The 56599-nt window shown below is 72.4% G+C and carries 50 protein-coding genes and 1 tRNA gene (2 of these 51 only partly in view); 26 read left to right on the top strand and 25 right to left on the bottom strand.

Features of this window, described 5'->3' with window-relative positions; translation table 11 throughout:
* Positions 1 to 151 carry the 3' portion of a TerD family protein gene (locus ACIPRD_RS21280; RefSeq protein WP_401565175.1) on the top strand. It extends 413 nt beyond the left edge of the window, so the window shows 151 of its 564 coding nt (coding positions 414–564); the start codon falls outside the window, past its left edge; the stop codon is at positions 149 to 151.
* A 50-nt stretch (positions 152 to 201) separates the two neighbouring features.
* Here ACIPRD_RS21280 and uvrB read toward each other — a convergent pair whose 3' ends face one another.
* Together uvrB and ACIPRD_RS21270 are read right to left on the bottom strand one after the other, a co-directional pair.
* Positions 202 to 2358 (bottom strand): excinuclease ABC subunit UvrB, encoded by a 2157-nt coding sequence (uvrB, locus tag ACIPRD_RS21275; protein WP_401565021.1) that lies wholly within the window; start codon positions 2356 to 2358, stop codon positions 202 to 204.
* Positions 2359 to 2398: 40 nt separating this feature from the next.
* The gene (locus tag ACIPRD_RS21270; protein ID WP_356398751.1) at positions 2399 to 3277 is read right to left on the bottom strand and encodes an MHYT domain-containing protein; all 879 of its coding nucleotides are present in this window, start codon (positions 3275 to 3277) and stop codon (positions 2399 to 2401) included.
* A gap of 280 nt (positions 3278 to 3557) precedes the next feature.
* Here ACIPRD_RS21270 and ACIPRD_RS21265 point away from each other — a divergent pair, with 280 nt between their 5' ends.
* The 4 genes from ACIPRD_RS21265 (at position 3558) to ACIPRD_RS21250 (ending at position 7060) form a co-directional block, all read left to right on the top strand.
* Entirely contained in the window at positions 3558 to 4427 is an 870-nt protein-coding gene (locus ACIPRD_RS21265) for a glycerophosphodiester phosphodiesterase (RefSeq protein WP_401565018.1), read from the top strand.
* A 65-nt stretch (positions 4428 to 4492) separates the two neighbouring features.
* On the top strand, positions 4493 to 5056 hold the full coding sequence (locus ACIPRD_RS21260) for a methylated-DNA--[protein]-cysteine S-methyltransferase (RefSeq protein ID WP_401565015.1): 564 nt from the start codon (positions 4493 to 4495) through the stop codon (positions 5054 to 5056).
* 145 nt (positions 5057 to 5201) lie between these two features.
* On the top strand, positions 5202 to 6110 hold the full coding sequence (locus ACIPRD_RS21255) for a pseudouridine-5'-phosphate glycosidase (RefSeq protein WP_401565012.1): 909 nt from the start codon (positions 5202 to 5204) through the stop codon (positions 6108 to 6110).
* The gene (locus ACIPRD_RS21250; RefSeq protein ID WP_401565173.1) at positions 6107 to 7060 is read left to right on the top strand and encodes a carbohydrate kinase family protein; all 954 of its coding nucleotides are present in this window, start codon (positions 6107 to 6109) and stop codon (positions 7058 to 7060) included. The genes ACIPRD_RS21255 and ACIPRD_RS21250 overlap by 4 nt, the downstream gene beginning before the upstream one ends.
* Before the next feature lie 37 nt (positions 7061 to 7097).
* On the opposite strand, the gene ACIPRD_RS21245 is transcribed toward ACIPRD_RS21250, so the two are convergent.
* Positions 7098 to 7892, bottom strand: coding sequence for a methyltransferase (locus ACIPRD_RS21245; protein ID WP_401565011.1), 795 nt, complete (start codon positions 7890 to 7892; stop codon positions 7098 to 7100).
* 177 nt (positions 7893 to 8069) lie between these two features.
* Between ACIPRD_RS21245 and corA the strand changes: the two genes are divergently transcribed.
* Positions 8070 to 9197 (top strand): magnesium/cobalt transporter CorA, encoded by a 1128-nt coding sequence (gene corA, locus ACIPRD_RS21240; protein WP_356398742.1) that lies wholly within the window; start codon positions 8070 to 8072, stop codon positions 9195 to 9197.
* Positions 9198 to 9249: 52 nt separating this feature from the next.
* Here corA and ACIPRD_RS21235 read toward each other — a convergent pair whose 3' ends face one another.
* Positions 9250 to 9882, bottom strand: a complete 633-nt coding sequence (locus tag ACIPRD_RS21235; RefSeq protein ID WP_401565008.1) for a uridine kinase — start codon at positions 9880 to 9882, stop codon at positions 9250 to 9252.
* Between the two features lie 168 nt (positions 9883 to 10050).
* Here ACIPRD_RS21235 and ACIPRD_RS21230 point away from each other — a divergent pair, with 168 nt between their 5' ends.
* Complete coding sequence (locus ACIPRD_RS21230) at positions 10051 to 10749, top strand: DUF2293 domain-containing protein (RefSeq protein ID WP_356398738.1); 699 nt, start codon at positions 10051 to 10053, stop codon at positions 10747 to 10749.
* A gap of 462 nt (positions 10750 to 11211) precedes the next feature.
* Entirely contained in the window at positions 11212 to 12699 is a 1488-nt protein-coding gene (locus ACIPRD_RS21225; RefSeq protein WP_356398736.1) for a glutamate synthase subunit beta, read from the top strand.
* Positions 12700 to 13007: 308 nt separating this feature from the next.
* On the opposite strand, the gene ACIPRD_RS21220 is transcribed toward ACIPRD_RS21225, so the two are convergent.
* The 3 genes from ACIPRD_RS21220 to ACIPRD_RS21210 form a co-directional block, all read right to left on the bottom strand.
* On the bottom strand, positions 13008 to 13817 hold the full coding sequence (locus ACIPRD_RS21220) for an SAM-dependent methyltransferase (protein ID WP_401565005.1): 810 nt from the start codon (positions 13815 to 13817) through the stop codon (positions 13008 to 13010).
* Between the two features lie 104 nt (positions 13818 to 13921).
* On the bottom strand, positions 13922 to 14176 hold the full coding sequence (locus tag ACIPRD_RS21215) for a DUF397 domain-containing protein (protein ID WP_356398732.1): 255 nt from the start codon (positions 14174 to 14176) through the stop codon (positions 13922 to 13924).
* Positions 14177 to 15037 (bottom strand): helix-turn-helix transcriptional regulator, encoded by an 861-nt coding sequence (locus ACIPRD_RS21210; RefSeq protein ID WP_356398730.1) that lies wholly within the window; start codon positions 15035 to 15037, stop codon positions 14177 to 14179. It lies immediately after the preceding gene.
* A 546-nt stretch (positions 15038 to 15583) separates the two neighbouring features.
* Between ACIPRD_RS21210 and ACIPRD_RS21205 the strand changes: the two genes are divergently transcribed.
* The 3 genes from ACIPRD_RS21205 (at position 15584) to ACIPRD_RS21195 (ending at position 18798) form a co-directional block, all read left to right on the top strand.
* Positions 15584 to 16204 carry an ATP-binding protein gene (locus tag ACIPRD_RS21205; RefSeq protein ID WP_401565002.1) on the top strand — a complete coding sequence of 207 codons (621 nt, stop codon included), beginning with the start codon at positions 15584 to 15586 and terminating at the stop codon, positions 16202 to 16204.
* Positions 16201 to 16659 carry a hypothetical protein gene (locus ACIPRD_RS21200; protein WP_356398726.1) on the top strand — a complete coding sequence of 153 codons (459 nt, stop codon included), beginning with the start codon at positions 16201 to 16203 and terminating at the stop codon, positions 16657 to 16659. Before ACIPRD_RS21205 ends, ACIPRD_RS21200 begins: the two co-directional genes overlap by 4 nt.
* A 273-nt stretch (positions 16660 to 16932) precedes the next feature.
* On the top strand, positions 16933 to 18798 hold the full coding sequence (locus tag ACIPRD_RS21195) for an ABC transporter ATP-binding protein (protein WP_401565170.1): 1866 nt from the start codon (positions 16933 to 16935) through the stop codon (positions 18796 to 18798).
* 39 nt (positions 18799 to 18837) lie between these two features.
* Here ACIPRD_RS21195 and ACIPRD_RS21190 read toward each other — a convergent pair whose 3' ends face one another.
* From ACIPRD_RS21190 to ACIPRD_RS21180, 3 genes are all read right to left on the bottom strand, one after another.
* Positions 18838 to 19014, bottom strand: coding sequence for a hypothetical protein (locus tag ACIPRD_RS21190; RefSeq protein WP_356398722.1), 177 nt, complete (start codon positions 19012 to 19014; stop codon positions 18838 to 18840).
* 122 nt (positions 19015 to 19136) lie between these two features.
* Complete coding sequence (locus ACIPRD_RS21185) at positions 19137 to 19781, bottom strand: DUF899 domain-containing protein (RefSeq protein ID WP_356398720.1); 645 nt, start codon at positions 19779 to 19781, stop codon at positions 19137 to 19139.
* Positions 19782 to 19889: 108 nt separating this feature from the next.
* Positions 19890 to 20657 (bottom strand): nucleotidyltransferase domain-containing protein, encoded by a 768-nt coding sequence (locus ACIPRD_RS21180; protein WP_401564997.1) that lies wholly within the window; start codon positions 20655 to 20657, stop codon positions 19890 to 19892.
* A 279-nt stretch (positions 20658 to 20936) separates the two neighbouring features.
* On the opposite strand from ACIPRD_RS21180, the gene ACIPRD_RS21175 reads away from it, so the two are divergent.
* Together ACIPRD_RS21175 and ACIPRD_RS21170 are read left to right on the top strand one after the other, a co-directional pair.
* Entirely contained in the window at positions 20937 to 21404 is a 468-nt protein-coding gene (locus ACIPRD_RS21175; RefSeq protein WP_401564994.1) for a RidA family protein, read from the top strand.
* On the top strand, positions 21404 to 21937 hold the full coding sequence (locus tag ACIPRD_RS21170; RefSeq protein ID WP_401564991.1) for a GNAT family N-acetyltransferase: 534 nt from the start codon (positions 21404 to 21406) through the stop codon (positions 21935 to 21937). The genes ACIPRD_RS21175 and ACIPRD_RS21170 overlap by 1 nt, the downstream gene beginning before the upstream one ends.
* Before the next feature lie 43 nt (positions 21938 to 21980).
* Here ACIPRD_RS21170 and ACIPRD_RS21165 read toward each other — a convergent pair whose 3' ends face one another.
* Positions 21981 to 22676, bottom strand: a complete 696-nt coding sequence (locus tag ACIPRD_RS21165; RefSeq protein ID WP_356398712.1) for a uracil-DNA glycosylase — start codon at positions 22674 to 22676, stop codon at positions 21981 to 21983.
* Between the two features lie 91 nt (positions 22677 to 22767).
* Positions 22768 to 23028 (bottom strand): hypothetical protein, encoded by a 261-nt coding sequence (locus tag ACIPRD_RS21160; RefSeq protein WP_401564988.1) that lies wholly within the window; start codon positions 23026 to 23028, stop codon positions 22768 to 22770.
* A gap of 136 nt (positions 23029 to 23164) precedes the next feature.
* Here ACIPRD_RS21160 and ACIPRD_RS21155 point away from each other — a divergent pair, with 136 nt between their 5' ends.
* Complete coding sequence (locus ACIPRD_RS21155) at positions 23165 to 23869, top strand: RNA-binding S4 domain-containing protein (RefSeq protein WP_401564985.1); 705 nt, start codon at positions 23165 to 23167, stop codon at positions 23867 to 23869.
* Positions 23870 to 23960: 91 nt separating this feature from the next.
* On the opposite strand, the gene ACIPRD_RS21150 is transcribed toward ACIPRD_RS21155, so the two are convergent.
* Positions 23961 to 24641, bottom strand: a complete 681-nt coding sequence (locus tag ACIPRD_RS21150; RefSeq protein ID WP_401564982.1) for a class I SAM-dependent methyltransferase — start codon at positions 24639 to 24641, stop codon at positions 23961 to 23963.
* 61 nt (positions 24642 to 24702) lie between these two features.
* Positions 24703 to 25644, bottom strand: coding sequence for an acyltransferase domain-containing protein (locus tag ACIPRD_RS21145; RefSeq protein ID WP_401564979.1), 942 nt, complete (start codon positions 25642 to 25644; stop codon positions 24703 to 24705).
* 77 nt (positions 25645 to 25721) lie between these two features.
* Between ACIPRD_RS21145 and ACIPRD_RS21140 the strand changes: the two genes are divergently transcribed.
* Complete coding sequence (locus ACIPRD_RS21140; RefSeq protein ID WP_401564976.1) at positions 25722 to 26018, top strand: DUF6343 family protein; 297 nt, start codon at positions 25722 to 25724, stop codon at positions 26016 to 26018.
* A gap of 52 nt (positions 26019 to 26070) precedes the next feature.
* On the opposite strand, the gene ACIPRD_RS21135 is transcribed toward ACIPRD_RS21140, so the two are convergent.
* The 4 genes from ACIPRD_RS21135 to rpsA form a co-directional block, all read right to left on the bottom strand.
* Entirely contained in the window at positions 26071 to 26451 is a 381-nt protein-coding gene (locus tag ACIPRD_RS21135; protein ID WP_356398700.1) for a tetratricopeptide repeat protein, read from the bottom strand.
* A 49-nt stretch (positions 26452 to 26500) separates the two neighbouring features.
* Complete coding sequence (gene coaE, locus ACIPRD_RS21130; protein WP_356398698.1) at positions 26501 to 27139, bottom strand: dephospho-CoA kinase; 639 nt, start codon at positions 27137 to 27139, stop codon at positions 26501 to 26503.
* A gap of 266 nt (positions 27140 to 27405) precedes the next feature.
* Entirely contained in the window at positions 27406 to 28344 is a 939-nt protein-coding gene (locus ACIPRD_RS21125; RefSeq protein ID WP_356398696.1) for a PAC2 family protein, read from the bottom strand.
* Positions 28345 to 28596: 252 nt separating this feature from the next.
* Positions 28597 to 30087 (bottom strand): 30S ribosomal protein S1, encoded by a 1491-nt coding sequence (gene rpsA / locus ACIPRD_RS21120; RefSeq protein WP_356398694.1) that lies wholly within the window; start codon positions 30085 to 30087, stop codon positions 28597 to 28599.
* Positions 30088 to 30428: 341 nt separating this feature from the next.
* On the opposite strand from rpsA, the gene ACIPRD_RS21115 reads away from it, so the two are divergent.
* Together ACIPRD_RS21115 and ACIPRD_RS21110 are read left to right on the top strand one after the other, a co-directional pair.
* Positions 30429 to 31307: a class I SAM-dependent methyltransferase gene (locus ACIPRD_RS21115; protein WP_356398692.1), complete on the top strand. Its 879-nt coding sequence runs from the start codon at positions 30429 to 30431 to the stop codon at positions 31305 to 31307.
* Between the two features lie 115 nt (positions 31308 to 31422).
* On the top strand, positions 31423 to 34302 hold the full coding sequence (locus tag ACIPRD_RS21110) for an ATP-dependent RNA helicase (protein WP_401564971.1): 2880 nt from the start codon (positions 31423 to 31425) through the stop codon (positions 34300 to 34302).
* 66 nt (positions 34303 to 34368) lie between these two features.
* Here ACIPRD_RS21110 and ACIPRD_RS21105 read toward each other — a convergent pair whose 3' ends face one another.
* Positions 34369 to 36165, bottom strand: coding sequence for a lytic transglycosylase domain-containing protein (locus ACIPRD_RS21105; protein ID WP_401564968.1), 1797 nt, complete (start codon positions 36163 to 36165; stop codon positions 34369 to 34371).
* Between the two features lie 307 nt (positions 36166 to 36472).
* Here ACIPRD_RS21105 and ACIPRD_RS21100 point away from each other — a divergent pair, with 307 nt between their 5' ends.
* On the top strand, positions 36473 to 37504 hold the full coding sequence (locus ACIPRD_RS21100; RefSeq protein ID WP_401564966.1) for a DUF4184 family protein: 1032 nt from the start codon (positions 36473 to 36475) through the stop codon (positions 37502 to 37504).
* A 629-nt stretch (positions 37505 to 38133) separates the two neighbouring features.
* On the opposite strand, the gene polA is transcribed toward ACIPRD_RS21100, so the two are convergent.
* The gene (gene polA, locus ACIPRD_RS21095; protein WP_356398686.1) at positions 38134 to 40854 is read right to left on the bottom strand and encodes a DNA polymerase I; all 2721 of its coding nucleotides are present in this window, start codon (positions 40852 to 40854) and stop codon (positions 38134 to 38136) included.
* 452 nt (positions 40855 to 41306) lie between these two features.
* Here polA and ACIPRD_RS21090 point away from each other — a divergent pair, with 452 nt between their 5' ends.
* The 7 genes from ACIPRD_RS21090 to ACIPRD_RS21060 all read left to right on the top strand — a co-directional run bounded on the left by ACIPRD_RS21090 (position 41307) and on the right by ACIPRD_RS21060 (position 50643).
* Entirely contained in the window at positions 41307 to 43586 is a 2280-nt protein-coding gene (locus ACIPRD_RS21090; RefSeq protein ID WP_401564963.1) for an FdhF/YdeP family oxidoreductase, read from the top strand.
* A 65-nt stretch (positions 43587 to 43651) separates the two neighbouring features.
* The gene (locus ACIPRD_RS21085) at positions 43652 to 44116 is read left to right on the top strand and encodes a hotdog fold thioesterase (protein ID WP_356398682.1); all 465 of its coding nucleotides are present in this window, start codon (positions 43652 to 43654) and stop codon (positions 44114 to 44116) included.
* Positions 44117 to 44891: 775 nt separating this feature from the next.
* On the top strand, positions 44892 to 46121 hold the full coding sequence (locus tag ACIPRD_RS21080) for a branched-chain amino acid ABC transporter substrate-binding protein (RefSeq protein WP_356398680.1): 1230 nt from the start codon (positions 44892 to 44894) through the stop codon (positions 46119 to 46121).
* Between the two features lie 112 nt (positions 46122 to 46233).
* Entirely contained in the window at positions 46234 to 47163 is a 930-nt protein-coding gene (locus ACIPRD_RS21075; protein WP_356398678.1) for a branched-chain amino acid ABC transporter permease, read from the top strand.
* A gap of 5 nt (positions 47164 to 47168) precedes the next feature.
* Positions 47169 to 49004, top strand: a complete 1836-nt coding sequence (locus ACIPRD_RS21070; RefSeq protein WP_356398676.1) for a branched-chain amino acid ABC transporter permease — start codon at positions 47169 to 47171, stop codon at positions 49002 to 49004.
* A complete protein-coding gene (locus ACIPRD_RS21065) occupies positions 49001 to 49930 on the top strand; it encodes an ABC transporter ATP-binding protein (protein WP_356398674.1) in 930 nt (309 codons plus the stop codon). The genes ACIPRD_RS21070 and ACIPRD_RS21065 overlap by 4 nt, the downstream gene beginning before the upstream one ends.
* Positions 49927 to 50643: an ABC transporter ATP-binding protein gene (locus ACIPRD_RS21060; RefSeq protein WP_356398671.1), complete on the top strand. Its 717-nt coding sequence runs from the start codon at positions 49927 to 49929 to the stop codon at positions 50641 to 50643. The genes ACIPRD_RS21065 and ACIPRD_RS21060 overlap by 4 nt, the downstream gene beginning before the upstream one ends.
* A gap of 87 nt (positions 50644 to 50730) precedes the next feature.
* Here ACIPRD_RS21060 and ACIPRD_RS21055 read toward each other — a convergent pair whose 3' ends face one another.
* Positions 50731 to 51387, bottom strand: coding sequence for a response regulator (locus ACIPRD_RS21055; RefSeq protein ID WP_356398668.1), 657 nt, complete (start codon positions 51385 to 51387; stop codon positions 50731 to 50733).
* Between the two features lie 97 nt (positions 51388 to 51484).
* Between ACIPRD_RS21055 and ACIPRD_RS21050 the strand changes: the two genes are divergently transcribed.
* Positions 51485 to 51559, top strand: a tRNA-Leu gene (locus ACIPRD_RS21050).
* Positions 51560 to 51649: 90 nt separating this feature from the next.
* Here the strand turns inward: ACIPRD_RS21050 and pyk are convergent.
* From pyk to ACIPRD_RS21030, 4 genes are all read right to left on the bottom strand, one after another.
* A complete protein-coding gene (gene pyk / locus ACIPRD_RS21045; RefSeq protein ID WP_356398666.1) occupies positions 51650 to 53086 on the bottom strand; it encodes a pyruvate kinase in 1437 nt (478 codons plus the stop codon).
* 146 nt (positions 53087 to 53232) lie between these two features.
* On the bottom strand, positions 53233 to 53937 hold the full coding sequence (locus ACIPRD_RS21040; RefSeq protein WP_356398664.1) for an SIMPL domain-containing protein: 705 nt from the start codon (positions 53935 to 53937) through the stop codon (positions 53233 to 53235).
* A gap of 198 nt (positions 53938 to 54135) precedes the next feature.
* Complete coding sequence (locus tag ACIPRD_RS21035; RefSeq protein ID WP_356398662.1) at positions 54136 to 55563, bottom strand: SidA/IucD/PvdA family monooxygenase; 1428 nt, start codon at positions 55561 to 55563, stop codon at positions 54136 to 54138.
* On the bottom strand, positions 55560 to 56599 hold the 3' portion of the coding sequence (locus ACIPRD_RS21030) for a pyridoxal phosphate-dependent decarboxylase family protein (RefSeq protein WP_401564954.1). The gene runs 319 nt beyond the window's last position; only the last 1040 of its 1359 coding nucleotides appear in the window; the start codon falls outside the window, past its right edge; its stop codon occupies positions 55560 to 55562. The genes ACIPRD_RS21035 and ACIPRD_RS21030 overlap by 4 nt, the downstream gene beginning before the upstream one ends.

Below are 56599 nucleotides of genomic sequence, written 5' to 3'. Positions count from 1 at the left end.
CTGTGCCCTTCCGGCGAACGGCACGAGCACCGCGTACGTCCTGGCCAAGCTCAGCCGCCTGGGCACGGACTGGCAGGTGACCGCGCTCCAGGTCCCGGCCAACGGCCGCACGTTCCAGGACCTGATGCCGGCGATCATTCCCTTGCTGTGACCGGGAACCGGGGCCCGGCGCGGCCGGACCCGGCTCCGCTCGCCCCGCGCCTACGCGAGCCCCGCCTCCCGCATCTGCCGCAGCTCCTTCTTCATCTCGGAGACCTCGTCGCGCAGCCGGGCCGCGATCTCGAACTGCAGCTCGGCGGCCGCCGCGCGCATCCGCTCGGTCATCTCCTCGATCTGCTCCGCCAGCTCGGCCGCCGGACGGTCCGTGGGCACCGCGGCACCCGCCTTGCCCTTGGCGGCCTTGCCCGCCTTCGCGCCCTTGGCCGCCCTGCCCGCCTGGTCACCGAGCGACGGAACGGGCGACTTGGCCCCCTTGCCGTCCTTCTGCTTGCGGTACCCGGAGCCGAGCAGCTGCTCGGTGTCGACCTCCTCGCGGGCGATCTGCGCGACGATGTCGTTGATCTTCTTGCGCAGCGGCTGCGGGTCGATGCCCTTGGCCTTGTTGTAGGCGACCTGCTTCTCCCGGCGCCGGTTGGTCTCGTCGATGGCCTTCTCCATCGCCGGGGTGATCTTGTCGGCGTACATGTGGACCTGGCCGGAGACATTGCGCGCCGCGCGGCCGATGGTCTGGATCAGCGAGGTGCCGGAGCGCAGGAAGCCCTCCTTGTCGGCGTCGAGGATGGCCACCAGGGACACCTCGGGCAGGTCGAGGCCCTCGCGCAGCAGGTTGATGCCGACCAGGACGTCGAACTCGCCGGCGCGCAGCTCGCGCAGCAGCTCCACGCGGCGCAGGGTGTCGACGTCGCTGTGCAGGTAGCGCACCTGGATGCCGAGTTCCAGGAAGTAGTCGGTGAGGTCCTCGGCCATCTTCTTGGTCAGCGTGGTGACCAGGACACGCTCGTCCTTCTCGGTGCGCTTGCGGATCTCGTGCACCAGGTCGTCGATCTGGCCCTCGGTGGGCTTGACCACGACCTCCGGGTCGACCAGGCCCGTCGGGCGGATGATCTGCTCCACGACGCCGTCCCCGCGGGACAGCTCGTAGGCGCCCGGGGTCGCCGACAGGTAGACGGTCTGACCGGTGCGCTCCTGGAACTCCTCCCACTTCAGGGGACGGTTGTCCAGGGCGGAGGGCAGCCGGAAGCCGTGCTCGACGAGGGTGCGCTTGCGGGAGGCGTCGCCCTCGTACATGGCGCCGATCTGCGGGACGGTGACGTGCGACTCGTCGATGACGAGCAGGAAGTCGTCCGGGAAGTAGTCGAGCAGGGTGTTGGGCGGGGAGCCGGGCGAGCGGCCGTCGAAGTGCATCGAGTAGTTCTCGACGCCGGAACAGCTGCCGATCTGGCGGAGCATCTCGATGTCGTACGTGGTGCGCATCCGCAGGCGCTGGGCCTCCAGGAGCTTGCCCTGCTTCTCCAGCTCGGTCAGGCGCTCGACGAGTTCCTTCTCGATGTCGTTGACGGCCCGCTCCAGGCGCTCGGGGCCCGCGACGTAGTGGGAGGCCGGGAAGACGTAGAGCTGCTGGTCGTCGCTGATGATCTCGCCGGTGAGCGGGTGGAGCGTGGACAGCGCCTCGATCTCGTCCCCGAACATCTCGATGCGGACGGCGAGCTCCTCGTAGACCGGGAAGATCTCGATGGTGTCGCCGCGCACCCGGAAGGTGCCCCGGGTGAAGGCCGTGTCGTTGCGCGTGTACTGGATGTCGACGAAGCGGCGCAGCAGGTCGTCGCGGTCGATCTCGTCGCCGACCCGGAGGGGGACCATCCGGTCCACGTACTCCTGCGGCGTGCCCAGGCCGTAGATGCAGGACACCGAGGCGACCACGACGACGTCACGGCGGGTGAGCAGGGAGTTCGTGGCCGAGTGGCGCAGGCGCTCGACCTCCTCGTTGATCGAGGAGTCCTTCTCGATGTAGGTGTCCGACTGCGGGACGTACGCCTCGGGCTGGTAGTAGTCGTAGTACGAGACGAAGTATTCGACCGCGTTGTTCGGCAGGAGCTCGCGGAACTCGTTGGCCAGCTGGGCGGCCAGCGTCTTGTTCGGCGCCATCACCAGGGTGGGGCGCTGGAGCTTCTCGATCATCCAGGCGGTGGTGGCGGACTTGCCGGTGCCGGTCGCGCCCAGCAGCACGACGTCCTGCTCGCCGGCTTCGATGCGCCTGGCCAGGTCGGCGATGGCCGCCGGCTGGTCGCCGCTGGGCTGGTAGGAGCTGACGACCTCGAAGGGCGCCACCGTGCGTTCGATGTGAGAAACGGGCCGCATGGGATCCACCGTACGGCCCCGTACTGACAACCGGCCCGGATCAGCGGTTCTGCGGGGCCCGGGAGGCGAGGGAGCCGGACCGGCGGACCGGTCCACGAGCGCCGTTCAGGGCCGGGTGACGGTCCTGGTGGGAGGCGACGGCGGCGGCCGGGACGCCCGGCTTGCCCTCGGCGGGGGTCCGGGGCCGCCTGCCCGTGATCACCAGCGGGTCGAACACCACGACGGCGCCGGCGAGGATCAGGAAGACCAGCGGTCCGATCAGCATGGGGGCGAGCACGCCGGCCGGTGAGCCGGTCGTGGCGGCGCCCGGGGCGGCGTGCAGATGGACGGTGACGGCGGCCATGCCGGTGTAGTGCATGCCGCTGACGGCCAGGCCCATGACCAGGCTCGCCCCGACGCTCCGCAGGAAGCCCTGGACGCGTCCGGCGGCCCACAGGGCGCTGGTGGCCGCCACGACCGCTATGACGACGGAGGCGCCCACGGTGAGCGTGTTGTAGGCGAACCGCCCGTCGAAGTGCATGCCCGCCATGCCGAGGTAGTGCATCGAGGCGATGCCCAGACCGGTGATCGTGCCGCCGGTGAACAGGGGGGTGCCGGTGGCGCCCCGGTAGCCGACGATGAAGATCCCCACGCCGACCATGAGGATGGCCAGGCCGAGGCTCGCGTAGGTCATCGGCTGGTCGTAGTGGATCGGCGCGTTCTGGATGCTGAAGCCCATCATCGCCACGAAGTGCATGGTCCAGATGCCGGAGCCGATGGCGGCCGAGCCGAGCGCCAGCCAGGCGGGCCGCCAGCGGTCCGTGACCAGCAGTGACCGGGTGGTGCAGCGCAGGCCGAGGGCGCCCCCGAGGCAGGCCATGAGAAAGCCGACCACAGGGGTCACCACCCCGTAGCTGAATCCGTCGACCGTGCCTTGCATGCGCGGCTGCCCTCCCGCCCTCTGTGCGTCGCGGAACATCCGAGATGTTCACCCGTCCCAGGACCGCGACGGCGATCAGGGTTGACGCTGAGAGTATGACTCCCACCGGAATGGCCGAACGATGTTCCGGCAAAGAAACACGGCCTTGCCCCAGTTGTGCGGCACTCGTGAGCGGAGTTGGGCGCGGACGTTCATTCTGTGGTCGTCCTGCGCGTGCGTGTTCTTGATCCGCTGCGGACAATCTGATGCTGTCGGTATTCGTTCGACGCGAGGAGTACGCATGCACGCGCGTGCCGCTGCTGTCACGGCCACCGCGATCCTGGGCACCGCGGCACTGCTGTGGCCCGGGTCCGCCGCCCGGGCCGGCGAGTCCGCGGCGCCCACGGTGGTCGCGCACCGCGGTGCCTCGGCCTACGCTCCCGAGAACACCCTGCCCGCCGTCGACAAGGCCGCCGAGCTGGGCTTCACCTGGGTCGAGAACGACGTCCAGCGCACCAGGGACGGCAGGCTGGTGGTCATCCACGACGACACCCTGGCGCGCACCACGAACGTCGAGGACGTCTTTCCCGGCCGCGCGCCCTGGAAGGTGAAGGACTTCACCGCGGCCGAGATCGCCCGGCTGGACGCGGGCGGCTGGTACTCCCCCGCCTACAGGGGCACGCGCGTGCCGACCCTGGAGCAGTACATGCACCGGGTCGAACGCAATCACGAAAAGCTGCTCCTGGAGGTGAAGAACCCCGAGCTCTACCCGGGCATCGAGCAGCAGATCCTGAAGCTCCTCGGCAACGAGAGCTGGCTGGACCGGCAGCATCGCGGGCGGCTGATCGTGCAGAGCTTCAGCGCGGACAGCGTGCGGACCGTGCACGATCTCGAACCGGCCGTCGTGACCGGCTTCCTGGGCAAGCCGCCGGTGTCGGAACTGCACGAGTACGCGCGCTTCACCGATCTGATCAATCCCTCGTACGGGTCGCTCTCCGCCGGCTACGTCTCCTCCGTGCACTCCTTCACAGGACCGCACACCAAACGGCTCGGGGTGTTCGCCTGGACCGTGAACGACGCGGCCGCCGCCCGGAAGGTGCGGGGCTACGGCGTCGACGGGATCATCTCCAACAAGCCGGACGTGGTGCGCGCGGCGCTCAGGGCGCACTGAAGGACGGTGCGCCGAAGGATCGGGAAGCGGGCCGCGTTGTCGGTGGCGGGCCGTACGGTGGGCCCATGAACAGCACCGGTACCCAGGGACAGGACGAGCGTCGGGTCGTGTGGGCCGTGGTGGACACCACGATCGGTCCGCTGCTGCTGGCCACCACGCCCGACGGACTGGTCAACGTGGTCTTCCACGTCACCGACGCCGTGCGCGCGCGGGCTCTGGAGGGACTGACGGCCCGGCTGGGCACCGCCCCCGTGGAGGATCCGGGTTCGCCGCTGCTCGCCGAGGCGATACGGCAGGTCGACGAGTACTTCGCCGGGGGGCGCCGGTCCTTCGAGCTGCCCCTGGACTGGTCGCTGATCTCCGGCTTCAACCGGCAGGTGCTGCGCGAGCTGGCCTCCGGCGTCCCCTACGGCACGGTGGTGGGCTACGGCGATCTGGCCCGGCGGGTCGGCCGCCCGGACGGGGCGCAGGCGGTGGGCAACGCCATGGGGTCCAACCCGCTGCCGGTCGTCGTGCCGTGCCACCGGGTGGTGGAGAGCGACGGCGGCATCGGCGGTTTCGGAGGCGGCCTGGAGACCAAGCGGAAGCTGCTCGCTCTGGAGGGCGTGCTGCCCGAGCCGCTGTTCTGACGGCCGGCGGGCGCCTCCGGGTACCGCCTCACCGCGCCCGCGACGGTCACCGGCCGGCCAAGGAGCGCCCCTGGGCGTTTGGCCGGGCCCGCGGCCCGCCAGAGATCCAGGGGTGAGCACGTACCGGCGGACTGGAGGCGGGCGCATGGTGCTGGTGATGGCGGAAGAGGTCCGGGAGGCGCTCGGCGCGGGACGGCCCGTGGTGGCCCTGGAGTCCACGATCATCGCGCACGGGCTGCCGCGTCCGGACAATCTGCGGGTGGCGCGGGAGCTGGAGGACGTGGTCCGCCAGGAGGGTGCCGTGCCCGCGACCGTCGCCGTGCTGGACGGGCGCCCGTGCGTCGGGCTGGACGGCGAACAGCTGGAGCGGGTCGCGACCGAGGACGGGATCCGCAAGCTGAGCCATCGCGATCTGCCGCCGGCCGTGGCCGCGGGGGCGAGCGGGGCGACCACGGTGTCGGCGACCGCGCAGCTGGCGGCGCTCGCGGGCATCCGGGTGTTCGCCACGGGCGGCCTGGGCGGGGTGCACCGTCAGTGGACGGTGACGCAGGACGAGTCGGCCGATCTGGGTCTGCTGGCGAAGACGCGCATCACCGTGGTGTGCGCGGGCGTGAAGTCGGTCCTGGACGTGCCGGCGACCCTGCAACGGCTGGAGACGCTGGGCGTGGCCGTCGCGGGGTACGGCACCGGGCGCTTCCCCGGCTTCTACCTGTCCGACTCCGGGCATCCGGTCGACTGGACGCTGGACAGCCCGGAGCAGGTGGCGGAGGTCATGCGGGCGCAGGACGCGCTCGGCGCGCGGGAGTCCGCGCTGATCGTCGCCAACCCGGTGCCGCCGCGGGAGCAGCTCGATCCCGTTCTCCACGCGCGCGTGCTCGCCGACGCGCTCGACGCCTGCGACGCGGAGGGGATCACCGGCCAGGCCGTGACGCCCTTCCTGCTCGGCTACCTCGTCCGGCACACCGACGGTGCCTCGCTGGAGGCCAACCTGGCGGCGGTGCGCGGCAACGTACGGCTGGCGGCGCGTATCGCCGTGGCGTGGACACGGCGATGACCAGGGGCCGGGCGGGGGCGCTGCTGGTCGTCGGGGACGTCGTCGACGATGTCGTCGTCCGGCACCGCGGTCCGCTCGCGACGGGCACCGACACCGCGGCCGTGATCCGGACCCTGCCGGGCGGTGCGGGCGCCAACGTGGCGTGCTGGGCCGCCGACGCGGGCTGCCCGGACGTACGGCTGCTGGGGCGCGTCGGCGCGGACGCGGCGGACCGGCACGCGCGGGAGCTGGCCTCGGCCGGGGTGCGGCCGCTGCTGGTGGCCGATACGGAGGCGGCGACCGGCACCGTGATCTGCCTGGTCGACAAGGGGTCGTCCGCCGAGCGCACCTTCCTCACGGACAGCGGGGCCTCGCTGCGGCTCGAACCGGCCGACTGGTCGGACGCGTTGCTCGACGGGGTGGCAGGACTGCACCTGTCCGGCTATCTGCTGTTCTCGGAGCCGAGCCGGGCCCTCGCGGGGCTGGCGGTCACGGCGGCCCGCGCACGCGGGATTCCGGTCAGCCTCGACCCGGCGTCGGCGGGCTTCCTCCCGCGCCTCGGGGTGGACCGTTTCCTGGAGTTCGCGAAGAGGCTGGACGTGCTGCTGCCCAGCCGGGACGAGGCCTGCCTCCTGGCCGGGGTGTCCGACTGGGCGGACGCGGCGGCCCGGTTGAGCGGGATCGTCCCCTGGGTGGTGGCCAAGTCCGGTGCGCACGGGGCGCTGGTGGCCCGGTCGGGGTCCGTGCTCGGCCGCGTCCCGGCGGTGCCGGCGACCCCGCGGGACACCACCGGCGCGGGTGACGCCTTCACCGGGGCGTTCCTCGCCGCGCTGCTCGCGGGCGCGGATCCCGTGGCGGCGGCGGAGGCCGGGTGCGGGGCGGGAGCGCGGGCGGTGGAACAGGTGGGCGCCCGGCCCGCCCGGCCGTCGCGCCCGGCCGCACGGGAAGGGCTTTCCCGGGCGGAGTCCTGACGCCGGCTCACGGGAGGCGGACCGTGGCGGGCGGCTCTCAGCCCTTGCGGCCCCAGGCCGAGATCATCGGCGCGGTGGCCAGGTCCATGCCGCCCGCTTCCACGTTGGCCAGGTGGCGGTCGATCTCCTCGTCGTCGGCGAGGCCGGCGCTCACGAGCCGGTCGCGGATCTGACGGACCGTGGCGGACTCCAGGGCCGCGCAGGCGGCCGAGGTCATGGGGAAGTAGGCGTCGGCCTCCACCTGGCGCAGCCCGGCCTCACGGAGCAGACGCGGGAGCCTGCGGCCGTAGGACAGATCGGCGCCGCGGTCGGCGAGGAGCTTGCGGAAGCCCTGCCGCAGCCGGTTGGCGAGCTGCTGCTCGGGACCGTGCTCGTCGGGGCAGAGCAGCGGCTGGAGCGCGGGGTCGGCGTCCTCGATCAGGAGCCGTCCGCCGGGGCGCAGCGCCTTGACCATGGACCGCAACGCACGGTCCCGGTCCGGCACATGGACGAGGACCAGCCGTGCGTGCACCAGGTCGAATCCCTCCCCCGGCGGCTCCTCCGCGCCCACGTCGTGGGTCCGCACCTCCACCGGTGGCCGGGCCGCCGCGGCGAGCCGTGAGGTGTCGATGTCGGTGGCGACGACCTTGCCGGTGGGCCCGGTCCTCTTGGCGAGCCAGGTCACCACGGACGTGCCGCCCGCACCGACCTCCCAGCAGCGCCAGCCGGCTCCGACACCGAGGCGCTCGAGGTGCCGGAAGGTCGTGGGGTCGAAGAGGGAGGCGAAGGCGTCGAAGCGCTCCCCCGCCTCGCTCTGCCGGTTGTCCAGGAGGTAGCCGTCGGGTCGCGTCATGCCGACGATCATCCCAGCCGCCCTCCTCACCGGAGACTCCCGACGCTCCGTCCACAGGCGGGAACAAAGCGGAACTGGCTGCTCCCACAGGCTTACCCGCACTTCGCGCCGGACTGGCACACTGACCGGGCACGGCGCGAAAGCGTTGCACGGGGAGATCCACGCGAGGAGATCCAGATGTCCATGGCAGGAAATCTGCGGAAGGTCACGGGGCTGAGCCGGGTCGGCGGCCTGCGCAAGGTGGCGCGGCTGGGCCGGCGGCGGCCGCGCGTGGACCTGAGCCATCCCGCCAGGTCGCCGCTGGGCTCCTCGGTGGTGAACTGCGTCATCTACCGGGACGGTGTCCGGGTTCCGGGCGGCGCGGACCTGGTGGAATCCGTGAAGGCGGTGCGCAAGAACGGTGAGGGTTTCGTCTGGCTGGGGCTGCACGAACCGACGGACCGTGAGTTCACCGGCATCGCCGAGCTGTTCGACCTGCACCCCCTGGCGGTGGAGGACGCGGTCGAGGCCCATCAGCGGCCGAAGCTGGAGCGGTACGGGGACACGCTCTTCGCGGTGTTCAAGACCGTCTGCTACGTGGAGCACGAACAGCTGACGGCGACCAGCGAGGTGGTGGACACCGGCGAGATCATGCTGTTCGTCGGTGAGGACTTCGTCATCACGGTGCGGCACGGGCGGCACGGCTCGCTGGGCCCGCTCCGGGAGGAACTGGAGGCCGACCCGCGCCAGCTCGCGAAGGGACCGTCGGCGGTGCTGCACGCGATAGCGGACCACGTGGTGGACGAGTACCTGAACGTCACGGACGCCGTGCAGGCGGACATCGACCAGGTCGAGACGGACGTGTTCTCGGAGAGCGGCGCCCGTGCGGACCCCGGGCGGATCTACCAGCTGAAGCGGGAACTCCTGGAGCTGAAGCGGGCGGTGGTGCCGCTGGCACGGCCGGTGGAGGACCTGGCGACCGAGCAGATACGTGTGGTCGACCCCGAGATACGGGCCTACTTCCGGGATGTGCTGGACCACCTGATGCGGGCCAAGGAACAGATCGCCTCGTTCGACGAGTTGCTCAACTCGATTCTGCAGGCGCACCTCGCGCAGGTGACCGTCGCCCAGAACGAGGACATGCGGAAGATCACCGCGTGGGCGGCGGTGATCGCGGTGCCGACGATGGTCTGCGGCGTCTACGGCATGAACTTCGATCACATGCCGGAGCTGCACTGGCGTTTCGGTTATCCGCTCGTCATGGGCGTGATGGCGCTCGCCTGCGCCGCTCTCTACCGGGGCTTCAGGCGCAACGGCTGGCTCTGACACCGCCGGGGCCGGCGCGCAGGGGCGCCGCGGCGGGTACCGGTCGCGCGGCTCAGCCCGTCCAGGCGGGGTGGCGCGGGTCGTCGGCGCGGACGAGGACGTCGGCGGTGCCGGCCGGGTCGGTCTCGGAGGTGTAGCGCTCGAAGGCGGGGAGCGTCCAGTGACCGCTCTCCGGGGTGTGGCGGCGCAGGGCGCCCGGGGAGAGCAGGAGGTGGACGGTCAGGTCGAAGGGGAACCAGTGACGCAGCAGAAAGGGGCCGTGCAGCAACAGCACACCGCCCGGCGGGAGCTGGACGTAGGAGCTCCGCGTGGCACGGTCGGCGACCGGATCCCACAGGTCGGGCAGGACGCGGCCGTCGCCCCCTGGATCGAGCGGGGTGAAGACCTCACGCCATAGGGCACTCGTGTCGAACCAGCCGCCGTAGTAGGACTCCACGTCCCGTCGTCCGTGCTCCAGGCGGAGCGAGGCGGGACGCAGAAAGCCCTCCGTGTCCACGACGAGCGACGGTCTGCCGCGCACCCGCAGCGCCTCGGCGACCCGCTCGGCCAGCTCTCCCGGCCGCGCGGCGGGCGCCCCGTCGACCGCGACACGGGGCCAGACGCTCCCGTCCGCCGGCTCCAGCGCGAGCAGCCGGTCCGCGAGCTGATCGGCAAGCCGGTCCCAGGTGATCGCTTCAAGTCGCACAGACCCATGATGCCGGGTGCTGACACGCCCCCGGGAAGCCCCCTTGCTCGGCGGGCGGGGCGGGAAGGGGAGAGGTGGGGTGGGGTGGGGTGGGGCGGGGGGAGGGGAGGGGAGGGGGGGAAGTCCCCCAGGATGGTGCGCGGCGGCGGGAGCGGGAATGAACCGCGTATGACTCGTCCTGTCCCTCCGCCCTCCCCCGGGGGACCCGTCGTCGTGCAGCCGCTGCGGCGCAAGCGGTGTGCCGGGTGCCGGCGCGGGCCGTTGTCGCTGCTGATGCTGGAGGAGGGGGCGCCGCGCTGCCTGGACTGTGCCGACCTGGGGCATCTGGTGTTCCTGCCGCGCGGTGACGCCGCGCTGACGCGCAGGGCACGGGAGGAGAGCGCGCTGTGGGCGGTGGTGGTGCGGTACAACCGGCGCCGGAGCCGGTACGAGCGCCAGGGCCTGCTCGTGGAGGAGGGTGCCCTGACGCGGGCCGAGGCCAGGTGCCTGGCGGACGCCGAGGCGAGGGACCGGCGGCGGGCACGGGACGCGAAGCGCAGGGCGGTGGAGGACGGGCGTTTCACGGAGACGTTCGCGGCGGAGATCCGCCGGCTGTTCCCGGGGTGCCCCGGGGAGCGGGCACGGGAGATCGCCGCTCACGCGTCCCAGCGGGGCAGTGGGCGGGTCGGGCGTACCGCGGACGGGCGGGCGCTGTCGCAGGGGGCGGTGGTCTCGGCGGTGACGGCCTCCGTACGGCACCTGGACACGCCGTACGACCAGCTGCTGATGAGCGGCCTGTCCCGGCAGGAGGCGCGGCGGCGGATCGCCGCGCCGGTGGAGGACGTGCTGCGGGGCTGGGGCCGGCGGGAGGCGGCCGATGCCGGCTGAGCGCACGTGGGACCGACGTGGACACGCGGACGGGCGGGTGCGCGGCCACACGGGCGGGCGCGGCTGGACACGGCACGCGGCCGGGCGCGGGCGGGCGCGGGCGGATGCGGGCACGGGACGCGGACCGGCACGGACGGGCGCGGGCGACGGGGACGCGGGCGGACACGGCTGGGCACGGCACGCGGCCGGGCGCGGGCGGATGCGGGCACGGGGGACGCGGACCGGCGCAGGCGGCGGGCCGTCGGCCGCTCTGCGGGGATGTCCCCGGCGACGTATCGTGGCCGAAAGCGTGCCCGCGGAGCCGAGAACGCGCCCTGAGCGGAAAGAGTGCCCGCACGATGTCGTGAGACTGCCGGATGTGTGCCGGACGCACCCCGGGAGCGAGCCGGAGACGTGCTGTCCGAGACGCACGGGCCCCGGCCGGCCCCGGTGCTCCGGTCTGCGTACGCGAGGAAGACGACCATGGCCGATCCCAAGGGGTTCATGCACACGCCGCGCCGGGAGTGGCCGCGGCGCCCGGTCGGGGAACGGGTCCACGACTGGGCCGAGGTCTACGTCCCGGACGCGCTGCTGCCGCTGATCGGCGCGCAGGCCGACCGCTGCATGGACTGCGGCATCCCCTTCTGCCACGACGCGTGCCCGCTGGGCAATCTGATCCCCGAGTGGAACGACCTGGTCTCCCGCGCCGACTGGCGGGCGGCGAGCGAACGGCTGCACGCCACGAACAACTTCCCGGAGTTCACCGGCAGGCTGTGTCCGGCGCCCTGCGAGGCGGGGTGTGTGCTCGCGATCAATCAGCCGGCGGTCACCATCAAGAACGTCGAGTGCGCGATCGCCGACCGGGCGTGGGAGGAGGGGTTCGTCCCGCCGCGTCCGCCGGAGCGGCTGTCCGGGAAGACCGTGGCGGTGATCGGCTCGGGTCCGACGGGGCTCGCGGCGGCGCAGCAGCTGACGCGGGCGGGGCACACGGTCGCCGTGTACGAGAGGGACGACCGGATCGGCGGGCTGATGCGGTACGGCATCCCCGAGTTCAAGATGGAGAAGCGGCATCTGGACCGCCGGCTCGACCAGATGCGGGCCGAGGGGACCAGGTTCCGTACGTCGACGGCGGTGGGGCGGGACGTGCCGGCGGACGAGCTGCGGGCGCGGTACGACGCGGTGGTCGTCGCCACGGGGGCCACGGCGTGGCGGGAGCTCCAGGTGCCGGGCCGGGAGCTGGCCGGGATCCACCAGGCGATGGAGTACCTGCCGCTGGCGAACCGGGTGCGCGAGGGGGATCTGGAGGTCTCGCCGCTGTCCGCGGCGGGCCGGCACGTGGTGATCGTGGGCGGTGGCGACACCGGCGCCGACTGTCTGGGGACGGCGGTGCGGGACGGGGCCGCGTCGGTCACCCAGCTGGACATCTACGCGCAGCCGGGTGAGGCGCGCGACGAGGACGCGGAGCCGTGGCCGACGTATCCGAAGATCTACCGGCTGTCGGCGGCGCACGAGGAGGCGCGGGAGCTGCGGACCGCTCCCGCGGCGGACGCGGACGCGCGGCTGTTCGCGGCGTCCACGCTGCGGTTCGACGGGGACGGCGGGGGGCACGTGCGGTCGCTGCACCTCGTGGAGGTCGATGAGCTGCGGCAGCCGCTGCCGGGGCCCGGTCGTACGGTTCCGGCCGATCTGGTCCTGCTGGCCCTCGGCTTCTCCGGGCCGGACCTCGGGGACGGGCTCGTCGGTCAGCTGGGTCTGGCTGTGGACGCCCGTGGCAGGCTGGCCCGGGACTCCGGCTTCGGGACCGGGGTGCCGGGGGTGTTCGCGGCCGGGGACGCGGCGCGCGGCCAGTCGCTCATCGTGTGGGCCGTCGCGGAGGGGCGGGCGGTGGCGGCCGCCGTGGACCGTTATCTGACCGGCAGTTCGTGGCTGCCGGCGCCGATAACGCCCCACGATCGCCCGATGGCCGTGTGACGGCCCCTGCACCGCGTAAGAGTCACCGTCGGCCGTCGCCGAGTCAGAGCACCCCACCGGTCACCGACGGCCGGCACCGCGTCAGGCCACCCGGCCCGGTCACCGTCGGCCGTCACCGCGTCAAGGCACCTCGCCCGGTCACCGTCGGCCGTCACCGCGTCAAGGCACCTCGCCCGGTCACCGTCGGCCGTCACCGCGTCAGGCCGCCCGGCCCGGTCACCGTCGGCCGTCACCGCGTCAAGGCACCTCGCCCGGTCACCGTCGGCCGGCACCGCGTCAGGCCGCCCGGCCCGGTCACCGTCGGCCGGTCAGCGTTTCCGTGCCACCGCGCCGTATCCCGGGATCACGCCGTCGTCCTGCCCGGGGACCGGGTCGCCCAGTTCGGGGTGCCAGCGGTGGACGGTCTCGACGCCGGGCGGTACCAGGTCGAGGCCGTCGAAGAAGTGGGTGAACTCGGCGCGGGAGCGCAGGGCGAGGGTGACGCCGGCCGACTTGAGCCGGGCCGTGGCGACCGCGGACTCCTCGGGGGTGAAGTCGGCGGTGGCGTGGGTCATCATCAGGTGGCTGCCGGGGGCCAGTTCGGACAGCAGCCGGGCGACCAGTTCGTGGGCGCCGTCCTCGTCGGGGACGAAGTGCAGGACGGCGACCAGGGACAGCGCGACCGGGCGGTCGAGGTCGAGGGTCTGTTTCGCGCCCGCCAGGATGGCGTCCGGGTCGCGTACGTCGGCCTGGAGGTACTCGGTCGTTCCCTCGGGTGTGCCGCGCAGCAGGGCCGCCGCGTGGGCGAGCACGATGGGGTCGTTGTCGCAGTAGACGACGCGGGCGTCCGGCGCGACCCGCTGGGCGATCTGGTGCAGGTTGGGTTCGGTGGGGATGCCGGTGCCGATGTCCAGGAACTGCCGCACGCCCTGCTGGGCCAGCCAGCGCGTGGCGCGGTGCATGAAGGCGCGGTTGACGCGGGCCATCACCGGCACCCGGGGTTCGAGGGCCAGCATCTGGCGGCCCATCTCCTCGTCGACGGGGTAGTTGTCCTTGCCGCCGAGGTACCAGTCGTACATCCGGGCGGGATGCGGTCTGCTGGTGTCGATCACGACGGCCGTGGGGTCCTGCCCTGTCATGCGGCGCTCCGTGGGCGTAGGGGGTGGTCGCTGTGGCGGGTGAGGGTGGATCACGTCGGTTCCGGGCCAGGCAAGTCGAGACACGCGGTAAAAACAAGGGTTGTTCAGGACAGCAGGAAGTCCGCCTCCCCGGCTTTCGCGCCCAGGATGAAGGCGGTCATCTCGTCCGTGGTGTAGATCAGGGCGGGGCCGTCGGGGTCGGTCGACTGGCGCAGGGCTATGCGTCCGTCGGCCAGTTTCATCGCTTCCAGGCAGTTGCCTCCGTTGCCGCCGCTCCAGGGCTTGTGCCAGCCCTCGCTGCCCAGCTCCCGCGCGGGCATGCCGTTGTAGACGCGGACTCGCGGCTTGATGAGGTCCATTCACAGCTCCTTGCGGAGATCCCGCAGGATCTCCTTCGTGCGTTGTGCCGTGGCGGCCTGTGCCGCCATGCGGTCCATGACCTCCAGGTGGGCCGCCACCTCGGAGCGCGCGTCCAGGTAGACGGCGCCGGTCAGGTACTCGCTGTAGACCATGTCGGGGAGTTCCGGCACGGCGAACCGGAACAGGACGAAGGGCCCGTACGTCCCCGCGTGGGGGCCGTTGGCGAACGGGGCCACCTGGAGCGTCACATGGGGCAGCATCGTGGCGTCGAGCAGTCGGTCGATCTGTGCGCGCATCACGTCCGGGCCGCCGACCGGGCGGCGCAGTGCCGTCTCGTCGATGACCGCCCAGAAGCGGGGGGCGTCGGAGCGGGTGAGCAGTGCCTGGCGCTGCATGCGCAGGGCGACATGGCGCTCGATGTCCTCGGGGCTGGTCTCGCCGATGGCGCCGGACTTGAGGACACCGCGCGCGTAGTCCTCGGTCTGGAGCAGTCCGGGCACGAAGTGCGGCTCGTAGGAGCGGATCAGGGCGGCCGCGCCCTCCAGGCTGACGTACATCGAGAACCAGCCGGGCAGGATGTCGTGGAACCGCTGCCACCAGCCGGGTCTGTTGGCCTCCTCGGCCAGCAGGACGAAGAGTTCGGCCTCGTCGTCGGGGACGTCGTAGGCCTTGAGCAGCAGCTGGAGGTACGGGATCTTGAGGGCGACCTCGGCCGTCTCCATGCGGCGGACGGTGGCGGGGGCGACCCGGAGGACGCGTGCGGCTTCCTCGCGTTTCAGGCCGGCACGCTCCCGCAGGTCCAGCAGACGCCGACCGAGGACGACCTGGCCCACGGTCGGCGCGGACCGGGGTTCGCTCACGCTCCCACCTCCGACACTTCCCTCGTTCCCGACACCTGCCGGCGCCTGCCGCGCGTGCGGCACTTCCGGCGCCTGCTGCTGAAAGACCCCTCGCGGCCCGGGAGATCCCGCTCCGGTCCGTCTCCGGCCGGGGGTGGCTCCACAGGCCTGCGGCGCCGTTCGACGACCTCTCCGCCGGCCCGTCACGGGTCGGCGGCGGTCCCAATTGGCGCCGCTCTGAGTGCTGTTGCGAGCAGTGTGCCACGGCCTTTGACCGAGTCACACAACACTCTGCATTTTTCAGAGTGACACTTGCCAAGTGTTCATGGCACCGAGATAGTGGCAAGCGTGATTCCGTCCGCGCCCTTAGGAACAGACGTCGCCCCGGACCGCCCCGGTCCGGGTGCCGATGGGGTTCTCCCCGCTCGTCCACGGTCGAGCACGGGGGAGGCAGCAGCATCCGGCGAAGGTGCAGCAGAACGCCGGTTCCACTTCGAGCTGGCCGTCCATCCGGGCTGCCCCGCGCAGGCGAGACGGCTGGCGCGTGCCCGGCTGGACGCGTGGTCGGTGTGCGCCGAGACCCGTGACGACGCCGTCCTGGTCGTCTCGGAGCTGGTCACCAACGTGGTGGTGCACACCGCGAGCAGCCGGGTGGTGTGCGAACTGCGCGACCAGGACGGCACGGTGCGCGTCGCCGTGCTCGACGAGGGCTGCGCCTCCGACGCCCCCCATCCCTACCCGCGGCGGCCCGACGAGGAGCACGGGAGGGGGTTGCTCCTCGTCGGCACGCTGTGCAGGGCCTGGGGGGCCCACGAGCACGGCACGGGCCTGCTGGTCTGGGCCGACCTCCCCCACCGGACGGCGGCGGCCCGCGGCACGGGTGAACTCCCCGGCGGACCGGCCGCGTACGGCGAGGCGGGCGAGCACGGCACGGTCGGCGGTGCCGGCCGGTCCGCCGCCCCCGGCGCACCCGGTGTCCGCCCCGCGGCGGACGATCTGGGCTGCCGCGACGACCTCGGCTGGGGCACGCGTCCCAAGCCGGGCCCGACGGGCGACCAGGACGAGAGCGTGCCGCCGAAGCCCCGGAACGGCGCGGAACCGGAGCCGGTGCGGGTCCCGCGGCAGGGTACGGAGCCGGGACGGGTCGCGGAGCCGGGACGGCACCCGGCGGAGCGGGAGCACGGATGAGGGCGCGGGTGAACGGCGCCGCCGCGCACGGCCGTCCGCTGGGTCTGGACACGCTCGTCCACCTCGGACGGATGCGCCCGGCGCCGGAACCCGCCGCGGAGCCGCGGCCGGCGCACGCTCTGGCCGTGCCGGAGGGCATGACGGCGCCGCTCGGCTGTGACGCCGTGGCCGTGCCGGCTCTGGTCGGACAGATGATCGTCCCCCGGCTGCCGCGGGTCGGGTGCGTGTACGCCGACGGCACCCGCTGGTGGTGGATCGTGCCGGCGGACTCCGACTACGCCCTCCCCTGGCCGGCGCCCGCCCACTACGCGTCCGGCGCGCGCGTCCCGCACGAGGCCCGGCTGATCCACCGTCCCGAGGGCACGATCCCGTACACCCCGCCGATCCCCCTCTATCTGGCCCTGTGCCGGGTCACCGGAACGAACCCGGACTGGTCCCGTCCTCTCACGGCCTAGACATCCCGACCGGACGGTCTGTCCCGCTCCGGACCGGCCCCCGCCGACCCCCTCCCGCCGTCCGCGCCCCTCCCCCTCACGCCTCCGCCTCCCGCGACCCCTTCACGCCCCCGGCACCTCCGCACGCGCCCTGCCCCGCCGCCGTCCGGCCCGGGATAGTGGCCGTTTGGTCCGGTCCCGGGGAGGTTCGCGGTGCGCAGCAGGCGGGAGGAAGTCGGTCCCGAGGTGTCGCAGTCGGAACGGCTGCTGTTCGGAGGGCCGCTGCGGTACGACATGGGGTGGAACGAGCACTCCGACGCGTTCCTGGAGCTCGGCTTCCGGGCGATGATGGCGCGGTTGCCCGGCATGCTCGCGTCCAGTCTCCGGCTGGCCCGGCAGGCGGACCCCGCGGCCGCGCGGACGGTGCTGCTCGCCGAGGTGGGGCGGGGCGTGGCCCAGGCGGTGAGCCTGCTGGCCGTGAACAGCGCGCTGGGCAGCCTGCTCACCGGACCGGACGTCGGACAGCGGCTGCGGGCCGCCGTTCCCGCGCTGGCGGTCATGGCCGCGGTCCTGCTGGTCGCGGCGCTGCTGCGGGCCGCCTCCGTCTACGCGACCGGACGGCTCGAACCCAAGGTGGAACGGGTGGCGACCGAGCTGTACCTGGAGCGGGCGGCGAACGTCGAGCTGGCCGCGATCGAGGACCACGCCTTCCACAAACTGCTGGACACCGCGCAGTACGGTGCCCAGTCCGCGCGCCGGATGATCTCGTACAGCGCCCGCGTGATCAACGCGATGATCTCGCTGATCGCGGCGGCCGGCGTGCTGACCGTGCTGCACCCCGCGCTGCTGCCGCTGCTGGTCACCATGACGCTGCCCAGCGCCTGGAGCGCCCTGACCAACGCCCGGCGCCGGTACGAGTCCTTCCACACGTGGGTGCAGCACGCCCGCGCCGGGCATCTGATCGGCAGTCTGCTCACCGAGCCGGGCGCGGCACCGGAGATCCGGGTGCACGGCGTCGGCCCGTTCCTGCTGCGGCACTTCCGGGCCATGGCGGAGACGGCGGAGACGGAGCAGGCCCGGCTGTCCCGGCTGGCCGCCCGTACCGGCCTGATCGCCGCCACCTGGACCGGTGTCGCCACCCTCGCCACGTACGCCACACTGGGCGCGCTGCTGCTGGGCGGCACGATGGCCCTGTCGGTGGCCGGTACCGCGGTCATCGCGATCCGCACGGGGTCGGCGAGCCTCGACACGCTGGTGCTGGAGATCAACCAGTTGCACGAGGAGGCCCTGTTCGTGGGGGATCTCCAGCGGCTGTACGTGGAGGCGGCCGAGCGGGCCATCCCGGCCGGCGGGGAACCGCTGCCCGAGGATCCCAAGGAGATCCGCTTCGAGAACGTCACCTTCGGCTACCCGGGCGACGCGGCCCGTCCCGCCCTCGACGACGTCTCCCTCTCGCTGCCGCTCGGCCGGATCATCGCGCTGGTCGGCGAGAACGGCTCGGGCAAGACCACTCTGGTCAAGCTGCTCGCCGGCCTGTACACGCCGGACCGGGGCCGGATCCACTGGGACGGGGTCGACGCCGCGACCGCGGACCGACGGATGCTCGCCGAGCGCATCGCGATGGTGGCCCAGGACTTCAAGCGGTGGCCCTTCACCGCCCGGGTGAACATAGCCGTCGGCCGCTCGTCCGCCCCCCTCACCGAGGAGCGGCTGGCCTCGGCGGTCTCGGAGGCGGGAGCCGAGGAGGTCGTGGCCGACCTGCCGCACGGTCTGGACACGCTGCTGGCCCGGAACTTCAGCGGCGGCCACGAACTGTCGGGCGGTCAGTGGCAGCGGCTCGGCATCGCGCGGGCCGCCTACCGGCGCGGGCACATCCTGATCGTGGACGAGCCGACGGCGGCCCTGGACGCGCGGGCGGAGCTGGAGGTCTTCGAGAAGATCAGGGCGCTGGCGGGCAACGGCCAGACCGTCGTCCTGATCACCCACCGGCTCGCCTCGGTCCGCCACGCCGACCTGGTGCACGTCCTGGAGCAGGGGCGGCTGGTCGAGTCCGGGACACCGGAGGAGCTGCTGGCCAGGGGCGGGGTCTACGCGGAGCTGTACGCGCTGCAGGCGGAACAGTTCACGGCGCCGGTGTCCGCCCCCGAACCGGCGGCCTGAGCGGCTCGGACGGTGCCGGGTGTACGGCCCCGCTCCCGCTCAGTCGGCGGAGTCGTGACCGCGCACGATCACGAGGAAGGTGTCCGTCGCGAGGTCCATCACGACCTCGGCGGGCAGCCCCTCGAGCCGCCGCGCTCGCGCGAATTCCTCCGCGGGCCACGATCCCCGCGGACCGCCGGCGGGAAAGCGGCCGACCACCGTTCGCCCGTTCACCATCTCGCACCTCCAGAAGGCGTCGTACTTATTGGAGTTAACGCCCGGGAGGAGGAAAACGCCTCGCCCAGTGATGCGACCGATACATGGTCGACACCTTTGGCGCAGGAGTGCGACGTTCCGTGTCAGTCGTCGTACTCGTCGTGATGGCGGAGCCGGTCGCTGCCCTGGGGGCGCCGCCCGAGTGCCGTCAGGTCGAGCAGGCCCCCGATGGTGCCGAGTCCGTCCAGCCCGTCGTCGTGGACCGAGTAGGTGTGGAAGACCCGGTCGCGTTCCCGGAGGAAGCAGCTGAGACCCGGGCGCTCGACGGGCTGCCCGGCGCGGTCCACGGTCGCCTCGAAGTCGCGGTTGAAGTCGCTGTGGCAGGAGGAGTACCAGGGCACGGCCCAGCCCATCCGTGCCTTGAACGGCAGGATCCGGGTGAACGGCGCCCGGGAGACGGCCGCGAAGGAGGTGTTGCGGGCCCGCAGGTGGGCGAGGTGCCCCACCTGGTCGAGGAAGGCCGAGCAGCACGGGCAGCCCGCGTCCCACTCGGGCGCGAACATGAAGTGGTGGACGACGAGCTGGGCCCGGCCCTCGAAGAGGTCGCGCAGGGTCGCCTTCCCGTCGCCGCCCTCGAAGACGTACTCCGGGTCGACCTCGACCATGGGCAGCCGCCGCCGCTCGGCGCCGAGCGCCGCCCGCGCTTCGCCGACCGCCTCCTCCTTGCGCTGCAACTCCTCGCGCGCCGCGCGCCACTGCTCGCGCGAGACGATCTCCGGAAGCGACATGGGCCCTCCTGTACGACGGTCGGTTCAGGGTGCTGACCGCCGTCGCGCGCAGAACTCATCGGAGCGCCGCGACTCTTTTTTCGCTTTTTTCGCCGCGGCTGCGGGAGATCAGCCCGAGGACCTCAGGCCCAGCACCTCCTCGGCCTCCTCCACCGCCCGTGCCAGGGCCTCCGGCCGCGGCCGCAGCGCGCCCACCACGGTGTCGATCCGCCGCAGTCCGGCCCGTTCCAGCAGCCGCTTCTCGTTCGTCACCCACTCCCCGCGCTCCGCCAGCACGGCGTGGGCGGTCTGCGCGGCGGCCAGGGCGAGCGCGCCGGCGACCTCGGTGAGACGGGCGTGCGGCGCGTGGTTGGCCTTGGCGTAGGAGAGGGTGGCGCGGGCGGTGCCGTACCAGCGCTCGGGGGCGCTGCGGCGGAGGGCTTCGGGGTAGGCGGCGGGGCGGGGCAGCCGGCCGCGCAGCACCTGGTTGACGGCCAGCTCGGCCACGATCAGGTAGCTGGGGATCCCGGCGAGGTGGAAGAGGAGCGGCTCCACGCGGAACCGTCCCTGTTCCGCCTCGGCCAGTTCGTGTTCCACGACGTCGAGGTCCCGGTAGTGCACGTCGACCCGCCGGCCGTCGACGGTCAGCCACGCGCCGCCGTTGAACACGCCGCCGCCCCAGGCGCCGACCTCGCACACCTCGCCCTCCCAGCCGAGGGCCCGCAGGTCGTCGGGGTCGAAGGGGCCGCGGTAGTAGACCGCCAGGTCCCAGTCGCTGTCGGCGGTGTGGGTGCCCTGGGCCCGTGATCCGCCGAGGGCCACGGCGCGGACCGTGGGAAGGGCGGCCAGCCGGCCGGCCGTGGCGGAGAGGAACTCGGCGTCGGAGAGGGCGGGCATGACGGTCCTTCCGGGAGGGGCGAACGGCCGGTGCGGGGATCGTAGGGCGGACCCGGCCGCTCCGGCGACCGCATTGCCCCCCGGCGCACACGGCCGGGGTACGGGGCCGCATCGCCCCCGGCGCGTACGGCCGGGGCGGCGCCCGCGTTGCCGGTGGCGCGCGCGGCCGGGGTACGGCAACCGCGTTGCCGGTGGCGCGCGCGGCGAAAATCGCGTGCGCGGGACCGGGCCGTCCCCGGATGATCGGAAGGCTGTCCGCCGCCGATCCCAGGAGCCGCCGTGATCAAGCGAGTTACCGTACCCGGGCTGTTTCCGCCGCCCACCTACTCCCACGCCTCCGTCGTCGAGGCGGGCACCGCGATCGCGTTCCTCGCGGGTGCCGTGCCCCTGGACGAGATGGGCGAGCTGGTCGGACCGGGCGACCCGGTGCGGCAGGCCGAGCAGGTGATCGGCAACCTGCGGGAACAACTGCGTGCCGTGGGGAGCGGCCTGGAACACGTACTGGCGACCGAGGTGTACGTGGTGAGCGAGGAGACCTCGGCGCTGTCGGCGGTGTGGGAGGTGGTCGAGTCCTCGGGACTGAGCCGGGGGCCGCACTCCTCGACCCTCCTCGGGGTCTCCTGCCTCGGCTACACCGGCCAGCTGGTGGAGATCACGGCCACGGCGGTGGTCCCGGAGGGTGCCGCGGTCCTGGGAGCTGCCGAGGCCCTGGAAGGCGCCGCGGCCCTGGAAGGTGAGGACGCGTGATGACGTCCCCCGTCGTCCTGCGCCGCGCGGTGGCCGCCGACGCCCACGCAGCCGCCGGTGTCTGGCTGCGGTCCTTCGACGCCGCGCTGCCCACGGTCGTCCGGCCACGCTCCGACGACGACGTGCGCGCCCACATCCGTGACGTGGTCATCCCCCTCCGGGAGACCTGGGTCGCGGAGACCACGGCCGTGGGCGGGGGCGGCGGAGAGGGCGCCGGGGGCGACGAGGGCAGCGGCGGAGAGGGGGCCGGGCGCGGGGACAGGGCCGGTGTGATCGTGGGGCTGATGGTGCTCGACGGCGACCATCTGTCCCAGCTCTACCTGGATCCCGCCTGGCGGGGCCGCGGCCTGGGCGACCGGTTCGTCGCGCTGGCCAAGGAACGCAGTCCGGGCGGACTCTCGCTGTGGACCTTCCAGGTCAACAAGCCCGCCCACCGCTTCTACGAACGGCACGGTTTCACCGCCGCCGAGTTCACCGACGGCAGCGGCAACGAGGAGCGGGAACCGGACGTACGGTACGAGTGGCGCCCCTGAGCCACGCCTCGCGGACCCGCGAAGACCGGGGAGACGTCGTCCCCTACGGCAGACCCGCCGCGTCCGCTGCCGTGCGCAGGACCTCACGGAGCATCTCCGGGGTCAGACGGCCGGTGAAGGTGTTGCGCTGGCTGACGTGGAAGCAGCCGAAGAGGTCCAGGCCGTCGAGCGCGACGTGAGCGCCGTGGGCGAAGACCGGCCGGGGACGGGGGACGGTCCAGCCCGCCGCACCGAACGCGGGCAGTGCGGCCTGCCAGCCGAAGCCGCCCAGGACCACGGCGGCCCTGAGCGTGGGACGCAGCAGCTCCAGTTCGCGCACCAGCCAGGGGCGGCAGGTGTCGCGCTCGCCCGGGGTGGGTCTGTTGGCGGGCGGTGCGCAGTGCACGGGGGCGGTGACGCGGACCCCGTACAGTTCCAGGCCGTCGTCGACACCGACGGAGGTGGGCCGCGAGGCCAGCCCCACGTCGTACAGCGCCTGGTACAGCACGTCTCCGGAACGGTCGCCGGTGAACATGCGGCCGGTACGGTTGCCGCCGTGCGCGGCGGGAGCCAGCCCGACGATCAGCAGGCGGGCGTCGGCGGGCCCGAACCCGGGCACCGGGCGTCCCCAGTACGTCCACTCCTCGAACGCGGCCCGCTTGGTCCGGGCCACTTCCTCGCGCCACTCCACGAGCCGGGGGCACGCCCGGCAGCCCTCGATACGCCGGTCCAGCCGCGCAAGGCCGCCCTCGCCGTCCATACGCCCACGGTAATCCGGAGCCCCCCGAACACGCCCCTCGCCTCTCCCCGCGCCGGCCGCCTCCCCGGACCTGCCGCGACACGAAGGCGACTCAGGCCCCGAAGTTCGGACCGCTCGATCGGTCCTCCGGCCGAAGCCGCTGACGAGCTGCCGCGAGCCGCTGCTCGTAGTCGGGCGCGAACAGATCGGGAAGCGCCTTGTCCAGCGTTCCGGCGATGCGACGGATCGGTGCCCACACCGCCGGATCGTCGACGACGCGGCTGAGGTCCGTCATCTGCAGCCTCTCCAGCCAGTGCGACAGCACCAGCGCCTCGTCACTCGTGAGCTTGATCGACACCTGGCCATCACCCATGCGCACCCCCACGGCTCGGCCCCCGTCCCCGACGACACGAACCTACTGGCCTTCGCCCCCGGCCGGACCAGAAGGGCCCCTCCCTCGCCGGAAATCGTGTCCCGGTCCTCTCCCGCGTCGCGTTAAGGTCGGCAGTATGGCTCTGGCTTCCGAAGGCGTGGACGACGACGGGCACCGTCACACCGGTGGTCCGGGCGGGGCGGGCGCGCCGCGGACCGGCGCCGCTTCCACCGCCGGACCGCACCCCGGCGCTCAGGCCGATCCCCGGCCCGGTGAGCGGGACGGGTCCGGGCCGGACGGGGGCCCTCTCGATGCTCAGGTCGCCGCCGCGACGGCCGCGGCCGTCGCGGCGGGTCCCGCGGCCGGTGAGTCCGTGCGGATCGACAGCTGGATCTGGGCCGTGCGTCTGATCAAGACCCGCTCCCAGGGCGCCACCGCGTGCCGGGGCGGGCACGTCCACGTCAACGGTGAGCGGGTGAAGCCCGCCTATTCCGTGCGCGTCGGCGACGAGGTGCGCGTGCGGAGCGAGGGCCGGGAGCGTGTCGTGATCGTGAAGCGCCTGATCCGCAAGCGGGTCGGTGCCCCGGTGGCCGTGCAGTGCTACATCGACAACTCCCCTCCTCCGCCGCCCCGCGAGTCCGTGGCCCCCGCGGGCCTGCGCGATCCTGGTACCGGCCGCCCCACCAAGCGCGACCGGCGTGAGCTGGAGCGTCTGCGCGGGCCGGCGGGTCTTGGCACGCTCGGGACAGCGGGCGGGACCGGCGAGCACGGTGGCAGCGGCAGGCGGAGCGGATCCGGCGGCACGGGCCGGTCCGGCCGGCCGGACAGCCGCGGCCGCTGACCCGAGCCGGAGACCTCCGGTGCTCCCGGGCCGCCCTCACCGCAGCACTCCTGAACCGCCCCGGCGCACCGGACAGGGACGGCGTGGCCGCTCAGGCCGCGGGCACGGCCCTGACCCAGATCCCGTCCGGGGTCAGATACGTCTGGACCTCCAGTCCCGCTTCCTCCAGCGCTGATTCGAACTGCTGCCTGGTCAGGGGACGGCTGCGGAAGGTCTGGGTCCAGGAGGCGTCCGGGAAGTCGTACTCGGCGCGTACCGAGTCCACTCCGTCGCCCGCCGGTTCCGCGGAGACGATCCGGACGGTGAAGCCGCTCGGATCGGCCCGTTCCCGTGGGACGTTCGTGTGGTAGTCCAGGCCCTCCCGCTGGATGAGGACGCAGCCGCCCTCGGCCACGTGCCGGACGCAGGTGCGCAGCAGGCCCCGGCGCACCTCGGCGTCTCCGGCGTGCACGAGGAACGACGCGAGCATCACCACGTCGAACTTCTCGTCCAGCGCGAGGCCTTCGATCGGTGTGCATATCGTGCGCGCCCCGCGCACGCGGCCGAGCATCTCGGCGGACTCGTCCACCGCGGTGACCGTGAACCCGCGTTCCAGCAGGGCGTGGGTCACCCGGCCCACGCCGCTGCCCAGTTCCAGGATGTGTGCCCCGGCGGGCACCGCCGCGGCGATGATGTCCGGTTCGTCACCGACGGGGAGCCGTGAGTACAGCTCGACCGCGCAGCCGTCCGGAGTGATCGCACCGGGGCCGGTTCCCTCGTGTCCCTCACGCATTTCGACTGTCATGCCCGGACAACGGACCGGCTCCGCGAACGCGTTCCCGTTCTATCCATGTTCACTCGTTCGAAGGATTCGACTCGGGACGGGCAACCAGGGGCAGGGGGAACCAGCCGTGCCCGATGTACCAGTGCCCGCCCGCGAGCAGGTGGTCGCGGACCGCCCGCTCCACGGAGGTGCGTCCCGGCAGCCCGGCGACCGGGAGGCCCGGGTCGCCGAAGACGAACTGGACGGGTTCGGTGTCCGCGGGGCCGGTGTCCTCGTGGGCGATGCCGAACCGCTTCTGGAAGCGGACGATGTGGGAATCGGCCGGCAGACGGTTCCTCAGCTGCCGGTCGAGCAGCCAGGAATGGCAGACGGCGGCGACCGGCTGCTCCTCGGGGAAGTGCAGCGGGAAGAAGTCCCGGGCCTGTTCCAGGGACCGGTCGCAGGCGGCGGGTGTCAGCGGGCCGCGGAAGTCGGGGATGTGCAGGTTCAGACAGGCGGTGCCCGGCCGGGCCGGCACGCCGTTCGCCGCGACCGCCGCGGCGGTGCGCTCGCCGAGCCGCGCCCGCTCGAACTGCAGCCGTCCCAGCTGGTACACCTCGCCGCGGAAATGGCGGGCGAGCCAGCGCGGCGAGCGCAGTCCGGTGCTGCCGTGGCGGCGGCGGTGCACGGCCATCTGGCGCCCCAGGTCGGCCAGGGTGCGCCGGGTCGTCCCGGCCGGGATGCCGCGTTCCCGGTGGAGGGCGAGGGTGTGCGGATGCGCGGCGAGGAAGACGAACGCGGCGAAGGTGTCGTGGGCGGAGCGCGGGGCCTCGGCGAGCCGCTCGTCGAGGCCCGGGTCGCGTCCGGGCTCGTCGAGGCCCCGGAACAGCTCGTCGACGCACTCCGCGAGGAGGCGGCGGCTGCCGGGATCGCCGGTGACGGTGCGCCTCAGGGCGATCAGTTCGTTGATGTCCTCGTGCGGTACGGCGAGGTCCAGCAGCAGTTCGGGCAGGTCTTCGGCGTCGGGTAACACGGCACGTCCCCCTTCGGCACACGGCGGTGGTGTACGCCCCTGCCGGGGAGTACGTTGCAGACAGGAGTGATGGTCCGATGCGTACGGGCAGTGAACCGGCGACCGCGCGCAGTGCGCTGCGGGTGCGGTTGTGGCTGAGCGTCTGGGGTCTCGCCTGGGCGGTCTTCGGCACGGCGGCGTTCTCGCTCGCCGGGCGTCCCGGCTGGGCGGCCGCGTGCGGGGTGCTGTGGATGGTGGTGACCGTCGACCTGACGATGATCCTCAGGCATCTCCGGCAGGGACCCCACTACCAGCCGGGCCCTGGCGTGCCGCCGTACCGTCCGCCGGAGAGCGGGCCGCCCTTCCGGTCGCCGTCGCGGCACGGCCGCCCCTGACCGGCCGGCCGGTGCCGTCCAGGACCGGGGGCCGGGGGTCGGGGCATCCTGGTCAGGAGTCGAAGCGGGCCGCTTTCAGGTACTGCGGGTTGGGGTCGAGCGCGGCGGCCAGCCGGAAGTGGCGCTTGGCCTGGGCGTCGCGGCCCTGGCGTTCGTAGGTGCGGGCGAGTGCGAAGTGGGCGAAGGCGTTGTCCGGCTCGCGCTCCAGCACGATGGTGAACTCAAGTTCGGCCGGACGTAGTTGGGCTGCGGCGAAGAACGCTCGGGCGCGCAGCAGGCGGGCCGCGGTGTTCTCGGGGTACGCGGCGATGACTTCGTCGAGCAGTTTCACCGCGCCCCGCGGGTCCCGCGCGTTGAGCAGTTGCTCGGCGGCGCGGAAGTCGATGACATGCGTCTCCGGAGTACGTCCGGTCGAACCGCTGGTCTCGGGCACGGCTGAGTCCTTCCCTTGCTGCGGGGTGTCAACGCCCGTACGTGGCCTGCTATTCCGCGCCGGCCCCTCCGGGGTTCCCGTCGGCCGCCGTGGCGTGCGCCCGGCGTACGAGGTCGTCCCACACCTCCGCCACCCGCTTCGTCAGGGCGTCCAGGGGGACGTCGTTGTCGATGACGATGTCGGCGATCCGTGCGCGCTGTTCGCGGGTCGCCTGCGCGGCCATCCGGGCGCGGGCGTCCGCTTCCGTCATGCCGCGCAGCCGGACGAGCCGGTCGAGCTGTGTCCCGGGGGCGGCGTCGACGACGATCACCAGGTCGTACAGGGGCGCCAGGCCGTTCTCGGTGAGGAGCGGGACGTCGTGGACGACGACGGCGTCGGCGGCGGCCTCGTCCTCCAGTTCGCGGGAGCGGGCTCCGACGAGGGGGTGCACGATGGCGTTGAGGGTGGCGAGTTTCGCGGGGTCGGCGAACACGAGGGCGCCGAGCCGCGGGCGGTCCAGGCTGCCGTCGGGGGCGAGGATGTCCGGGCCGAAGGCCTCGACCACGGCGGCGAGACCGGGGGTTCCGGGCGCGACGGCCTCGCGCGCGATGCGGTCCGCGTCGATCAGTACGGCTCCGTGCCCGACGAGCAGCCGTGACACCTCGCTCTTGCCGGCGCCGATGCCGCCGGTCAGGCCCACTTTCAGCATGAGCGGAAGCTTAGGCCCTGCCGTGGGCGGAGCCGTCCCCGGCTCCGGGCGGTCGGGCCCCGCGGTGCCGGGCCCCGGTGCAGGGGACCCCGGGTGCTGGGTCCAGGGTGCTGGACCCCGGGTGCTGGACCCCGGGTGCTGGACCCCGGGTGCTGGGTCCAGGGTGCTGGGCTCCGGGCCTCGCGCGCCGGCCCGGCCCGCCGCCAGGGGGCACCTCCCCCGGCCCCGGCACTACCCCGGTCCGTGCCGGTGTCCCGGCCCCGGCCCTAGCCCTCGCCCTCCCGCTCGGCGAGGAACCGCTCGAACTCGAGCCCGATCTCGTCCGCGGACGGGATGTCGACCGGCTCGGCGAGCATGTTGCCCCGGGTCTCGGCGCCGGCGGCGGCGTCGTACTGGTGCTCCAGGCCCTGGATGAGCGCGGTCAGCTCCTCGTCGCCCTCCTGGATCTGGCGGTCGATCTCGGTCTGCGTCCGGTGCGCTTCCGTGCGCAGGGAGTGGGCGACGCCGGGGAGGACGAGCCCGGTGGCGGCCGTGATGGCCTCCAGGGCGGTCAGCGCGGCGTCGGGGTACGCGGAGCGGGCGATGTAGTGGGGGACGTGCGCGGCGACACCGAGGACGTCGTGGCCGGCCTCGATGAGGCGGTACTCGACCAGCGACGCCGCGCTGCCGGGCACCTGGGCCTCCTCGAAGAGGCTGCTGTGACCGGGGACGAGGTCGGTGCGGTTGCCGTGCGGGGTGAGGCCCACGGGACGGGTGTGGGGCACGCCCATGGGGATGCCGTGGAAGTCCACGCACATGCGCACGCCGAGCCGCTCGACGATCTGCCGTACGGCCGCCGCGAACCGCTCCCACTCGACGTCCGGTTCGGGGCCGGAGAGCAGCAGGAAGGGGGCGCCGGTGGCGTCCTGGACGAGGCGGACCTCGATGGAGGGGACCTCGTAGTCGGTCCAGCGGTCCCGCTTGAAGGTCAGCAGGGGGCGGCGGGCGCGGTAGTCGACGAGCCGGTCGTGGTCGAACCGGGCCACGACCTGGTGGGGCTGTGAGTCGAGGATCCGGTCGACGATCTGGTCGCCGGTCTCGCCCGCGTCGATGTATCCGTCGAAGTGGTAGAGCATGACCAGACCGGCCGACTCCTGGGCGAGCGCCATGTCGACGACGGCCAGCCCCTTCGGCTCCCATGCGTACAAACCCTGCGGATCAAGCACTGTGACCGCTCCTCCTCGTGTTCGTACTGCACAACACTCCGTACGACAGGAGCATTCCCCCTCACGTTGACGTTCCGTCAGCAAGCGGGCCGCGGAAGGAAGAAATCACTTCCCCGGGAGACGGCCGCCAACCCTCCGGGGCGCGGGGAGAACGGCCGCGGATACGCCTGAGGGCCCGCACCTCGAGAGGTACGGGCCCTGCAGGTACTACCGGCTAGTCCCCGTGACGGGGGCTATGCGCCCGGCTGGAGATCAGCTCTGGCCGCCGGCCAGCTTCTCGCGCAGCGCGGCGAGCGCCTCGTCCGAGGCCAGGGCACCGGAGGTGTCCGCGCCCTCGGAGGAGTACGAACCACCGGTCGCGACCGGAGCGGCAGCCTCGCCACCCTCGGCGGCGGCGGCAGCGTCGGCCTCGCGGGACTTGATGACCTGGGCCTGGTGCTGCTCGAAGCGCTGCTGCGCCTCGGCGTACTGGCCCTCCCACGCCTCGCGCTGGGTCTCGTAGCCCTCGAGCCAGTCGTTGGTCTCGGGGTCGAAGCCCTCGGGGTAGATGTAGTTGCCCTGGTCGTCGTAGGACGCGGCCATGCCGTACAGGGTCGGGTCGAACTCGACCGTGGCCGGGTCGGCACCGAAGGCCTCGTTGGCCTGCTTCAGCGAGAGGCTGATGCGACGACGCTCGAGGTCGATGTCGATGACCTTGACGAAGATCTCGTCGTTGACCTGGACGACCTGCTCCGGGATCTCCACGTGGCGCTCGGCCAGCTCGGAGATGTGGACCAGGCCCTCGATGCCCTCGTCCACGCGGACGAACGCACCGAACGGAACCAGCTTGGTGACCTTACCCGGGACGACCTGACCGATCTGGTGGGTCCGGGCGAACTGCTGCCACGGGTCTTCCTGCGTCGCCTTCAGCGACAGGGAGACACGCTCGCGGTCCATGTCGACGTCGAGGACCTCGACGGTGACTTCCTGGCCGACCTCGACAACCTCGGAGGGGTGGTCGATGTGCTTCCAGGAGAGCTCGGAGACGTGGACGAGACCGTCGACGCCACCCAGGTCCACGAAGGCACCGAAGTTGACGATCGAGGAAACGACGCCGGAGCGGACCTGACCCTTCTGCAGGGTGGTGAGGAACGTCTGGCGGACCTCGGACTGGGTCTGCTCCAGCCAGGCACGGCGGGACAGGACCACGTTGTTGCGGTTCTTGTCCAGCTCGATGATCTTCGCCTCGAGCTCCTTGCCCACGTAGGGCTGGAGGTCGCGGACACGGCGCATCTCGACGAGGGAAGCCGGCAGGAAGCCACGGAGGCCGATGTCGAGGATGAGACCACCCTTGACGACCTCGATGACGGTACCGGTGACGATGCCGTCCTCTTCCTTGATCTTCTCGATGGTGCCCCAGGCACGCTCGTACTGGGCGCGCTTCTTCGAGAGGATCAGGCGGCCTTCCTTGTCCTCCTTCTGAAGGACCAGGGCCTCGATCTCGTCGCCGACGGCCACGACCTCGTTGGGGTCGACGTCGTGCTTGATCGAGAGCTCGCGGCTCGGGATGACACCTTCGGTCTTGTAACCGATGTCGAGCAGGACCTCGTCCCGGTCGACCTTCACGATGACGCCGTCGACGATGTCGCCGTCGTTGAAGTACTTGATCGTCTCGTCGATCGCGGCGAGGAAGGCTTCCTCGTTACCGATGTCGTTGACCGCAACCTGCGGAGTGGTGGCGGTGGTCTCGGTGCTGCTCGTCATGTGGAAAAGGGCTCCGGTACGGACATTGAAGTCGTAGGTACTGCTAACGCCGGGAGCCCGTTTCGCACACTGATGAAGCCGGACAGCCAAGGAAGCGCCACATGGCGAGCACCAGGTGCTCTGTGACGCCTCGAGAACCGAGGGGACATACAACAGATGCGAGCACAGCCTGCTACGTCTGAGGTGCGCAGGCTCGCAGCGCAACTTGTAGCATACGGGGGCAGCCGGACAGGGTCAATGCGCGAAGGCGCACACCCGGGGCGGATCGCCGCATATCCGGCACAAGAAATGTCCCAACAGGCCGCGCAGGACTGCGAAACCCCTTCGATGAGACGCGTTCTGTGACACGCGCCGCCGAGCGGGATGGACGGAAGAGTACGACGAGGGAGCCCATCATCCAAGAGCCGGAACAGCTCGACCCCGAGGGGTTCGAGCCCGAAGCCACCCGGCGTGACGCCGGGGTCGCGGAGAGCAGCCGGGCCAACCGCGGCTGGTGGGACCGCAACGCGGACGAGTACCAGGTCGAGCACGGCACGTTCCTCGGTGACGACCGCTTCGTATGGGGCCCGGAGGGTCTGGACGAGGTGGAGGCCGAGCTGCTCGGCCCGGCCGAGGAACTCAAGGGCAAGGACGTCCTGGAGATCGGCGCCGGCGCGGCCCAGTGCGCGCGCTGGCTGGCCGCGCAGGGGGCCCGGCCGGTGGCCCTGGACCTCTCGCACCGCCAGCTCCAGCACGCGCTGCGCATCGGCGGATCGTTCCCTCTCGTCTGCGCGGACGCGGGCGCGCTGCCCTTCGCGGACGCCTCCTTCGACCTGGTCTGCTCGGCCTACGGGGCGCTGCCCTTCGTCGCCGACCCGCGGCTGGTGCTGCGCGAGGTGCGGCGGGTGCTGCGGCCGGGCGGCCGGTTCGTCTTCTCGGTGACCCACCCGATCCGCTGGGCGCTCCCCGACGAGCCCGGCCCGGAGGGACTGACGGTGGTGTCGTCGTACTTCGACCGCACCCCCTACGTCGAGCAGGACGACCAGGGGCACGCGGTGTACGTCGAGCACCACCGGACCGTCGGCGACCGCGTCCGGGACGTCGTCGCCTCGGGCCTGCGGCTGGTGGACCTGGTGGAGCCGGAGTGGCCGGCCTGGAACACCTCGGAGTGGGGCGGCTGGTCCCCGCTGCGCGGCAACCTGATCCCCGGTACGGCGATCTTCGTCTGCGAGCGGGACTGAGCACTCTCCTTAGATCCACGCGCGCGTGGGACGCACGCGCGCGTGGAGAGCCGGGGTGTGAGCGACCGCGGCACGCGCGTGGGGCGCGTGCCCGCGGTCGTACGACACTGGGGGCGTGATCCGCTACGACGCCCTGGACGCGCTGCCCGTACGCACCGCCCTGCCCGCACTGACCGACGCCCTGGACGGGGACGGCACGGCCGTCCTGGTGGCGCCGCCGGGCACCGGCAAGACGACGCTGGTGCCGGTGGTGCTGGCGGGACTGGCCGGCGGGGGCGCGGCGCGGCGGGTCGTGGTGGCGGAGCCGCGGCGGATCGCGGCGCGGGCGGCGGCCCGGCGGATGGCGTGGCTGCTGGGCGAGAAGCCCGGCGAGAGCGTCGGGTACACCGTGCGCGGCGAGCGGGTCGTGGGGCCGCACACGCGCGTGGAGGTCGTGACGACCGGTGTGCTGCTCCAGCGGCTCCAGCGCGACCAGGAACTGGCGGGCGTCGACGCGGTCGTGCTCGACGAGTGTCACGAACGGCATCTGGACGCCGACACGGCGGCCGCGTTCCTGTGGGACGTGCGGCAGGCGCTGCGGCCGGACCTGTGGCTGGTGGCCGCGTCAGCGACCACGGACGCGCAGGGGTGGTCGCGGCTGCTGGGCGGTGCGCCGGTGGTGGAGGCGGCGGGCGTCGCGCACCCGGTGGAGACCGTGTGGGCTCCCCCGGCGCGTCCGGTGCGGCCGCCGCACGGGATGCGGGTCGATCCGGCGCTGCTCGCGCACGTGGCCTCGGTGGTGCGGCGGGCGATGGCCGAGCGGGACGGGGACGTGCTGTGTTTCCTGCCCGGGGTCGGTGAGATCACGCGCGTGGCGGGTCTGCTGGGCGATCTGGGGGACGTGGAGGTCCTCCAGGTGCACGGGAGGGCTCCGGCGGCGGCGCAGGACGCGGTGCTGACGGCCGGGGAGCGGCGCCGGGTGGTGCTGGCGACGTCCGTGGCGGAGTCGTCGCTGACGGTGCCGGGGGTGCGGATCGTGGTCGACGCGGGCCTGGCCCGTGAGCCGCGGGTGGATCACGCGCGCGGGCTGAGCGGTCTGACGACGGTACGGGCGTCGCGGGCCGCGGGGCGGCAGCGGGCGGGACGTGCCGGGCGCGAGGCGCCGGGCGTGGTGTACCGGTGCTGGCCGGAGGCCGAGGACGGCCGGCTGCCGGCGTTCCCGGCGCCCGAGATCAAGGTGGCCGATCTGACGGCGTTCGCGCTGCAGGCGGCCTGCTGGGGTGAGCCGGACGCCTCCGGGCTGGCGCTGCTGGATCCGCCGCCGGGCGGGGCGATGGCGGCGGCGCGGGAGGTGCTGACGGCCGTGGGCGCGGTGGACCGGTCCGGACGGGCCACCGAGCTCGGTGTGCGGCTGGCGCGGCTGGGGGTGCATCCCCGGCTGGGCCGGGCGCTGCTGGACACCTCCGGTGAGGGTGCCGGGGTGGTGGCGCTGCTCTCCGAGGAGGCGCCCCGGGAGTACGGGGACGATCTGGCGGGCGCGCTGCGGCGGGCCCGCCAGGGCGGTGACGCGTACGCGGGGCGGTGGCGTGGCGAGGTCCGCCGGCTGCGGGGGGTCTCCGGCGGCTTCTCCCGCCTCCCGGCCCGCGCCCCGCTGGCGGCCTCCTCCGTCGGATCCGGTGGTGCTGGTGATGCCAGTGATGCTGGTGGTTCCAGTGGTGTCGGTGGTGTCGGTGGTGTCGGTGGTGTCGGTGGTGTCGGTGGGGTCGGTGGTGTCGGTGGGGTCACTGATTCCACCGGCTTCGGTGGACCAGGCGGACCCGGCGGCTCCGGCCCTTCCCGCGGGTCGGGCGGGTCCGGCGGGTCGGGCGGGTCCGGCGGGTCGGGCGGGTCCGGCCCTCGTGGCGCGGCCGGTGCGACCGGTGGGGCGGGTGCCGCCGATACGGCCGCTCCCGCCCGGGGCGGGGCCGCGCGCAGGGGCGCCGGAACCGCCGCGGCGTCGCTCGGCGTGCCGCCGTCCGGCGCGGGTGGACGGGCGGAGGCCGGGGACGACGCGCTGGTCGGGCTGACCGCCGCGCTGGCCTTCCCCGAGCGGGTCGCGAGGCTCGACGGCGGGTCGTACCTCATGGTGTCCGGGACGCGGGCCGAGCTCACCGAGGGGTCGGCACTGCGGGGTGCGCCGTGGATCGTGGTGGCGGTCGCCGACCGGCCCGGCGGGAAGGGGCACGCGCGCGTGCGGCTCGGGGCGGCCGTGCGCGAGGACGTGGCACGGGCGGCGGCGGCCTCGCTGCTGGAGGAGCGCGACGAGGTGCGCTGGTCCGACGGGGACGTCGTGGTGCGGCGGGTCGAGCGGCTGGGGGCGATCGAGCTGGCGGTACGGCCGTTGCGGGACGTGGCGCCCGGCCTGGTGCGCGGTGCTCTGCTGGACGGGCTGCGGCAGGAGGGGTTCGGGCTGCTGCGGTGGTCGCCGGAGGCGCTGGTGCTGCGGCAGCGCCTCGCGTTCCTGCGCGCGCGGCTCGGGGAGCCGTGGCCGGACGTGTCGGACGAGGCGCTGCACGCGCGCGTGGAGGAGTGGCTGGAGCCCGAGCTGGGCCGGGCGCGGCGGCGGGCCGATCTCGGGCGGATCGACGCCGGGCAGGGGCTGACGCGGCTGCTGCCCTGGGCGAGCGGGGACGCCGCCCGGCTGGACGAGCTGGCGCCCGAGCGGATCGCCGTACCGAGCGGGTCGCGGATCCGGATCGACTACGGGGATCCGGAGCGTCCGGTGCTCGCAGTGAAGCTGCAGGAGATGTTCGGGCTGCGGGAGACGCCGTCCGTGGCGGGGGTGCCGCTGCTGGTGCACCTGCTCTCCCCCGCCGGGCGCCCTGCCGCCGTCACGGCCGACCTCGCCTCTTTCTGGCGGGACGGTTACCGGGGTGTGCGGGCCGAGCTGCGCGGGCGTTATCCGAAGCATCCGTGGCCCGAGGACCCGGCGGCGGCCGAGCCCACCCGTCACACCAACGCGCGTCTCAGGGGCTGACCCGCCCCGCGCGCACCGGGTGTCCCCGCGCGGGGCGGCGCGGGGACACCGGGTGCCGGCGGTCCGTCAGGAGCCCGCCGGGGTGCCCGGGGACGGGTCGGTGGACGAGCCGGCCGACGGGTCGGGGGTCGGGTCGGTGGAGGGGTCGGCCGGGGCGACCTTCAGTTCGACGGTGAGGGTGGCTCCGCCGGTGAGGGTGACGCGCAGCAGGTAGGTGCCCGCGGTGTCGTCGGCGTAGAGCTTGGGGAGGGTGAGCAGGCCCTTGTCGTCGGTCAGCAGGCCGGTGAGGGTGCGGACGGGCTTGCCGTCGGCGTCCTTGAAGTAGGGGCCCTTGTCGTTCGCGGTGGTGTCGGCGGCCGCCCCGACGAGGGTGGCGGTGGCCGCGACCTTGTCCGCGACGGCGCCCTTGTAGGTGGCCTTCACCTGGATCTGGCCCGCGAACTCGCCGCCGGGGGTGCAGGTCTGCGGGGTGTCGTCGGTGCGGGCGACGGTGTCGGCGGCGCGCGCGGTGACGGTGGCGGTGTAGTTGACGCCCTTGGCCTTGTGGCCGACGACCGCGGTGGTGATCTTGAAGTCGCCGGTCTTCTCGCCCGCGCGGAGCTCCGGGGCGGTGGCCACGCCCTTGGCGTCGGTGGCGATGGTGGCGACGCTCTCGCCGCCGGCGAAGGTGGCGTCGGTGTCGCCGGTGATGGTGAAGCGGACGCGGACCTTGCCCACGGCCGTCCCGGTCGCGGTCTCGGCGCGGGTGGCGATGTGCGCGCCGAACGCGTCGCCGGCCGTCGCCGTGAGCTTCGCGGTCCCGGCGTCGGCCAGGTGGTCCACGGTGGCGGACGGCGTGGCCGGAGGGGTCGGCGTCGTCGGCGGGGCCGGAGGGGTCGGCGTCGTCGGCGGGGCCGGGGCCGGGGGCTTCGGGTGCGGGCTCTGTCCGGTGTCGCCGGGCTTGCCGTGGTGCGGGGCCGACGGGTGCTTCGGCGGGGTGGGAGGCGTCCCGGGCGCGGAGGTCCGGGGGCCGTCGTCGCTCGGATGGGAGGGCAGACTGCCGGTGCCGTCGGGCACGGAGTGGGTGCCCTTGCCGTAGTAGCGCATCCAGTTCAGGACCAGGTTGAGATAGTCCTGGGAGTTGTTGTAGCTGAGGATCGCGCTGTGCAGGCCGGTGTCGTGGGAGAGGTCCCAGTCGTTGCGGCACAGGTAGTGGCCGGCGGCGAGCGCGGCGTCGTAGACGTTGTTGGGGTCCGCCTTGCCGTCGCCGTTGCCGTCGCGGCCGGCCCAGGCCCAGGTGGACGGGATGAACTGCATGGGGCCGACGGCCTGGTCGTAGGTGCTGTTGCCGTCGTAGACGCCGTGGTCGGTGTCCGCGATGAGGGCGAAGCCGTTGCCGTCGAGCTGCGGGCCGAGGATGCGGCCGAGCGTGGTGCCGTTCGCGTCGACCCTGCCGCCGCGGGCCTGCCCGGACTCCACCTTGCCGATGGCGGCGAGGAGTTGCCAGGGCAGGTTGCAGCCCGGCTTGGCCGCGCGCAGTTCGGTCTCGGCCTTCTTGTAGGCCGCGAGGACCGTGGCGGGGATGCCCGCGTCGGCGTCGCCCTGGACGACCGGTGTGCCGTCGCCGGAGGGCGACGGCGACGGGGCGGGGGCGGGGCTGTCGAGCGGCGGAAGGTCGGTGTAGTAGCGGGAGTTGCCGGTGGCGGTCCCGTCGACGCCGGGGTCGGGGAGGGGGGTGCTGGCCCCGGCGGCGGCCTGTCTGCCGTGGTCCTCGCCGCCGGTCGCGCCCGGAGCCTGGGACGCGGACAGAGCCGCGACCGCCGCCGCGGCCACGGCGGTGGTCGCCGCTCCCTTGCGCAGCCGCCTGCCGAAATGCGCCGCCATAGAGTGAACCCCTCCCAGGGACGTCGGTGACGTCCTTCTCCGTCTGTCTGCCTCGCTCTGGTGTGACGGTTGAGCCGGTGTTCTGGTTGCCCTTGTTCCGTACTTCCACCGGTGCGACGTGTGTGCCGTCGTGGATCCCGCCGGTCGACCCAGGTGACATTACGACAACTTGCTTGCCGCGGGCACCTGTTCGGTCCCGTTTTCACCGCCTGTCCCACTGCCCGTCACCCGCCGGGCCCTCGCGCATACTGGTCCGGCCCGGTCTCCGGTACCCCGTCATGGCCGGCATGCGCCCGAGGAGGCCCTGTTGCCGTTCACACTCAGCCACGCGGCTGCCGTTCTGCCCGCGGTCCGCGGGGACGGCCGGGGCCGGGCCGGGCTGGTGCCCTCGGTGCTCGTCGCGGGTTCCTTCGCTCCCGACCTGCCGTACTTCGCGGCGAGCGTCGTCCCGGGCGGCATGGAGTTCGGGGCGGTCACGCACTCCCTCGCCGGAGTGGTGGGTGTGGACGTGCTCATCGCCTGGACGCTGGTGGCGGTGTGGCTGCTGGTGCGGGAGCCGCTCGTGGCGCTGCTGCCCCGGGCCCGGCAGGGCCGGCCGGCCGCGCTCCTGCGCTGCGGTGCGCCTCGCGCGCGTGTGCGGGCGGTCTCCGTGGCGCGGTGGTACGGGTGCGCGGTGCTCGGCGCGCTGACGCACGTGGGCTGGGACGCGTTCACACACCACGACCGGTGGGGGTCACGCGTGATCCCGGCCCTCGGCGAGGACCTCGCGGGCATGCCGCTGTACACCTGGCTGCAGTACGGCTCGTCGGCGCTGGGTGCCCTGGTGGTCGCGCTCTTCTGGGTACGGGCGCTGCGGCGGGTCCCGGCCGGGGAGCCGGTGGGGGTGCCCGCGCTGTCCCCGGGGGACCGGTGGCGGGCCGGTGCGGTGATCGGCGGCTGCGCGACGGCCGGGGCGGTGCTGCGGACGGCCCGGTGGTGGGAGCACCGCTCGGGCGCGGTACGGCTCTGGGAGCTGGTGCCCACCCTGTGCTTCGGGGCGGGCGCCGGGCTGCTCCTGGGCGTGCTGCTGTACGCGGCGGGGGTCAGGCTGCGGCGCCCGGACGGGCTGCCCGCCGGGGTTCGGGACGGGGTTCGGGGCGGGGCTGCCGTCGGTGTTCGGGACGGGGTTCCCGTCGGGGTTCCGGAGGGGGCTGCCGTCAGGGTTCCGGACGGGGCTCCGGACGGGCTTGGGGGCCGCTCCGGGCGTCCCGGGGGTCCTGAGGGCCCGCGGGGCCCTGTGCGTGTGGCGCGTCCGGGTGGGACGGCCGGTGGGGAGCGGGACCGGTCGGGCGCTCGGTGAGGGACGCGACGAAGACGGTGAGGGTCCGCCGGGGGCGTGCCTTGGGCACCGCGGCGAGCATCAGCGCCAGGTAGCCGCGTGCGAGGTCGGGCCATCCGCGCCAGTCGGGGGCGCGGTGGGTCCGGGCGGTGATCCGGTGTCCGAGGTCCGTGACGGTCCTGCGTACGGCCGTGGCCGGGTCGGCGGGGATGCGGGCGGTGCTTGCGTCGTCCGCGAGGGGCGGGACCGGTGAGGCGGGCGCGGTCCGGTCCGAGACGGTGTCCGTCCAGACCAGGATGCCGTTGCGCGCCTCGGGCGTCCGGCGGTGGAGCATGCGTATACCCATGCTCGCAGTGTTGCCGGTGCGCGCGGCGGGGGGCGTTCTGGCGGGGGCCACGTGAGTGAAACGCCCTCCGGGGGTTCGGCCGGGGGTGTACGGACGGGAGGGGCGCGGGGCCCGTACCGGCCCGCGGCAGGGGCGGCGGCAGCGGCAGCGGCAGCGGCAGCGGCAGCGGCACGAGGGTGCCGGCCGGCGTGACGCCCGCCGCGGTTTCCGGTGCGGCGTGACCGGGGTGAGGGACGGCCCTCTCGTACAGGTCGGGGGCGCCCCCGGTGTACCCGGTGGTGCCCCCGACCTGTCACGGCGTGGATCAGTGGGCGGCGGACTCCCAGTCCGGGCCCACGCCCACGGAGACGTCCAGCGGGGCGCGGAGGTCGACGGCGTCGGCCATCTCGCGGCGGACGATCTCCTCGGCGGCCGCGCGCTCGCCGGGGGCGATCTCCAGGACGATTTCGTCGTGGACCTGGAGGAGCATGCGGGACTTGAGGTCCGCCGCGCGCAGGGCCCGGTCGACGTTGAGCATGGCGACCTTGACGATGTCGGCCGCGGTGCCCTGGATCGGCGCGTTGAGGGCCATGCGCTCGGCCATCTCGCGGCGCTGGCGGTTGTCGCTGTTGAGGTCGGGCAGATAGCGGCGGCGGCCGAGGAGGGTCTCGGTGTAGCCGGTCGCGCGGGCCTCGTCGACGACGCGGCGCAGGTAGTCCCGTACGCCGCCGAAGCGCTCGAAGTAGGTGTCCATCAGGGCGCGCGCCTCGCCCGCCTCGATGTTGAGCTGCCCGGAGAGGCCGAAGGCGGACAGGCCGTAGGCCAGGCCGTACGACATCGCCTTGATCTTGCGGCGCATCTCTGCGTCCACCGCGTCCCGCTCGACCGAGAACACCTGGGAGGCGACCGTGGTGTGCAGGTCCTCGCCGGAGCTGAAGGCTTCCAGAAGGCCCTCGTCCTCGGAGAGGTGGGCCATGACGCGCAGCTCGATCTGGCTGTAGTCCGCGGTCATGAGGGACTCGTAGCCCTCGCCGACCACGAAGCCGCGGCGGATCGCACGGCCCTCGTCGGTGCGGACGGGGATGTTCTGGAGGTTGGGGTCCGTGGAGGACAGGCGTCCGGTGGCGGCGACGGTCTGGTTGAACGTGGTGTGGATGCGGCCGTCGGCGGCGACGGTCTTGATGAGGCCGTCGACGGTGACGCGCAGCTTCGCCTGCTCCCGGTGGCGGAGCATGATGACCGGCAGCTCGTTGGTGGTCTGGCCGGCGAGCCAGGCCAGGGCGTCGGCGTCGGTGGTGTAGCCGGTCTTGGTCTTCTTCGTCTTCGGCAGGGCCAGCTCGCCGAAGAGGACCTCCTGCAGCTGCTTGGGCGAGCCCAGGTTGAACTCGTGCCCGGCGGCCGCGTGCGCCTCCTTCACCGCCTGCTGCACGGCGCCCGCGAAGGTCTGCTCCATCGCCTCCAGGTGGGCGCGGTCGGCCGCGATGCCGTGGCGCTCCATGCGGGCGAGCAGGGCGGAGGTGGGCAGTTCCACGTCCCGCAGCAGGCCGGCGGCGCCGACCTCCTCGAGGCGCGTCTCGAACGCCTCGCCCAGGTCGAGGATCGCGCGGGCCTGGACCATCATGGCCTCGGCCTCGGCGCCCTCGTCCGCGCCGAAGGCCAGCTGGCCGTCGGCCGCGGCGGCGGGGGCCAGCTCGCGGTGCAGGTACTCCAGGGACAGCGCGTCCAGGTCGAAGGAGCGGCGGCCGGGCTTGACCAGGTAGGCGGCGAGCGCGGTGTCCATGGTGACACCCCCGACGCTCCAGCCGTGCTCGGCGAGGACGCGCATGGCGCCCTTGGCGTTGTGGAACACCTTGGGGCGGCCGGCGTCGGCCAGCCAGGCCGCGAACGCGTTCTCGTCGGACTCGTCGAGCGTGGTGGGGTCGAACCAGGCGGCCGCTCCCCCGGCCGCGGCGAGCGCGACCTCGGTGACCGAGCCGGTGCCCAGCGCCCAGGTGTCGACGGTGGCGACGCCGAGGGGCCCGGTGCCGTGCTCGGCCAGCCAGGCGGCCACCTCGCCGGTGTGCAGGACGGTGCCGTCCAGCTCGACGCCCTCGGTCACGACCGGGGCGGTCTCGGCCTCGGCGGCGCCGGGGTCGACGGCGTAGAGCCGCTCGCGCAGGGACGGGTTCCTGATCTCCAGGGTGTCCAGGATCATCGCGACGGTCTTGCGGTCGTACGCGGCCCGCTCCAGGTCGCCGACCGCCTTCGGCAGCTCGACCTGGCGCTCCAGCTCGGTGAGGCGGCGGTTGAGCTTGACGGCCTCCAGGTGGTCGCGGAGGTTCTGGCCGGCCTTGCCCTTGACCTCCTCGACGCGCTCGACCAGCTCGGCGAAGGAGCCGAACTGGTTGATCCACTTCGCCGCCGTCTTCTCGCCGACGCCGGGGATGCCGGGGAGGTTGTCCGACGGGTCGCCGCGCAGGGCGGCGAAGTCGGGGTACTGGGCGGGCGTCAACCCGTACTTCTCGAGAACCTTCTCCGGGGTGAACCGGGTCAGCTCCGAGACGCCCTTGGTCGGGTACAGGACGGTGGTGTTCTCGGTGACCAGCTGGAAGGAGTCGCGGTCGCCGGTGACGATCAGCACCTCGAAGCCCTCGGCCTCGGCCTGGGTGGCGAGGGTGGCGATGACGTCGTCCGCCTCGAAGCCGGGTACGGCGAAGCGCGGGGCGTGCATCGCGTCGAGGAGCTCGCCGATCAGCTCGACCTGGCCCTTGAACTCGTCCGGGGTCTTGGAGCGGTTCGCCTTGTACTCGGTGAACTCCTCCGAGCGCCAGGTCTTGCGGGAGACGTCGAAGGCCACGGCGAAGTGGGTGGGCGCCTCGTCACGCAGAGTGTTGGCCAGCATCGAGGCGAAGCCGTAGATCGCGTTCGTCGGCTGGCCCGTCGCGGTGGTGAAGTTCTCCGCGGGCAGCGCGAAGAACGCGCGGTAGGCCAGTGAGTGGCCGTCCATGAGGAGGAGCCGGGGGCGGGCGCCGGGGGTGTTCGTCTTCTTCGATGCTGTTTCTGCCACGTGGACGATCCTGCCACGGCGCACTGACACGTGGGGCTCCGCTCGTGGCTTCGCCGGGGGTGGGGGGGCTGTTTCGGGTGCGGGTGGGTGGGGGCTGGGGGGATGTGCGCAGTTCCCCGCGCCCCTTGGGGAGGGGGCTGGGGTCGGGGGTTCCGTGCGGGGCGGTGGGTGGGGTTGCGCAGTTCCCCGCGCCCCTTGAGGTGGGGGCTCAGGTCGGGGGTTCCGTGCGGGGCGGTGGGTGGGATTGCGCAGTTCCCCGCGCCCCTTGGGGTGGGGGCTCAGGTTGCGGGTTCCGTGCGGGAGGGTGGGGAGGATTGCGCGGTTCCCCGTGCCCCTGGGGTGGGGGGTTCTTGGGTTCTGTAAGGGGGTTGGGGGCGGGCGGGGGCATTGTCGGTGGGGCGTGGGAGGATCGGCGGAGGTGGATGTACCGCACAGTCGAAGGGGAGCGCGCGATGGCGACGAAGCCGCCCACGGGTGATCCGGTCCAGGACGCGCCGGAGGTCACGGAACCCCAGCACGCGGCGGCCGGGCTGCCCGCCATCGGGCACACGCTGCGGATCGCGCGGCAGCAGATGGGAGTGCGGCGCACGGCGCTGACGCTGCTGCGGGTGAACCAGAAGGACGGCTTCGACTGCCCCGGCTGCGCGTGGCCGGAGCCGGAGCACCGGCACACGGCGGAGTTCTGCGAGAACGGCGCCAAGGCGGTGGCCGAGGAGGCCACGCTGCGCCGCGTCACCCCGGAGTTCTTCGCCGCGCACTCCGTGCCCTCCCTCGCCGGGCGCAGCGGGTACTGGCTGGGGCAGCAGGGGCGGCTCACGCACCCCATGTACCTGCCCGAGGGGGCGGAGCACTACGAGCCGGTGTCGTGGGAGCGCGCCTTCGGCATCATCGCCGAGGAGATCGGCGCGCTGGACTCCCCCGACGAGGCCGTCTTCTACACCTCGGGCCGTACCAGCAACGAGGCCGCGTTCCTGTACCAGCTGTTCGCGCGCGAGCTGGGCACCAACAACCTGCCCGACTGCTCGAACATGTGCCACGAGTCGTCCGGTTCGGCGCTGTCGGAGACGATAGGCGTCGGCAAGGGGAGCGTCCTGCTGGACGACCTGTACCAGGCCGACCTGATCATCGTCGCGGGGCAGAACCCGGGGACGAACCACCCGCGCATGCTGTCGGCGCTGGAGAAGGCGAAGGCGGCGGGCGCGCGGATCATCAGCGTCAACCCGCTGCCCGAGGCGGGCCTGGAGCGGTTCAAGAACCCGCAGACCCCGCAGGGCATGCTCAAGGGCGCCGCGCTGACCGACCTGTTCCTGCAGATCCGCATAGGCGGCGACCAGGCCCTGTTCCGGCTGCTCAACAAGCTGGTCCTGGAGACGGAGGGCGCGGTCGACGAGGAGTTCGTGCGCGCCCACACGCACGGCTACGAGGAGTTCGCGGCCGCCGCCCGCGCCGCGGACTGGGAGGAGACCCAGGAGGCGACCGGTCTCGGCCGTGCGGAGATCGAGGAAGCGCTCGCCATAGTGCTCGCCTCGGAGCGGACCATCGTCTGCTGGGCCATGGGGCTCACCCAGCACAAGCACTCCGTGCCGACCATCCGCGAGGTGGTCAACCTCCTTCTGCTGCGCGGCAGCATAGGCCGGCCGGGCGCGGGCGTGTGCCCGGTGCGCGGCCACTCCAACGTGCAGGGCGACCGCACGATGGGCATCTTCGAGCGGCCGGCGCCGGCGTTCCTGGACGCGCTGGAGAAGGAGTTCGGGTTCACGGTCCCGCGCGAGCACGGCTTCGACGTCGTACGGGCGATACGGGCGCTGCGTGACGGCGAGGCGAAGGTGTTCTTCGCGATGGGCGGCAACTTCGTCTCCGCCACCCCTGACACCGAGGTGACGGAGGCGGCCGTGCGGCGGGCCCGGCTGACCGTGCACGTGTCGACCAAGCTCAACCGCTCGCACGTGGTCACCGGCGCGCGCGCCCTGATCCTGCCGACACTCGGCCGCACCGAGCGCGATGTGCAGGAGGGCGGGGCGCAGTTCGTCACCGTCGAGGACTCGATGGGCATGGTGCACGCCTCGCGCGGGCGGCTGGAGCCGGCGAGCGGGCAGTTGCTGTCCGAGCCGGCGATCGTGTGCCGGACGGCGCGCGCGGTGCTCGGCGAGGACAGCGTCGTGCCGTGGGAGGAGTTCGAGCGGGACTACGCGGCGATCCGGGACCGTATCGCGCGGGTGGTCCCCGGTTTCGAGGACTTCAACGCGCGCGTGGAGCGTCCGGGCGGGTTCACGCTGCCGCACGCCCCGCGCGACGAGCGCCGGTTCCCGACGGCGACGGGCAAGGCGAACTTCACGGCCGCGCCGGTGGAGTTCCCGGAGCTGCCCGAGGGGCGGCTGCTGCTGCAGACGCTGCGCTCGCACGACCAGTACAACACCACGATCTACGGCCTGGACGACCGTTACCGGGGCATCAGGAACGGGCGCCGGGTGGTGCTGGTGAACCCGGAGGACGCGCGGGCCCTCGGGGTCGCCGACGGCGCGTACGTGGACCTGGTGGGCGAGTGGAAGGACGGCGTGGAGCGGCGGGCGCCGGGCTTCCGTGTCGTGCACTATCCGACGGCCCGGGGCTGCGCGGCGGCGTACTACCCGGAGACGAACGTGCTGGTGCCGCTGGATGCCACGGCGGACGTCAGCAACACCCCGGCCAGCAAGTCCGTGGTGGTCCGTCTGGAACAATCGGCGACCGACTGAGCGTTTGCTCAGCCGACACCGGATCGACCGGATCGACGCGCACGACGAGAACGGAGCCTGGTCCCATGGGCGAGCAGCAGCACGTGAAGTTCCCGCAGGAGATCATCGACGAGTACGCGGCCCTCGGTGTCGATCTGCCCGCGTTGTTCTCCGCCGGGCACCTCGGGATGCGGATGGGCGTGCAGATCCTGGAGGCCTCTCCCGAGCGGGTCGTCGGGACGATGCCGGTCGAGGGCAACACCCAGCCGTACGGGCTGCTGCACGGCGGTGCCTCCGCGGTGCTCGCCGAGACCCTCGGGTCGGTCGGCTCCATGCTGCACGGCGGTGTCTCGAAGGTCGCGGTGGGCGTGGACCTGAACTGCACGCACCACCGCGGGGTGCGCTCCGGGCTGGTGACGGGTGTGGCCACGCCGGTGCACCGCGGCCGGTCGACGGCGACGTACGAGATCGTGATCAGCGACGAGAAGGGGCACCGGGTGTGCAGCGCCCGGCTGACGTGCCTGCTGCGCGACACGCAGGCGCCCGCGTGACGCCCTGCCGGTAGGAACAGCCGCCCAGCCCGTGCGGGCCCGCCAAGGGCCCGCACAGAGGCCGTACAGAGGCCGTACAGAGTCCTCACAGGATCCATGGAGCACCCGCGCGGGGTCCGTACCGGCCCGCACCGGGTCCATGCGGCCCCGCATCTCCCGCTCGCCCCGCCCGGGTTGCTCACGCCCCGCGGCAACCGCGCGCCCTTCTCCCGCCGTTCGGAGCGCCCCCCTCCCCCGCGCCGGCTCCCGCGCCGGCCCCCGGACCCGTGTGGCCGGAACCGGCTCCACGAACCGCGACAGCCGCGACGAGCGTGCCCGCACCCGGCGAAACCGGTAAAAGTCCTGCGGATTAACGGAATCCGTTTCCCGGAAGTAACCGTGCGTAATGCGCGGGCAATAAGGAATCCCCTTTCCCCCACTGTTCCCACCGGCGCATCACCCGTCCCGCAAGCCACGGAAGTCACTCCTGGCAACGATGTCGAGTCACCACCAAAACGCCTGACACTCCTGAAACGATCATGGTGGGTCCTGCAGGTTCTCATCATGCGGACAGCACGAACCGACGTGAATTCCAGCGATCCCCCCACGCTGCACCGCTCCGCATTACCTCGTGTCATAACAAGAGCGTCACAGCATTGGTCAGACTCTCCTCCACGTTCCTCACACACGCCTAGAGTCACGGCCAGTCACCGCGCCGTCGGATTCTCAACTTCGGCCACGCGCGCGGCTCAACCGTTTCCACGGGGAGATGGTTGTCCACGGGAAAGGACTGATCGTGCGTCAACGTTCGCTCATCGCCATCACCGCCGCGCTGGCCGCGGGAGCGCTCACCCTCACCGCCTGCGGCTCGCGCGACAGCAAGGGCGACGACAACGGCGGCGGCAAGACCACTGTTGTGATCGGCGTCGACGCCCCGCTCACCGGCGACCTGTCGGCCCTCGGCCTCGGCATCAGGAACTCCGCCGACCTCGCGGCCAAGACCGCCACCAAGCAGGGATACGTCAAGGGCGTCGAGTTCAAGATCGAGCCCCTCGACGACCAGGCCCAGCCCTCCGTCGGCCAGCAGAACGCCCAGAAGTTCATCAGCGAGAAGGAGGTCGTCGGCGTCGTCGGCCCGCTGAACTCCAGCGTCTCCCAGCAGATGCAGAAGCCGTTCAACGACGCCGGCCTCACCCAGATCTCCCCCGCCAACACCGGCACCGAGCTGACCCAGGGCCCCGACTGGAAGTCCGGCAAGTCCGTCCGCCAGTTCAAGACGTACTTCCGCACCGCCACCACGGACGAGATCCAGGGTGCCTTCGCCGCCGACTACCTCTTCAACCAGGCGAAGAAGAAGAAGGTCTACCTGATCGACGACCAGAAGACCTACGGCGCCGGCCTCGCCGCCTCCTTCAAGGAGAACTTCACCAAGCTCGGCGGCAAGATCGTCGGCAGCGACCACGTGAACCCCGACGACCGCGACTTCAACGCCGTCGTCGCCAAGGTCAAGAAGACCGGCGCCGAGGCCCTCTACTACGGCGGCGAGTACCCGGCGGCCGGCCCGCTGAGCCAGCAGCTCAAGGACAGCGGCCAGAACATCCCGCTCATGGGCGGCGACGGCATCGTCTCCAGCGACTACCCCAAGCTGAACAAGAAGGCCGCGGGCGACCTCGGCACCTCCGTCGGCCAGCCCGTCGAGAAGCTCGACTCCGCCAAGAAGTTCATCGCGGACTACAAGGCCGGCGGCTACAGCGACCCGTACCAGGTCTACGGCGGCCTCACCTACGACGCCACCTGGTCCATCATCGAGGCCGTCAAGCTCGCGGTCGAGGGCAACAACGGCAAGCTCCCCTCCGACTCCCGCAAGGCCGTCCTGGACGCCATGGCCAAGGTCAAGTTCGAGGGCGTCACCGGCACCATCTCCTACGACGAGTTCGGTGACACCACGAACCACACGATGACCGCCTACAAGATCCAGAACAACGAGTGGGCGCCCGAGTTCATCGGCCAGCCCAAGCTCGGCTGACCGGGGGAAGAAGCAGCAGACCCCGTTCACGCACTGAACCAGGCCGCGCGGGCAGCGCCCACCAGCGCTCCCGCGCGGCTCCATATCCGAACCACTCCACGGAGGCCCCGCGGTGCACGAACTGCCGCAACAGCTGGCCAACGGACTCATCCTCGGCGCGATGTACGGACTCATCGCGATCGGCTACACGATGGTCTACGGCATCGTCCAGCTCATCAACTTCGCCCACGGCGAGATCTTCATGGTCGGAGGCTTCGGGGCCCTCACGGTCTGGCTCGTCCTCCCCGACGGCTTCGCTCTCGGCATCGCGATCCCCCTCATGATCATCGGCGGGATCGTCGTCTCCGTCGGTGTCGCCATGACGGCGGAACGGTTCGCCTACCGCCCCCTGCGCACCGCACCGCGGCTGGCCCCGCTGATCACCGCCATCGGTCTGTCCATCGTCCTCCAGCAGGCCGTCTGGATGTGGTACCCGGACGCCAAGAAGGACCACCCCTTCCCGCAGTTCCAGGGCGCCCCCTTCGACATACTCGGCGCCACGATCCAGCGCGGTGACATCTTCGTCCTCGTCAGCGCCCCCCTCTGCATGGTCGCCCTCGGCCTCTTCGTCTCCAAGACCCGCTCCGGACGCGGCATGCAGGCCACCGCCCAGGACCCCGACACCGCCAAGCTCATGGGCATCAACACCGACCGCATCATCGCCATGGCCTTCGCCATCGGCGCCGCGTTCGCCGCCGTCGCCGCCGTCGCCTACGGCCTCAAGAACGGCCAGGTCGGCTTCCGCATGGGCTTCCTCATGGGCCTCAAGGCCTTCACCGCGGCCGTCCTCGGCGGCATCGGCAACATCTACGGCGCCATGCTCGGCGGCATCGCCCTCGGCGTCGCCGAAGCCCTCGCCACCGGCTACATCGGCGACATCCCCGGCATGAGCCTCTTCGGCGGCGGCGCCTGGAAGGACGTGTGGGCCTTCGCCCTGCTCATCCTCGTCCTCCTCGTCCGGCCGCAGGGCCTGCTCGGCGAACGCGTCGCGGACAGGGCGTGACACCCATGACGAACACCACGACCGACACCCGCGACACCACCACCGCGACAGCGAAGCCGATCGTCCCGCTGCCGCCCACCGCGGCCCGCGCGATCACCGTCGCCGGCTCCGCCATCGCCCTCGCGGGCACCTTCCTCGCCTGGACCTGGACCCAGGAGTTCCCCGGCGACCTCACCGTCGACGGCTACCCCGGCGGCCTGCAGGTGCTCACGCTCGTGGGAGCACTCATCACGCTGCTGTTCGCCCTCGCCGGCTGGGGAACCACCCGCCCGGGCGACACCAAGGGCATCCGCGGCCTGCGCTGGCTGACCCCCGGCGGCAACAGCAGCGCCACCCTCCTGATGGCCCTCGGCGTCCTCGGCACCACCGGCTACACCCTCGGCGCCATCGCCTACGAACTCGGCGGCGTCGTCAACCTGGAACCCGGCGCCTCGGTCTCCGGCATCGGCGCCCTCCTCGCCGTCATGGGCGCCCTCGGCCTCCCCGCCGACCAGCCCCACGGCGACCACGACACCCCCGGCCTCTGGGGCCGCCTGCGCCACGCCCTCAGCGCCCCCGAACCGGCCCGCGCCAAGGACCTCCCCGCCTGGGCCGAGATCCTCGTCATCGCCGCCGGCTTCGGCGCCGGCCTGTACGTCTTCGCGTACGGCATCGGCACCGAGTACTCCGAGGCCTTCATCGGCTTCCTCGTCGTCGCCGGCTTCGGCTTCACCGCCGTCACCCGCGCGGGCCTGCTCAAGCGCCTGTCCGCGCTCACCGCCAAGCACCGCAACGTCACCCTGACGGCGGCCTTCGCCGCGGCGATCTGCTTCCCCTTCACCCAGTCCAACGACCAGTTCGCCCTCATCGGCGCGAACATCCTCATCTTCGCCACGGTCGCCCTGGGCCTCAACGTCGTCGTCGGCCTCGCCGGCCTGCTCGACCTCGGCTACGTCGCCTTCCTCGGCGTCGGCGCCTACGCCGCCGCCCTGGTCTCCGGCTCCCCGCAGTCGACCATCGGCGTCCACTTCCCGTTCTGGGCGGCCGCCCTCACCGGCGCCGCGGCCTCGCTGATCTTCGGCGTGGTGATCGGCGCACCCACCCTGCGACTGCGCGGCGACTACCTCGCCATCGTCACGCTCGGCTTCGGTGAGATCTTCCGCATCACCATGAACAACCTCAACGGCAACAGCGGACCCGACGTCACCAACGGCTCCAACGGCATCCCGAACATCCCCGACCTGCAGATCCTCGGCTTCAACCTCGGCCTGCCGCACGACGTCCTCGGCCATGAGCTCACCCGCTCCGGCAACTACTACCTGCTGATGCTGCTGTTCACGGCCATCGTCGTCATGGTCTTCCGCCGCTCCGCGGAATCCCGCATCGGCCGCGCCTGGGTCGCCATCCGCGAGGACGAGACCGCCGCCACCGCCATGGGCATCAACGGCTTCCGCCTCAAGCTCCTCGCCTTCGCGCTCGGCGCCTCCCTCGCCGGACTCGCCGGGACCGTCCAGGCCCACGTCTCCTACAGCGTCACCCCCGAGCAGTACCAGTTCGCCGGCTCCGTGCCCCCCAACTCCGCCTTCCTGCTCGCCGCGGTCATCCTCGGCGGCATGGGCACCATCAGCGGCCCCCTCATCGGCGCCGCCCTGCTCTACCTCATCCCGGCGAAGCTCCAGTTCATGGCCGACTACCAGCTCCTCCTCTTCGGCATCGCGCTCATGCTCCTCATGCGCTTCCGCCCCGAGGGCCTGGTCGCCGACCGCAGGAAGCAGCTCGAATTCCACGAGACCGGGCAGCTCGACGTACCCACGGACACACCACTGCCCGACACGACCGGCATCGCCAAGGCAGGTGCGTGACCTCCATGACCACCACCGCGACCACCACCACGGTCCTCGACGCCACCGGTGTCACCATGCGCTTCGGCGGCCTCACCGCCGTGCGCTCCGTCGACCTCACCGTCAACAGCGGTGAGATCGTCGGCCTCATCGGACCCAACGGCGCCGGCAAGACGACCTTCTTCAACTGCCTCACCGGCCTGTACGTCCCCACCGAGGGCACCGTCACGTACAAGGACACCGTCCTGCCGCCCCAGCCGCACCTGGTCACCCAGGCCGGCATCGCCCGCACCTTCCAGAACATCCGGCTCTTCGCCAACATGACCGTCCTGGAGAACGTGCTCGTCGGACGGCACACCCGCACCAAGGAAGGCCTCTGGTCCGCCCTCCTGCGCCTGCCCAGCTTCAAGAAGGCGGAGCAGGAGTCCCGCGAACGCGCCATGGAACTCCTGGAGTTCACCGGACTCGCCGCCAAGGCCGACCACCTCGCCCGCAACCTCCCCTACGGCGAACAGCGCAAGCTGGAGATCGCCCGGGCCCTCGCGAGCGAACCCGGGCTGCTCCTGCTCGACGAGCCCACCGCCGGCATGAACCCCCAGGAGACCCGGGCCGCCGAGGAACTCATCTTCGCGATCCGGGACAAGGGCATCGCCATCCTCGTCATCGAACACGACATCCGGTTCATCATGAACCTCTGCGACCGTGTCGCCGTGCTCGTCCAGGGCGAGAAGATCGTCGAAGGACCCGCCGAGACCGTCCAGGCCGACGAACGCGTCATCGCCGCCTACCTCGGCACCCCCTTCGAGGGCGCCCCCGGCGCGGAGGAGGCGGCCGAGGTCGAAGCGGCCGAAGCGGCCGGCACATCCGGGACGACGGACACAGCGGACACAGCGGAGGCGGCGGAGGCGGCCGAGGCACGCAGCACCACCGAAGGAGAGGCCCAGTGACCGCACTTCTGGAGGTCGAGGACCTCAGAGTCGCCTACGGCAAGATCGAAGCCGTCAAGGGCATCTCTTTCAAGGTCGAGGCGGGCGAAGTCGTCACCCTCATCGGCACCAACGGCGCCGGCAAGACCACGACACTGCGCACCCTCTCCGGGCTGCTCCAGCCGCTTTCCGGCGAAATCCGCTTCGACGGCAGATCTCTCAGGAAAATCCCGGCCCACAAAGTCGTCTCGCTGGGACTGGCCCACTCCCCCGAGGGCCGCCACATCTTTCCCCGCATGACCATCGAGGACAATCTCCGCCTCGGCGCCTTCCTCCGCAGCGACAAAGAAGGCATCGAAAAGGACATCCAGCGCGCCTACGACCTGTTCCCCATTCTCGGAGAACGCAAGAGGCAGGCCGCGGGAACCCTCTCCGGCGGCGAACAGCAGATGCTCGCCATGGGTCGGGCCCTCATGTCCCGGCCCAAGCTGCTCATGCTCGACGAGCCCTCCATGGGCCTCTCGCCGATCATGATGCAGAAGATCATGGCCACCATCCAGGAACTCAAGTCCCAGGGCACGACCATCCTGCTCATCGAGCAGAACGCCCAGGCCGCGCTGTCCCTCGCGGACCACGGCCACGTGATGGAGGTCGGCCGTATCGTCCTCTCCGGATCCGGCCAGGACCTCCTGCACGACGAGTCCGTCCGCAAGGCGTACCTCGGCGAGGACTGATCCCGGACACCCCGCACCACGACGGCGAGGCCCGCACCCCCGAGGGGTGCGGGCCTCGCCGCACGACGTGCCGGTTCTTGCGGGAATTCAGCCCTTCTTGGACTTCTTCTCCTGCGCGTCCGCGATGACCGCCTCCGCGACCTGCTGCATCGACATCCGGCGGTCCATCGACGTCTTCTGGATCCACCGGAAGGCGGCGGGCTCCGTCAGGCCGTACTCCGTCTGCAGGACGGACTTCGCCCGGTCCACCAGCTTCCGGGTCTCCAGCCGCAGCGAGAGGTCCGCGACCTCCTGCTCCAGCTGCTTCAGCTCCGTGAACCGGGACACGGCCATCTCGATGGCCGGCACCACGTCGCTCTTGCTGAACGGCTTCACCAGGTAGGCCATGGCACCGGCGTCCCGGGCCCGCTCCACCAGGTCGCGCTGCGAGAACGCGGTGAGCATGAGCACCGGGGCGATCGACTCCGCGGCGATCTTCTCCGCCGCCGAGATGCCGTCGAGCTTCGGCATCTTCACGTCCAGGATCACGAGGTCGGGCTTGTGCTCGCGCGCCAGCTCCACGGCCTCCTCGCCGTCCCCGGCCTCACCGACGACGGAGTACCCCTCCTCCTCCAGCATCTCCTTCAGATCCAGCCGGATCAGTGCCTCGTCCTCGGCGATGACGACACGGGTCGTCAGCGGAGGCACGTGCGACTTCTCGTCGTCGGGCGCGTCTACGGGCTGGGGCGACTCGGGGGCGGTCACGGAGGCTCCTCTTTCGGGCAGGGGTCTGCTGACAAGAGCCTACCTAGCTGCGGTATGGTGGTCGCGCCAGGGGTTGCATTATCCCTTGTTTTCTAAGGCCCCAGTACTCCAACTGGTTAGAGAGGCCGCTCTCAAACAGCGGACAGTGTGGGTTCGAATCCCACCTGGGGCACCTTTCCTTCGATTGCATGGTTCGCTAGAAGCGGACGTACACGATCTCGTGAACGTCCGCTTCTTTCTGCGTGTCGCCGCGAATCCTTCTCTATTTCGGGCTGTCGTCCTCGCCGATGTGGTGGACGCGGACCATGTTGGTGGCGCCGGAGACGCCGGGGGGTGAGCCCGCCGTGATCACGACGACGTCACCCTTGCGGCAGCGGCCGTACTTCAGGAGCAGCTCGTCCACCTGGGCGACCATCGCGTCCGTGGAGTCGACGTGCGGGCCGAGGAAGGTCTCGATCCCCCAGGTGAGGCTGAGCTGGGAGCGGGTGGCCGCCTCGGGGGTGAAGGCGAGCAGCGGGATCGGGGAGCGGTAGCGGGAGAGCCTGCGGGCGGTGTCCCCGGACTGGGTGAAGGCGACGAGGAACTTCGCGCCGAGGAAGTCGCCCATCTCGGCCGCCGCGCGGGCGACCGCGCCGCCCTGGGTGCGGGGCTTGTTGCGCTCGGTCAGGGGCGGCAGCCCCCTGGCGAGGATGTCCTCCTCGGCCGCGGCGACGATCTTCGCCATGGTGCGGACGGTCTCGACGGGGTACTTGCCGACGCTGGTCTCGCCGGAGAGCATCACGGCGTCGGTGCCGTCGATGACGGCGTTGGCGACGTCGGAGGCCTCGGCGCGGGTGGGGCGGGAGTTGTCGATCATCGAGTCGAGCATCTGGGTGGCGACGATGACCGGCTTGGCGTTGCGCTTGGCGAGCTTGACGGCGCGCTTCTGGACGAGGGGGACCTGCTCCAGGGGCATCTCCACGCCGAGGTCGCCGCGGGCGACCATGATCCCGTCGAAGGCGGCGACGATGTCCTCGACCGCGTCGACGGCCTGGGGCTTCTCGACCTTGGCGATGACGGGGAGGCGCCGGCCGTGCTCGTCCATGATGCGGTGCACCGGGGTGATGTCGTTGCCGCTGCGCACGAAGGACAGGGCGATGGCGTCGAAGCCGGTGTGCAGGGCCCAGCGCAGGTCGTCCTCGTCCTTGGTGGAGAGGGCGGGGACGGAGACGGCGACGCCGGGAAGGTTGAGGCCCTTGTGGTCGGAGACCATGCCGCCCTCGACGACCCGGGTGCGTACGCGGGGGCCGTCGACGGCGGTGACCTCCAGGCAGACCTTGCCGTCGTCGACGAGGACGCGTTCGCCGGGGGTGACGTCGGCGGCGAGGCCGGCGTAGGTGGTGCCGCACTTGTGGCGGTCGCCTTCGACGCCGTCCTCGACGGTGATGGTGAAGGTGTCTCCGCGTTCAAGGAGTACGGGGCCTTCGGTGAAGCGGCCGAGGCGGATCTTCGGGCCTTGAAGGTCGGCGAGGATTCCTACGCTGCGGCCGGTTTCGTCGGCGGCCTTGCGGACGCGCTGGTACCGCTCCTCGTGTTCGGCGTGGGTGCCGTGGCTGAGGTTGAAGCGTGCGACGTCCATTCCGGCCTCGACGAGTGCCTTGATCTGGTCGTACGAGTCGGTGGCGGGTCCCAGGGTGCAGACGATTTTCGCTCGGCGCATGGGTCGAGCCTAGGCCTTACCGGTGGGTAGAGACTCCGGGCCGGGTGTCCGCTCAAGGACCTTTGCGTAAAGGGCTGTTGACAAGTGTTGAAGTGTGCGATGACCCGCTCCTTTGAGCGATTTCCGGGGCCGCGGGCCGGGTCCCGTCAGAGCCGCGGGGGTCGCATGGTGAACTGCGCGCTGACCTGCGCGCTGACGCGGAGGCGCGGGGGTTCGAGGTCGAGGGGCGCGGCGGGGCCGGCGGGCGCGGCCGGACCGCCGGGGAAGGCCGTGCGGGCGGAGCGTCCGTAGGGCGCCCGGCCGGGGGCGCCGGCTTCCGAGCCGGTGTCGGCGAGCTCGATGAGCGCGGCGATGGTGGTGCCGAGGGACTCGGCGTACTCGCGGGCCCGCTGGAGGGCGTCGGCGACGGCGCGCTGCCTGGCCTTGGTGTGGACGGGTGAGGCGAGGCGGAGGGACCACCAGGGGCCCTCGACACGGGTGAGTTCGAGGTCGGCGAGGCGGGTGGTGAGTTCACCGAGAGCGGTGAAGTCGGTGAGTTCGGCGCTGAGGTGGACGTGGCCGAGGTAGGCGCGGACGCGTTCGCCGCGGCCGTGCTCGGAGAGTTCGGGGGTGAGGGTGAGGGTGCCGGTGGAGACGCGGGTGACGGCCTGGCCGTAGGACTTGATCAGGTCGAGGGCGTCGGTGTTGCGGCGGGTGAGGTCGTCGAGGGTGGTGCGGCGGTCGCGGCCGCGGGCGGTGACGGTGACGCCGATGGAGGCGAGTTCGGGTTCGACGTCGAACTCGGCGTGGCCGCGGGTGGTGAGGAGGGGGGCTTCGGGGGTGCCGTGGGCGGGGGGCGGCGTGGTGGTCATGCGGCTCACTCTGTCATGCGGCCGCTGACCTGTGCGGGTGCGGGGAGGGCGGTGCCGGACCCGGGCGGGACGAGCGCCTCGTCCGGTATCCACCCTTTCTGCACAGGGAGTTGACGGTGCGGCAGTCCGTCCGGCCGCGTGCGGCGGCTGCGGATTCCGCCCGCCGCCGCGCGCCGCCGCCGTTCGGGGTGCGGCCCGTCATCTGCCTTCGACGAGGGGGGTGAGCCGGGGTGCCTGGCGGGCTTCGGGGACGCGGGGTGCGGCGTTCTGGAGTCCGAAGGAGGTGAAGGCGGTCCGGGCGGCGAGGGGGTAGGGCTGTTCGCCGGTGAGGGAGTTGAGGATGGTGGCGCTGCGCCAGGCGGCGAGGCCGAGGTCGGGGGCGCCGACGCCGTGGGTGTGGAGTTCGGCGTTCTGGACGTAGATGCCGCAGCCGGTGGCGGTGACGGCGGGGTCGAGGACGAGCCGGAACTGTTCGTCGATGCGCGGGCGTTCGCTGTTGTCGCGGCGGAGGTAGGGGTCGATGCCGGCGAGGAGGCGGTCGAGGGGGCGCTGACGGTAGCCGGTGGCGAGGACGACGGCGTCGGTGGTGAGGCGGCTACGGGTGCCCTGCTGGACGTGTTCGAGGTGGAGTTCGACCTTGGTGGTGGCGAGGCGGCCGGCGGTGCGGACGCGGACGCCGGGGGTGAGGACGGCGTCGGGCCAGCCGCCGTGGAGGGCGCGGCGGTAGAGCTCGTCGTGGATGGCGGCGAGGGTGCCGGCGTCGATGCCTTTGTGGAGCTGCCACTGGGCGGTGGTGAGCCGGTCGCGGACGGGTTCGGCGAGGGCGTGGAAGTAGCGGGTGTAGTCGGGGGTGAAGTGTTCGAGGCCGAGTTTGGAGTACTCCATGGGGGCGAAGGCCTCGGTGCGGCCGATCCAGTGCAGGCGTTCCTGGCCGGCGGGGCGGTGGCGGAGGAGGTCGAGGAAGATCTCGGCGCCGGACTGTCCCGAGCCGACGACGGTGACGTGTCCGGCGGCGAGGAGGGTGGGGCGGTGGTCGAGGTAGTCGGCGGCGTGGACGACGGGGACGGCGTGGGCGTCGGTGAGGGGCTTGAGGGGGTCGGGCACGTAGGGGGCGGTGCCGATGCCGAGGGCGATGTTGCGGGTGTGGGTGCGGCCGAGGGCCTGGGCCTCGCCGTCGGCGTCGAGCTGGGTGAAGTCGACTTCGAAGACGCTGTGTTCGGGGTTCCAGCGGACGGCGTCGACCTGGTGGCGGAAGCGGAGTGCGGGGAGTTGCCGGGTGACCCAGCGGCAGTAGGCGTCGTATTCGGCGCGCTGGATGTGGAAGTGCTCGGCGAAGTAGAAGGGGAAGAGGCGTTCGCGGGTCTTGAGGTAGTTGAGGAAGCTCCAGGGGCTGGTGGGGTCGGCGAGGGTGACGAGGTCGGCGAGGAAGGGGACCTGGACGGTGGCGCCGTCGATGAGGAGGCCGGGGTGCCACTGGAAGTCGGGGCGCTGTTCGTAGAAGACGGCGTCGAGAGGGGTGAGGGGGTGGGCGAGGGCGGCGAGGGAGAGGTTGCTGGGGCCGATACCGATGCCGACCAGGTCGTGGGGGGTGCCGGGCTGGTGCGGTGGGGGCGCGGGGTGGTTCATGTGCGGGTGTGTCCTTCGACGAGTTCCAGGAGGTGTGCGAGGTCGTCCGGCCGGGTGTGGGGGTTGAGGAGGGTGGCTTTGAGCCAGAGGCGGCCGTCGGGGCGGGCGCGGCCGAGGACGGCCCGGCCGTGCTGGAGGAGGGTGCGGCGGACGGTGGCGACGGTGGTGTCGTCGGCGCCGGCGGGGCGGAACAGGACGGTGCTGATGGCGGGCCGGCCGTAGAGGTCGAGGGCGGGGTGGTCCTCGATGAGGTCGGCGAGGTCGTGGGCGCGGGCGCAGATCTGGTCGATGAGGTGGGTGAGCCCGGTGCGGCCGAGGGTCCTGAGGGTGACGGCGATCTTGAGGACGTCGGGCCGGCGGGTGGTGCGCAGGGAGCGGTGGAGCAGGTCGGGCAGGCCCGCGTCGGTGTCGTCGTCGGCGTTGAGGTAGTCGGCGTGCTGGTGGAGTGCGGCGAGTTCGCCGGGGTCGGCGACGGCGAGGAGGCCGGCGGCGACGGGCTGCCAGCCGATCTTGTGGAGGTCGAGGGTGACGGTGTGGGCGGCGGCGAGTCCGTCGACCCGGTGCCGGTGGCGGGGGCTGAGGGCGAGTGCTCCGCCGTAGGCGGCGTCGATGTGCAGGCGGGCGCCGTGGGCGGCGCAGACGGCGGCGATCCCGGGGAGGGGGTCGATGAGCCCGGCGTCGGTGGTGCCCGCGGTGGCGGCGACGACGACGGGGCCGGGGAGTGCGGCGAGCACGGTGTCGAGGGCCGCGGGGTCGAGGGTGCCGGCGGGGGTGGGGACGACGACGGGGGCGGGGAGGCCGAGGAGCCAGGCGGCGCGGTGCAGGGAGTGGTGGGCGTTGGCGCCGTGGACGAGCCGGAGGGCGGGGCCGTGGGTCTCCCGGGCGAGGAGGAGGGCGAGCTGGTTGGACTCGGTGCCGCCGGTGGTGATCAGGGCGTCGGCGAGACCGGTCTCGTGGGCGAGGACGCGGGTGACCTCCGCTTCGAGGGCGGAGGCGGCGGGGGCCTGGTCCCAGGAGTCGAGGGAGGGGTTGAGGG

It is taken from the genome of Streptomyces sp. NPDC090108, from assembly GCF_044747185.1.
Classification (GTDB): Bacteria; Actinomycetota; Actinomycetes; order Streptomycetales; family Streptomycetaceae; genus Streptomyces.
Note: the sequence above shows the minus strand (reverse complement) of the source record. Positions and strands in the feature narration are given on the sequence as shown.

Coding starts and splice junctions, on each gene's coding strand:
- ACIPRD_RS21215 (WP_356398732.1), bottom strand. CDS start 14,176: ATGGACCTCATCAAGCCGCGAGTCCGCGTCTACAACGGCATGCCCGCG.
- ACIPRD_RS21165 (WP_356398712.1), bottom strand. CDS start 22,676: ATGGACGGCGAGGGCGGCCTTGCGCGGCTGGACCGGCGTATCGAGGGC.
- corA (WP_356398742.1), top strand. CDS start 8,070: ATGTCCATGGCAGGAAATCTGCGGAAGGTCACGGGGCTGAGCCGGGTC.
- ACIPRD_RS21140 (WP_401564976.1), top strand. CDS start 25,722: ATGCGTACGGGCAGTGAACCGGCGACCGCGCGCAGTGCGCTGCGGGTG.
- ACIPRD_RS21085 (WP_356398682.1), top strand. CDS start 43,652: ATGGGCGAGCAGCAGCACGTGAAGTTCCCGCAGGAGATCATCGACGAG.
- ACIPRD_RS21160 (WP_401564988.1), bottom strand. CDS start 23,028: ATGGGTGATGGCCAGGTGTCGATCAAGCTCACGAGTGACGAGGCGCTG.
- ACIPRD_RS21040 (WP_356398664.1), bottom strand. CDS start 53,937: ATGACCACCACGCCGCCCCCCGCCCACGGCACCCCCGAAGCCCCCCTC.
- ACIPRD_RS21035 (WP_356398662.1), bottom strand. CDS start 55,563: ATGAACCACCCCGCGCCCCCACCGCACCAGCCCGGCACCCCCCACGAC.
- ACIPRD_RS21245 (WP_401565011.1), bottom strand. CDS start 7,892: ATGACGCGACCCGACGGCTACCTCCTGGACAACCGGCAGAGCGAGGCG.
- pyk (WP_356398666.1), bottom strand. CDS start 53,086: ATGCGCCGAGCGAAAATCGTCTGCACCCTGGGACCCGCCACCGACTCG.
- ACIPRD_RS21265 (WP_401565018.1), top strand. CDS start 3,558: ATGCACGCGCGTGCCGCTGCTGTCACGGCCACCGCGATCCTGGGCACC.
- ACIPRD_RS21150 (WP_401564982.1), bottom strand. CDS start 24,641: ATGCGTGAGGGACACGAGGGAACCGGCCCCGGTGCGATCACTCCGGAC.
- ACIPRD_RS21155 (WP_401564985.1), top strand. CDS start 23,165: ATGGCTCTGGCTTCCGAAGGCGTGGACGACGACGGGCACCGTCACACC.
- ACIPRD_RS21105 (WP_401564968.1), bottom strand. CDS start 36,165: ATGGCGGCGCATTTCGGCAGGCGGCTGCGCAAGGGAGCGGCGACCACC.
- ACIPRD_RS21090 (WP_401564963.1), top strand. CDS start 41,307: ATGGCGACGAAGCCGCCCACGGGTGATCCGGTCCAGGACGCGCCGGAG.
- ACIPRD_RS21270 (WP_356398751.1), bottom strand. CDS start 3,277: ATGCAAGGCACGGTCGACGGATTCAGCTACGGGGTGGTGACCCCTGTG.
- ACIPRD_RS21190 (WP_356398722.1), bottom strand. CDS start 19,014: ATGGTGAACGGGCGAACGGTGGTCGGCCGCTTTCCCGCCGGCGGTCCG.
- ACIPRD_RS21200 (WP_356398726.1), top strand. CDS start 16,201: ATGAGGGCGCGGGTGAACGGCGCCGCCGCGCACGGCCGTCCGCTGGGT.
- uvrB (WP_401565021.1), bottom strand. CDS start 2,358: ATGCGGCCCGTTTCTCACATCGAACGCACGGTGGCGCCCTTCGAGGTC.
- ACIPRD_RS21170 (WP_401564991.1), top strand. CDS start 21,404: ATGACGTCCCCCGTCGTCCTGCGCCGCGCGGTGGCCGCCGACGCCCAC.
- ACIPRD_RS21260 (WP_401565015.1), top strand. CDS start 4,493: ATGAACAGCACCGGTACCCAGGGACAGGACGAGCGTCGGGTCGTGTGG.
- coaE (WP_356398698.1), bottom strand. CDS start 27,139: ATGCTGAAAGTGGGCCTGACCGGCGGCATCGGCGCCGGCAAGAGCGAG.
- ACIPRD_RS21180 (WP_401564997.1), bottom strand. CDS start 20,657: ATGCCCGCCCTCTCCGACGCCGAGTTCCTCTCCGCCACGGCCGGCCGG.
- ACIPRD_RS21225 (WP_356398736.1), top strand. CDS start 11,212: ATGGCCGATCCCAAGGGGTTCATGCACACGCCGCGCCGGGAGTGGCCG.
- ACIPRD_RS21230 (WP_356398738.1), top strand. CDS start 10,051: ATGACTCGTCCTGTCCCTCCGCCCTCCCCCGGGGGACCCGTCGTCGTG.
- ACIPRD_RS21255 (WP_401565012.1), top strand. CDS start 5,202: ATGGTGCTGGTGATGGCGGAAGAGGTCCGGGAGGCGCTCGGCGCGGGA.
- ACIPRD_RS21250 (WP_401565173.1), top strand. CDS start 6,107: ATGACCAGGGGCCGGGCGGGGGCGCTGCTGGTCGTCGGGGACGTCGTC.
- ACIPRD_RS21220 (WP_401565005.1), bottom strand. CDS start 13,817: ATGACAGGGCAGGACCCCACGGCCGTCGTGATCGACACCAGCAGACCG.
- ACIPRD_RS21195 (WP_401565170.1), top strand. CDS start 16,933: ATGGGGTGGAACGAGCACTCCGACGCGTTCCTGGAGCTCGGCTTCCGG.
- ACIPRD_RS21070 (WP_356398676.1), top strand. CDS start 47,169: ATGACGAACACCACGACCGACACCCGCGACACCACCACCGCGACAGCG.
- rpsA (WP_356398694.1), bottom strand. CDS start 30,087: ATGACGAGCAGCACCGAGACCACCGCCACCACTCCGCAGGTTGCGGTC.
- ACIPRD_RS21185 (WP_356398720.1), bottom strand. CDS start 19,781: ATGTCGCTTCCGGAGATCGTCTCGCGCGAGCAGTGGCGCGCGGCGCGC.